The organism is Bradyrhizobium sp. Arg237L (assembly GCF_029990105.1).
Lineage (GTDB): Bacteria > Pseudomonadota > Alphaproteobacteria > Rhizobiales > Xanthobacteraceae > Bradyrhizobium.
Genome location: NZ_JAQMIL010000012.1, coordinates 57,672 through 112,874, shown reverse-complemented (window position 1 = coordinate 112,874; position 55,203 = coordinate 57,672). Strand labels below are relative to the sequence as shown.

General features: G+C 63.6%; 58 protein-coding genes and 1 pseudogene (2 of these 59 running past the window's edge). 31 read left to right on the top strand and 28 right to left on the bottom strand.

Annotated features, from left to right (window positions below):
• Positions 1-365, bottom strand: the 5' end (the start) of a protein-coding gene (locus tag OZ411_RS10085) for a LysR family transcriptional regulator (RefSeq protein ID WP_130578819.1). Its footprint begins 604 nt before the window's first position; the window shows 365 of its 969 coding nt (coding positions 1-365); the start codon lies at positions 363-365; its stop codon lies beyond the left edge, outside the window.
• Positions 366-657: 292 nt separating this feature from the next.
• On the opposite strand from OZ411_RS10085, the gene OZ411_RS10080 reads away from it, so the two are divergent.
• Positions 658-1,989, top strand: coding sequence for an amidohydrolase (locus OZ411_RS10080; protein WP_282527805.1), 1,332 nt, complete (start codon positions 658-660; stop codon positions 1,987-1,989).
• 132 nt (positions 1,990-2,121) lie between these two features.
• Here OZ411_RS10080 and OZ411_RS10075 read toward each other — a convergent pair whose 3' ends face one another.
• The 3 genes from OZ411_RS10075 to OZ411_RS10065 form a co-directional block, all read right to left on the bottom strand.
• On the bottom strand, positions 2,122-2,430 hold the full coding sequence (locus tag OZ411_RS10075) for a hypothetical protein (RefSeq protein ID WP_130578820.1): 309 nt from the start codon (positions 2,428-2,430) through the stop codon (positions 2,122-2,124).
• A 324-nt stretch (positions 2,431-2,754) separates the two neighbouring features.
• A complete protein-coding gene (locus OZ411_RS10070) occupies positions 2,755-2,937 on the bottom strand; it encodes a hypothetical protein (protein WP_282527804.1) in 183 nt (60 codons plus the stop codon).
• A 45-nt stretch (positions 2,938-2,982) separates the two neighbouring features.
• Positions 2,983-6,762: a tetratricopeptide repeat protein gene (locus OZ411_RS10065; RefSeq protein ID WP_282527803.1), complete on the bottom strand. Its 3,780-nt coding sequence runs from the start codon at positions 6,760-6,762 to the stop codon at positions 2,983-2,985.
• Between the two features lie 378 nt (positions 6,763-7,140).
• Between OZ411_RS10065 and OZ411_RS10060 the strand changes: the two genes are divergently transcribed.
• The 8 genes from OZ411_RS10060 (at position 7,141) to OZ411_RS10025 (ending at position 12,710) form a co-directional block, all read left to right on the top strand.
• Positions 7,141-8,247 (top strand): AraC family transcriptional regulator, encoded by a 1,107-nt coding sequence (locus OZ411_RS10060; RefSeq protein WP_282527802.1) that lies wholly within the window; start codon positions 7,141-7,143, stop codon positions 8,245-8,247.
• A gap of 62 nt (positions 8,248-8,309) precedes the next feature.
• Positions 8,310-9,605 (top strand): serine hydrolase, encoded by a 1,296-nt coding sequence (locus OZ411_RS10055; RefSeq protein WP_282527801.1) that lies wholly within the window; start codon positions 8,310-8,312, stop codon positions 9,603-9,605.
• A 75-nt stretch (positions 9,606-9,680) separates the two neighbouring features.
• Positions 9,681-9,929: a DUF3551 domain-containing protein gene (locus OZ411_RS10050; RefSeq protein ID WP_282527800.1), complete on the top strand. Its 249-nt coding sequence runs from the start codon at positions 9,681-9,683 to the stop codon at positions 9,927-9,929.
• Positions 9,930-10,053: 124 nt separating this feature from the next.
• Positions 10,054-10,323, top strand: coding sequence for a hypothetical protein (locus OZ411_RS10045; protein ID WP_282527799.1), 270 nt, complete (start codon positions 10,054-10,056; stop codon positions 10,321-10,323).
• Complete coding sequence (locus OZ411_RS10040) at positions 10,316-10,618, top strand: hypothetical protein (RefSeq protein WP_282527798.1); 303 nt, start codon at positions 10,316-10,318, stop codon at positions 10,616-10,618. Before OZ411_RS10045 ends, OZ411_RS10040 begins: the two co-directional genes overlap by 8 nt.
• A 29-nt stretch (positions 10,619-10,647) precedes the next feature.
• On the top strand, positions 10,648-10,932 hold the full coding sequence (locus tag OZ411_RS10035) for a DUF1488 family protein (protein ID WP_282527797.1): 285 nt from the start codon (positions 10,648-10,650) through the stop codon (positions 10,930-10,932).
• A gap of 668 nt (positions 10,933-11,600) precedes the next feature.
• The gene (locus OZ411_RS10030) at positions 11,601-11,804 is read left to right on the top strand and encodes a hypothetical protein (RefSeq protein WP_130578825.1); all 204 of its coding nucleotides are present in this window, start codon (positions 11,601-11,603) and stop codon (positions 11,802-11,804) included.
• A 384-nt stretch (positions 11,805-12,188) separates the two neighbouring features.
• A complete protein-coding gene (locus OZ411_RS10025) occupies positions 12,189-12,710 on the top strand; it encodes a DUF1269 domain-containing protein (protein WP_130578826.1) in 522 nt (173 codons plus the stop codon).
• A 31-nt stretch (positions 12,711-12,741) separates the two neighbouring features.
• Here OZ411_RS10025 and OZ411_RS10020 read toward each other — a convergent pair whose 3' ends face one another.
• The 4 genes from OZ411_RS10020 to fliL are packed head-to-tail and all read right to left on the bottom strand — an operon-like array spanning position 12,742 to position 15,668.
• Positions 12,742-13,518 (bottom strand): flagellar protein FlbB, encoded by a 777-nt coding sequence (locus tag OZ411_RS10020; RefSeq protein ID WP_282527796.1) that lies wholly within the window; start codon positions 13,516-13,518, stop codon positions 12,742-12,744.
• Positions 13,515-13,976: a DUF6468 domain-containing protein gene (locus tag OZ411_RS10015; protein WP_028163559.1), complete on the bottom strand. Its 462-nt coding sequence runs from the start codon at positions 13,974-13,976 to the stop codon at positions 13,515-13,517. Before OZ411_RS10015 ends, OZ411_RS10020 begins: the two co-directional genes overlap by 4 nt.
• A gap of 1 nt (position 13,977) precedes the next feature.
• A complete protein-coding gene (gene fliM / locus OZ411_RS10010) occupies positions 13,978-15,174 on the bottom strand; it encodes a flagellar motor switch protein FliM (protein WP_130578828.1) in 1,197 nt (398 codons plus the stop codon).
• Between the two features lie 2 nt (positions 15,175-15,176).
• Complete coding sequence (gene fliL / locus OZ411_RS10005) at positions 15,177-15,668, bottom strand: flagellar basal body-associated protein FliL (protein ID WP_225707030.1); 492 nt, start codon at positions 15,666-15,668, stop codon at positions 15,177-15,179.
• A gap of 385 nt (positions 15,669-16,053) precedes the next feature.
• On the opposite strand from fliL, the gene flgF reads away from it, so the two are divergent.
• The 7 genes from flgF (at position 16,054) to OZ411_RS09970 (ending at position 22,195) form a co-directional block, all read left to right on the top strand.
• A complete protein-coding gene (flgF, locus tag OZ411_RS10000; RefSeq protein WP_130578830.1) occupies positions 16,054-16,818 on the top strand; it encodes a flagellar basal-body rod protein FlgF in 765 nt (254 codons plus the stop codon).
• Positions 16,819-16,830: 12 nt separating this feature from the next.
• Positions 16,831-17,619: a flagellar basal-body rod protein FlgG gene (gene flgG, locus OZ411_RS09995; protein ID WP_028163563.1), complete on the top strand. Its 789-nt coding sequence runs from the start codon at positions 16,831-16,833 to the stop codon at positions 17,617-17,619.
• A 12-nt stretch (positions 17,620-17,631) separates the two neighbouring features.
• The gene (gene flgA, locus OZ411_RS09990; protein WP_282527795.1) at positions 17,632-18,696 is read left to right on the top strand and encodes a flagellar basal body P-ring formation chaperone FlgA; all 1,065 of its coding nucleotides are present in this window, start codon (positions 17,632-17,634) and stop codon (positions 18,694-18,696) included.
• Positions 18,697-18,701: 5 nt separating this feature from the next.
• Positions 18,702-19,454: a flagellar basal body L-ring protein FlgH gene (flgH, locus tag OZ411_RS09985; RefSeq protein WP_130578832.1), complete on the top strand. Its 753-nt coding sequence runs from the start codon at positions 18,702-18,704 to the stop codon at positions 19,452-19,454.
• Positions 19,455-19,586: 132 nt separating this feature from the next.
• The gene (locus tag OZ411_RS09980; protein WP_282527839.1) at positions 19,587-21,161 is read left to right on the top strand and encodes a hypothetical protein; all 1,575 of its coding nucleotides are present in this window, start codon (positions 19,587-19,589) and stop codon (positions 21,159-21,161) included.
• A gap of 182 nt (positions 21,162-21,343) precedes the next feature.
• The gene (locus OZ411_RS09975) at positions 21,344-21,559 is read left to right on the top strand and encodes a hypothetical protein (protein WP_130578834.1); all 216 of its coding nucleotides are present in this window, start codon (positions 21,344-21,346) and stop codon (positions 21,557-21,559) included.
• A gap of 213 nt (positions 21,560-21,772) precedes the next feature.
• Positions 21,773-22,195, top strand: coding sequence for a hypothetical protein (locus tag OZ411_RS09970; RefSeq protein ID WP_282527794.1), 423 nt, complete (start codon positions 21,773-21,775; stop codon positions 22,193-22,195).
• Between the two features lie 143 nt (positions 22,196-22,338).
• On the opposite strand, the gene OZ411_RS09965 is transcribed toward OZ411_RS09970, so the two are convergent.
• Positions 22,339-22,599 carry a hypothetical protein gene (locus OZ411_RS09965; RefSeq protein ID WP_282527793.1) on the bottom strand — a complete coding sequence of 87 codons (261 nt, stop codon included), beginning with the start codon at positions 22,597-22,599 and terminating at the stop codon, positions 22,339-22,341.
• Positions 22,600-22,891: 292 nt separating this feature from the next.
• On the opposite strand from OZ411_RS09965, the gene OZ411_RS09960 reads away from it, so the two are divergent.
• Positions 22,892-23,239, top strand: coding sequence for a hypothetical protein (locus tag OZ411_RS09960; protein WP_282527792.1), 348 nt, complete (start codon positions 22,892-22,894; stop codon positions 23,237-23,239).
• A gap of 1,072 nt (positions 23,240-24,311) precedes the next feature.
• On the opposite strand, the gene OZ411_RS09955 is transcribed toward OZ411_RS09960, so the two are convergent.
• Together OZ411_RS09955 and OZ411_RS09950 are read right to left on the bottom strand one after the other, a co-directional pair.
• Positions 24,312-25,097: a fumarylacetoacetate hydrolase family protein gene (locus tag OZ411_RS09955; RefSeq protein ID WP_282527791.1), complete on the bottom strand. Its 786-nt coding sequence runs from the start codon at positions 25,095-25,097 to the stop codon at positions 24,312-24,314.
• Positions 25,098-25,175: 78 nt separating this feature from the next.
• Positions 25,176-26,204 (bottom strand): aldehyde reductase, encoded by a 1,029-nt coding sequence (locus OZ411_RS09950; protein WP_282527790.1) that lies wholly within the window; start codon positions 26,202-26,204, stop codon positions 25,176-25,178.
• A 102-nt stretch (positions 26,205-26,306) separates the two neighbouring features.
• On the opposite strand from OZ411_RS09950, the gene OZ411_RS09945 reads away from it, so the two are divergent.
• Complete coding sequence (locus OZ411_RS09945) at positions 26,307-26,735, top strand: helix-turn-helix domain-containing protein (protein ID WP_282527789.1); 429 nt, start codon at positions 26,307-26,309, stop codon at positions 26,733-26,735.
• A gap of 21 nt (positions 26,736-26,756) precedes the next feature.
• Here the strand turns inward: OZ411_RS09945 and OZ411_RS09940 are convergent, their stop codons facing one another.
• From OZ411_RS09940 to OZ411_RS09930, 3 genes are all read right to left on the bottom strand, one after another.
• Positions 26,757-27,566 carry a phytanoyl-CoA dioxygenase family protein gene (locus OZ411_RS09940; RefSeq protein WP_282527838.1) on the bottom strand — a complete coding sequence of 270 codons (810 nt, stop codon included), beginning with the start codon at positions 27,564-27,566 and terminating at the stop codon, positions 26,757-26,759.
• A gap of 219 nt (positions 27,567-27,785) precedes the next feature.
• Entirely contained in the window at positions 27,786-28,151 is a 366-nt protein-coding gene (dksA, locus tag OZ411_RS09935) for an RNA polymerase-binding protein DksA (protein WP_196237262.1), read from the bottom strand.
• 327 nt (positions 28,152-28,478) lie between these two features.
• Positions 28,479-28,892: a flagellar assembly protein FliX gene (locus tag OZ411_RS09930; RefSeq protein WP_282527788.1), complete on the bottom strand. Its 414-nt coding sequence runs from the start codon at positions 28,890-28,892 to the stop codon at positions 28,479-28,481.
• Positions 28,893-29,161: 269 nt separating this feature from the next.
• Between OZ411_RS09930 and OZ411_RS09925 the strand changes: the two genes are divergently transcribed.
• The 4 genes from OZ411_RS09925 (at position 29,162) to OZ411_RS09910 (ending at position 31,667) form a co-directional block, all read left to right on the top strand.
• Positions 29,162-30,286, top strand: coding sequence for a flagellar basal body P-ring protein FlgI (locus OZ411_RS09925; RefSeq protein ID WP_130582400.1), 1,125 nt, complete (start codon positions 29,162-29,164; stop codon positions 30,284-30,286).
• Complete coding sequence (flgJ, locus tag OZ411_RS09920) at positions 30,286-30,642, top strand: flagellar assembly peptidoglycan hydrolase FlgJ (protein WP_282527787.1); 357 nt, start codon at positions 30,286-30,288, stop codon at positions 30,640-30,642. The genes OZ411_RS09925 and flgJ overlap by 1 nt, the downstream gene beginning before the upstream one ends.
• A gap of 15 nt (positions 30,643-30,657) precedes the next feature.
• On the top strand, positions 30,658-31,155 hold the full coding sequence (locus OZ411_RS09915) for a hypothetical protein (RefSeq protein WP_282527786.1): 498 nt from the start codon (positions 30,658-30,660) through the stop codon (positions 31,153-31,155).
• A gap of 146 nt (positions 31,156-31,301) precedes the next feature.
• A complete protein-coding gene (locus OZ411_RS09910) occupies positions 31,302-31,667 on the top strand; it encodes a flagellar protein FlaG (protein ID WP_130582397.1) in 366 nt (121 codons plus the stop codon).
• 3 nt (positions 31,668-31,670) lie between these two features.
• Here OZ411_RS09910 and OZ411_RS09905 read toward each other — a convergent pair whose 3' ends face one another.
• The 3 genes from OZ411_RS09905 to OZ411_RS09895 all read right to left on the bottom strand — a co-directional run bounded on the left by OZ411_RS09905 (position 31,671) and on the right by OZ411_RS09895 (position 35,094).
• The gene (locus tag OZ411_RS09905) at positions 31,671-32,036 is read right to left on the bottom strand and encodes a hypothetical protein (protein ID WP_130582396.1); all 366 of its coding nucleotides are present in this window, start codon (positions 32,034-32,036) and stop codon (positions 31,671-31,673) included.
• Positions 32,037-32,055: 19 nt separating this feature from the next.
• Entirely contained in the window at positions 32,056-32,421 is a 366-nt protein-coding gene (gene flaF / locus OZ411_RS09900) for a flagellar biosynthesis regulator FlaF (protein WP_130582395.1), read from the bottom strand.
• Between the two features lie 207 nt (positions 32,422-32,628).
• Positions 32,629-35,094 carry a flagellin gene (locus OZ411_RS09895; RefSeq protein WP_282527785.1) on the bottom strand — a complete coding sequence of 822 codons (2,466 nt, stop codon included), beginning with the start codon at positions 35,092-35,094 and terminating at the stop codon, positions 32,629-32,631.
• Between the two features lie 363 nt (positions 35,095-35,457).
• Here OZ411_RS09895 and flbT point away from each other — a divergent pair, with 363 nt between their 5' ends.
• Positions 35,458-35,889, top strand: a complete 432-nt coding sequence (gene flbT / locus OZ411_RS09890) for a flagellar biosynthesis repressor FlbT (RefSeq protein WP_282527784.1) — start codon at positions 35,458-35,460, stop codon at positions 35,887-35,889.
• An 82-nt stretch (positions 35,890-35,971) separates the two neighbouring features.
• On the opposite strand, the gene msrB is transcribed toward flbT, so the two are convergent.
• The gene (msrB, locus tag OZ411_RS09885) at positions 35,972-36,472 is read right to left on the bottom strand and encodes a peptide-methionine (R)-S-oxide reductase MsrB (RefSeq protein WP_282527783.1); all 501 of its coding nucleotides are present in this window, start codon (positions 36,470-36,472) and stop codon (positions 35,972-35,974) included.
• A gap of 70 nt (positions 36,473-36,542) precedes the next feature.
• Complete coding sequence (locus OZ411_RS09880) at positions 36,543-38,018, bottom strand: FAD-binding oxidoreductase (protein WP_282527782.1); 1,476 nt, start codon at positions 38,016-38,018, stop codon at positions 36,543-36,545.
• A gap of 93 nt (positions 38,019-38,111) precedes the next feature.
• Between OZ411_RS09880 and OZ411_RS09875 the strand changes: the two genes are divergently transcribed.
• Both OZ411_RS09875 and OZ411_RS09870 read left to right on the top strand, forming a co-directional pair.
• Positions 38,112-38,654: a histidine phosphatase family protein gene (locus OZ411_RS09875; RefSeq protein ID WP_130582877.1), complete on the top strand. Its 543-nt coding sequence runs from the start codon at positions 38,112-38,114 to the stop codon at positions 38,652-38,654.
• Between the two features lie 119 nt (positions 38,655-38,773).
• Positions 38,774-39,199: a universal stress protein gene (locus OZ411_RS09870; RefSeq protein ID WP_130582878.1), complete on the top strand. Its 426-nt coding sequence runs from the start codon at positions 38,774-38,776 to the stop codon at positions 39,197-39,199.
• Here the strand turns inward: OZ411_RS09870 and OZ411_RS09865 are convergent.
• Positions 39,196-39,444 (bottom strand): DUF1127 domain-containing protein, encoded by a 249-nt coding sequence (locus OZ411_RS09865; RefSeq protein ID WP_282527781.1) that lies wholly within the window; start codon positions 39,442-39,444, stop codon positions 39,196-39,198. The two genes, OZ411_RS09870 and OZ411_RS09865, sit on opposite strands and share 4 nt — an antisense overlap.
• A gap of 176 nt (positions 39,445-39,620) precedes the next feature.
• Here OZ411_RS09865 and OZ411_RS09860 point away from each other — a divergent pair, with 176 nt between their 5' ends.
• The gene (locus OZ411_RS09860) at positions 39,621-40,964 is read left to right on the top strand and encodes a PLP-dependent aminotransferase family protein (RefSeq protein ID WP_282527780.1); all 1,344 of its coding nucleotides are present in this window, start codon (positions 39,621-39,623) and stop codon (positions 40,962-40,964) included.
• 12 nt (positions 40,965-40,976) lie between these two features.
• Here OZ411_RS09860 and OZ411_RS09855 read toward each other — a convergent pair whose 3' ends face one another.
• The gene (locus OZ411_RS09855) at positions 40,977-41,570 is read right to left on the bottom strand and encodes a YdcF family protein (protein ID WP_130582880.1); all 594 of its coding nucleotides are present in this window, start codon (positions 41,568-41,570) and stop codon (positions 40,977-40,979) included.
• 110 nt (positions 41,571-41,680) lie between these two features.
• Entirely contained in the window at positions 41,681-42,286 is a 606-nt protein-coding gene (locus tag OZ411_RS09850) for a hypothetical protein (protein WP_130582881.1), read from the bottom strand.
• A 72-nt stretch (positions 42,287-42,358) separates the two neighbouring features.
• On the opposite strand from OZ411_RS09850, the gene OZ411_RS09845 reads away from it, so the two are divergent.
• Positions 42,359-42,793: a hypothetical protein gene (locus tag OZ411_RS09845; RefSeq protein ID WP_282527779.1), complete on the top strand. Its 435-nt coding sequence runs from the start codon at positions 42,359-42,361 to the stop codon at positions 42,791-42,793.
• Here the strand turns inward: OZ411_RS09845 and OZ411_RS09840 are convergent.
• From OZ411_RS09840 to OZ411_RS09830, 3 genes and pseudogenes are all read right to left on the bottom strand, one after another.
• Positions 42,790-45,195 carry an EAL domain-containing protein gene (locus OZ411_RS09840; RefSeq protein WP_282527778.1) on the bottom strand — a complete coding sequence of 802 codons (2,406 nt, stop codon included), beginning with the start codon at positions 45,193-45,195 and terminating at the stop codon, positions 42,790-42,792. The genes OZ411_RS09845 and OZ411_RS09840 overlap by 4 nt on opposite strands.
• Before the next feature lie 147 nt (positions 45,196-45,342).
• Positions 45,343-46,773 (bottom strand): annotated as a pseudogene (locus OZ411_RS09835) (MFS transporter).
• 277 nt (positions 46,774-47,050) lie between these two features.
• Complete coding sequence (locus tag OZ411_RS09830) at positions 47,051-47,557, bottom strand: ferritin-like domain-containing protein (protein ID WP_130582214.1); 507 nt, start codon at positions 47,555-47,557, stop codon at positions 47,051-47,053.
• Positions 47,558-47,962: 405 nt separating this feature from the next.
• Here OZ411_RS09830 and OZ411_RS09825 point away from each other — a divergent pair, with 405 nt between their 5' ends.
• Both OZ411_RS09825 and OZ411_RS09820 read left to right on the top strand, forming a co-directional pair.
• On the top strand, positions 47,963-49,048 hold the full coding sequence (locus tag OZ411_RS09825) for a YbhN family protein (protein ID WP_130582212.1): 1,086 nt from the start codon (positions 47,963-47,965) through the stop codon (positions 49,046-49,048).
• 188 nt (positions 49,049-49,236) lie between these two features.
• Positions 49,237-51,177: a hypothetical protein gene (locus tag OZ411_RS09820; RefSeq protein ID WP_282527777.1), complete on the top strand. Its 1,941-nt coding sequence runs from the start codon at positions 49,237-49,239 to the stop codon at positions 51,175-51,177.
• A 101-nt stretch (positions 51,178-51,278) separates the two neighbouring features.
• On the opposite strand, the gene OZ411_RS09815 is transcribed toward OZ411_RS09820, so the two are convergent.
• A complete protein-coding gene (locus OZ411_RS09815) occupies positions 51,279-51,896 on the bottom strand; it encodes a TetR/AcrR family transcriptional regulator (protein ID WP_282527837.1) in 618 nt (205 codons plus the stop codon).
• 163 nt (positions 51,897-52,059) lie between these two features.
• Between OZ411_RS09815 and OZ411_RS09810 the strand changes: the two genes are divergently transcribed.
• Positions 52,060-52,821, top strand: coding sequence for an SDR family oxidoreductase (locus tag OZ411_RS09810; protein ID WP_282527776.1), 762 nt, complete (start codon positions 52,060-52,062; stop codon positions 52,819-52,821).
• Positions 52,822-52,882: 61 nt separating this feature from the next.
• Complete coding sequence (locus OZ411_RS09805) at positions 52,883-53,851, top strand: SDR family NAD(P)-dependent oxidoreductase (RefSeq protein ID WP_282527775.1); 969 nt, start codon at positions 52,883-52,885, stop codon at positions 53,849-53,851.
• Positions 53,852-53,944: 93 nt separating this feature from the next.
• Here OZ411_RS09805 and OZ411_RS09800 read toward each other — a convergent pair whose 3' ends face one another.
• Positions 53,945-54,487 (bottom strand): DUF2147 domain-containing protein, encoded by a 543-nt coding sequence (locus OZ411_RS09800; protein WP_282527774.1) that lies wholly within the window; start codon positions 54,485-54,487, stop codon positions 53,945-53,947.
• 208 nt (positions 54,488-54,695) lie between these two features.
• On the bottom strand, positions 54,696-55,203 hold the end of the coding sequence (locus tag OZ411_RS09795; RefSeq protein WP_282527773.1) for an NAD(P)/FAD-dependent oxidoreductase. 521 nt of this gene lie beyond the right edge of the window; the window shows 508 of its 1,029 coding nt (coding positions 522-1,029); its start codon lies off the right edge, out of view — the gene reads right to left on this strand; its stop codon occupies positions 54,696-54,698.

Here is a 55,203-nt window from a genome sequence, read left to right as displayed (position 1 = left end):
GACACCGTCGGATAGTCGTTCATGAATGCGTCGAGCACGGGCCGCAACACGTCCTCGCCGGTGATGACGGGCGCGGTGATCGTAAGCGTGCCCCGCGGCGCGGCGCGCTCGCCGGCTGCGGCGATATCCGCTTCCTCGAGCTCGGCCAGCACGCGCCGGCAGCTCGCAACATAGCGCTCACCGGCCTCGCTCAGCTTCAGCGACCGCGTTGTGCGATGCAGGAGTTCAGTGCCGACATGAGTTTCAAGAAACGCGATCGCCCGGCTCACCGCGGCCGGCGACCGCCCCAGCCGCCGTCCGGCGCCGGCCAGACTTCCCTCGTCGACCGCCGACACAAATACTTTCATCGCGTCGATGCGGTCCATGGCTTCTCTCGACCAGGCATGTGCACATAGATCAGGGCGCGTTCGATGACGGCGGCGTACGCGCGCCTCCCACGCTACCAGTTGCCAACATAATGCTTCCACTCTAGCTTCCGGTAGTCCAATGATGACCAGCCACACCGTGTGCCTGTGCTTCGCTTGCGATTTTTCGCGTGTGCTTGCCAACGTTCGGGCCGCTGCGGCATGATGCTTTCGTGCCGTTCTTCCATTTCTACGGCGGCCGGATGCACCGCGATATTCTCAGTGAGGGAAAAAAGCCAAGGGAGGTCTGACCATGCGGTTTGCAAAGCCCCTGCTCGTCGCATTTGTCTTGGGCAGCATGGTTGCGCTGCCGGCGCATGCGGAGTTCGACGTCGCAAGCCTGAAGCAATCGATCGAGACCTCCTTCGAGAGCGAATATCCAAAACTCGATGCGCTCTACAAGGACATCCACGCCCATCCCGAGATCGCCTTCCAGGAGGAGAAGACCGCCGCAAGACTCGCCGCCGAGATGCGCGCGATCGGCTTCGAGGTTACAGAGAAGGTCGGCAAGACCGGGCTGGTTGCGCTCTACAAAAATGGCGACGGTCCGACCATCATGGTGCGCACCGAGCTTGACGCGCTGCCGATGGAGGAGAAAACCGGCCTGCCCTACGCAAGCCGCGACAAGACCATCTGGCAGGAGCGCGAAACCTTTGTCGCCCATAGCTGCGGCCACGACATCCACATGGCGAGCTGGGTCGGAACGGCGAAGACGCTGGTCGGGCTGAAGGACCAGTGGAAGGGCACGCTGATGTTCATCGCCCAGCCCGCCGAGGAAGTGGTTGCGGGTGCCAGAGCCATGCTGGCCGACGGCCTGTTCACGCGCTTTCCCAAACCCGATGCCGGCTTTGCCCTGCATAGCGGGGCCTTTCCCTACGGCTACGTCAGCTACACCGTCGGGGTCCGCTCTTCCAATGCCGACGGCCTCTACATCAAATTCAAAGGCCGCGGCGGCCATGGCGCGGCGCCACAGGCGACCATCGATCCCGTGATGATGGCGTCGCGTTTTGTGGTCGATGTGCAGAGCGTCATCAGCCGTGAAAAGGACCCGACCGAATTCGGCGTGGTCTCCATCGGCTCGCTCCATGCCGGCACCACGGCCAACATCATTCCCGACGAAGCGGTCCTGCTCGGCACCATCAGAACCTTCAAACCGGACGTGCGCGCCAAGATGCATGATGGAATCGAACGTACCGCCAAAGCGGTCGCCGCCATGGCGAATGCGCCTGCACCGGATATCAGGATCACCGAGGGTACCAAGGCGGTGGTCAACGATGCCGCTGTTGTCGCGACCGCCGAGAAGGTGCTGAACGCGGCCTTCGGCGACAAGTTCAGGACCGCGCCGCCGGTCACCGCGAGCGAGGATTTTTCCGAGTACATCAATGCCGGCGTGCCCTCGATGTTCTTCAATATCGGCGTCTACGATCCCGAGCACGTCGCCGCCGCGCGCAATGGCGGCCCGCCGCTTCCCGGCAACCATTCCCCGCTGTTCGCGCCGGTGCCGAAGCCTACCATTCAGACCGGCGTCACCGCGATGACGCTCGCAGTCCTCAGCGCATTCGACCAGAGAGCCAAGGGACAGTAACGGCCAAGCCCGTCATTGCGAGCGAAGCGAAGCAAGCGCGATGCGCATGATCGAGCAAGGATAAAATCTCTCAAATACATGTTGGCGAGCGGCGGCTCGAAGGGAGCCGCACGCTGCCAATGCTTGACGTCATCACCAGCCGTAAGTGTAGCCGGGATAGGAGTAGTAATAGCTCGGATAGCTCCAGTATGAATTATAGGTCGGATAGCCCCAATACGAATTATAGGTAGGATAGCCCCAGTACGAGTTATAGGTGGGATAGCCCCAGTACGAAGGATAATCCCGACGCACCAGATAGCGCACGTCCATCGTCACGGCTGGTACCGCCGCCTTGATCGACATGCCATTGATCGGCGCAGCAGACGATTTGGCCGTGGCGGCCGCTGCGAGAGGAACAGCAATTGCGAGTGCAATCGCGAGCCTGCGGACTTGAATCTTCATGGAAGCTCCTTTCGTGTTAGAAGTGACCATCCACCAGGCGACGATGATGGGGCAGGACGCCTACAGAAAGATTTCGGAAATCCGGAATTGCGTTACGTGGGTAACTGGTGGTGGCACGAAGCCAAGTCCCACAACCCGCCACTCGATTGGAGCTGACCTGGACGCGTTACGTCGCCTCTTGGCCCAACTCGGACCCTTGGAGCTCTGCTATCGCGCCGCTATCAGGGGCACAGCGGATCTCATACGCATCCTGATCTGCGGCGCGGGAGTTATAAGTACACGCCTTAGCGAGCCGGCGCTCGTCACGGATAACAGCCCAGCGCGTCAGTCCTTGAAGTCATACTGCTTGCTGAGGTGATCGCCGACCTGGACCAGCATCGCCACGCATTCGGCTTGGCCACCGTCCACGTAGCCCGCACGGAGTTCGTAGCGCGGATGGAGCGCAGCGTAATCCGGGAACGGTGTCGCCAAGGCCTCGGCAATCCCGGATTGCGCGGAGCCTGTCATCGGGCGCGCATTCGCGTGACCCGTTGGCTCCATCCGGGCTGCGCGCTACCTCGCCGCGCTGGCGCGCTTGACGCCGACGATCGCAGGCAACGCCTCGGGATCGGCTTTCGTGCCGGGCACGGCACCGGTCGCGATCGGATCGGAGAGCGGCGCGCGGGCGGTGGCGTCGGGGAAGCGGAGCTTCATGTCGCGGATGAAGCCGTCGAGCGTGTCGACGCTGGCGGCCATCCTGGCGATCTGGGAAAATTCGGCGCTGTTGGCGGCAGCCGGCCTGGCTGCGATGTCGAACGCCGTCCGGTCGGCCTCGCCCGACATCAGCGGCGCATATTTCTCGCGGAAGCGCGTAAGCCCGATCGCGTCCTCGGCGAGCGCATAGCCGACCACGGCACGGATGATGTCGCCCTTCTCGGCCGCATTCAGCGGCGTGAAGTCGCGCCAGCGGTCACCATAATAGAGCTCGATCTGCTCGGAGGCCTCGCGCCAGTGCCGCTGCGCCCAATAGATGTCGGAGCGCAGCCGGATCGCCTCGCGGCCGGGAATGTTGGAGATGATGTCGAGCGCAAGGTCATGCCGACCAACGTCGCTCTGCGCGCGCGCCTCGAGCAGCAGCCGCTGCTGGCGCAATTCGCCGGACAGATCCGAGATGCGGGTCAGGCGCACCGCCGCGATCGCGCGCTCCGGCTTGCGGTTGGTGAGATAGACCATGGCAAGGCGCGCGGCGACCTGCGCGCGCGCCGCACCCTCGAGCCGCTTGTCGACCTGGTATTGCAGGAGCTCGGCGGCCTGATCCAACAGGTCGACGCCGACGAGACGGTCGGCCAGACGACGGATCATCTCGTCGCCGCGGCGACCGATCGGCGTGAGCTCACGATATTCATAGAACATCGTGAGCGCATCGATCGGCGGGATGCTGTCACCGGCGGGCCCGAGGAAAAGCTGGGCGAACAGCGCCGACGCCGCATCCTGTGCCTGCCGCGATTCCGGCGAGTTCGGCTGCAGCCTCGTCGCGGCGCGCGTAGCCGCGAACGCCTCCGCATAGCGGCCGGTGTCGGAATAGATCTTCGCCAGGATCTGCAGCGTACGCAGCTCGATGCTATCGCCACGCCACATCACCGCGAGCAGTTCGAGCTCGCGCAGGATCTCGGCCTGGGTGATCTCACCGCGCTTCTGCTTCAGTGTGACCTCGAGCAATTTGCCTTCGGCCGCGGCCTGCCGGTCGGGCGAGTTCGCGGCGAAGCGGTAGGCGTCGAGCGCGTCCTTCTCATAGCCGAGCGCTTCGGCGAGCCGGCCGCGCAGCACCGCTGCGGCCGGCTTCAATTCCTTCGGCAGGCCGATCACCTCGAGCTCGCTGCGGCGGCGCGCGGCGCCGGCAAAATCCTTCACCTCAAGCGCGGCCTTCATCGATTCCAGCATGACGACGCGCTGCAGGTCGGGCGGCAGCGTCGCGACCGAGAACTCCGCGTTCTTGAATTTCTCCCGCGCATCCGCCCATTTGCCCTGGCGCGCAAGGGCGAGCCCCTTCCACAATTGGGAATCATAGCCGTTGCCGATCACGGGGTTGGCAAGATCCTTGAGCGCGCGCTCGGGCCGGCCCATCATGATGCTGCTGGCGGCATGAACCATCAGCACGGCCGGGTCCTCGGCGCCGCGCTTGCTCTCCGACAGCATCAGATTGGCAACACCGTGTGCCTCCTCGTACATGGCGCGCGCGACGTAGAACTTGGCAAGGTTGAGCCGCGCCTGCGCGAGCTGCTCGGGCGACGTGGTCGCCTCGGCGCTGGCCGCGATCAGCGCGTCGAGCCGCTTCAGGAAGTTCTCCGACTGGTTGTTCTTCCATTCCTCGGCATCGAACAGCGGCTTCACTGCGGCGGTGGCGCGTTCGGCGGCAACGTCGGCCGATGACAGCGTAAGCCCGCCCGGACGTCCCAGCACCACCTTGTCGGCGCCGAGTTCGGCCTTCACGTCGTCGGAGTTCGGATGCACCACGAGGCCGTGGACGGATTCAAGCAGCGACAGCTCGACGAAATCCTGCCGACGGATGAAGCCACGCGCCGGCGGCGGCGCGGTGACGACCCACAGCATGTCGCCGGCGTCTGGATCGACCAGCCGGTGCAATTGCCCGGGATTGGCCAAGGGCACGCTGACATTGGCGAGCGCGGGATCGCTGACATTGCGCACCACCATCAATGGCTGCGGCGGCTTCTGCACCCGGTCGGCGAAGGTCATCGTCCAGCCCGTGCCGGAGGAACGCTCGTCGGCCTCGAGCGAAGGCATCTGCGGGCGGTTGAGACGAAAGCGGATCGCCTGTCCCTGGTCCAGCGGCAAGCGGCTGACGTCGGAGATGATGGCGCCGGCCTTGTCGCGGATCGGCGCGACATCGATCTGTTCTGGGGAATCGAACACCAGCCACACCGCGTCGGCGCGGCGGAACAGCGCCGACGGCGTCGCCTTCTGGAAGGTGAACGTCACGCGCAAGCCGTCGCTGTCGCGCTGCGCGTCGACCGTAACCGGCTTTTCAGCGGAGGAGACCTGCGGCGTTGCGGCCGCGGCCTGTTTCGGCGCGGCATTCGCAGGCGACGGTGAAGCCTCATTGACGGGGGCTGCTGCAGGCTTCGCGTTCTCGGCAGGCGCCGCTTGCGCCGGAGGGGGAGCAGGCGGCACCTCCTGCGCGACCTTCTCGGACGCCGGCGCGGGCATTTCGGCGGCAGGGGGCTGCGGCTTCGCGGCCGCAGGCGCTGTGGTCTCGGCCGCTGCGGCCGGCGCCGCCTGCTGCGCATTTGCGCCCTGCTCGGGCTTAATGGCGATCTTGGCCTGCTCCGCGAACGTCTCTGAGGTCACCGGCGTGACCGGGGCCGGCTGCTGCAACGGCGTGGTCTCCCTGATCGCTTTGCCCTGTCCGGCCGCCACGGCGACCAGCGGCTTTGCCGGCGCGGGTGGAACGTTGGCGGCGTGCCCATCCGCCGCCGGCTTCTCCGGCTGCTGGAAGGCGACGTCGACGACATAGTTCTTGTCCTCGCGGAAGGAGCGCACGTCGACTTCGCCGATCAGGTTGATGTCGACAGCCGAAGTGTCGGTGTCGGAGCGCTGGTTGATCGAAGCGACGTTCGGCGGCGCCGCCACCTTGGCATCCGCGAGGTCGAAGCTGAGCACGCTGTTGAACAACAGCGTCAGCTTCTGCTCGTTCAGCACCGAGGACACGCTGACGCCGTCGGGGATTTCGAACACGAAGCGCACGAAGGTCGGCTGCACCGAAGCGCGCACGCGCACCGGCGGCTTTTTCTTGGCGGCGTCCGCCGCCCGCTGCGCGCGCAACGCACGCTCGGCGGCACGCGCGCGCTCGGCCAGTTCGCGGATCACGTCCGTGGGCAAAGGCGGCGGCGGTCCGGCCCAATCATCGGGCAGGAAGTCGATGAAGATCCGCTCGGCCGCAGTCATCGTGTTGATCGTCACCCGCCGCGACAGCGACAGGCGGATCGCCGTTCCGTCCGGATCGCGCCGCGCCATGCCGACATAGTCGGGCACGGCATCGGCCAATCCCTCCACCGGGATATCGACCGGCCGCTTGAAGCGGACCACGACGATCGAGCCGGCCGTCGACACCTCGGTTTCGACATCCTCGGCAAGCTTGAACACCAGCCGCGCAAAACCGTTCGCCGCCGAGAACGTCGCCACGCCCTTGACCGGATCGTCGGCGCGGGCGGCGGGCGCAAGCGTCAGCGAGATCAGGAGCACGGCAAGCGGCCACAGCCGGCCCAGGCAAAGATACGCCGTCCGCGCCAAAACGCGGCCATGCGACCTTAGTCCAGCGGCAGCCCGTCGCGCCATGCCAGTTACGTCTTTCAGCCCTCAAGCCTCGAAGCAGGCGCGAATGCGCCACCCCGCATCCGAATCTTGAATTGGCTCGCTTAAGGAGTTGTTAACAACAGTCGTTAGGAAACGTTAGGCGACGGCCCCAGGAAACTGAGGGAAAGTGAAGCGAGCCGGCAGGGCGCGTACTCGAACTTCATTGATGCAAGCTTGAGCAATGTCCACTGCGCGCTGGCAGCGATGAGATTCAACATCGCCACGAAATGATGCGATGGGCCACAAGCCTACGCAGCAGGACGACCAGTTCCAGCCAAACGCCTCTTCATCGGAAAGCCCGACGCGGCTATTCTGACAATAGCGTCCGGACTTTGAAAAAACGAAAGGATACGGCTTGCGATGGCATTGACGGCTCTTGATCTCGGTCTCCGGGGCGCGACGGTCGGCCTCGTTCTCATGGTAAGTGCGCTGTTGTTTCGGGATTGGCCGTTCCGCACGCTTACCACGCTGCGCGTCGCGCTCGGCGCGGCGGCTGTCGCCTACGCGATCTCGACGGCACCGTTCTTTCCGCTGAGATCGTTCGGGTGGAATGCGCCGCTCGTGATGCTTTTTACAGGCTCGCCGGTCATCTTTTGGCTGTGGGCTCGCGCGGTGTTCGACGACGGCTTCGCGTTGCGGCCGCAGCATTTGGCGATCTGGGCGCTCGTCGCCGGCCTCGGGGTCTTCGCCTATTGCGGATGGACGATCTCGCCGAGGGGCAGCGTGACCGGCGGCCGTCTGTTCGCACTGGCCTCGATCGGGCTCGCTCTCCTGGCCCTTGTGCAGACCCTGCCGGTCTGGCGCGCAGACCTCGTAGCGGGGCGCCGCCGGCTCTTGATCGTCTTCCTGCTGGCCACGGCGGCATTCGTCGTGGTTAATGCCGCGTCCGGTCTGGCTGCAATCCCTTGGCGGTCCGTCAGTTTCAGCTATGCGCTTGGCATCGGTGTCTTGGCGATGCTTGGTGTTTGGACCTCGTTTCCGCAGTTCATGGGCCAGCCTGCCCTTGCTGGCGCCGAGGCGACAGTTCGAAGGAGAGAGGTGGCCTCGCGCGCCGGTCTTCTCGCAGCACACAAGGGCTCGCTACAGCGGCTGGAATATCTGATGACGGTCGAGCGCGCTTACCGTCAGGAGGGACTGACTATCGGCTTCCTTGCGGTAAAGCTGGGGCTGCCCGAACATCGCCTGCGAACACTGATCAATGAAGGGTTGGGTCACCGTAACTTCAACGCGTTCCTCAATCGCTATCGCCTCGACGAGGCCAAGGCGGCGCTTGTCGACCCGGATCAGTTGGACGTACCGGTCCTAACGATCGCGCTCGATGCCGGATTCCAGTCCATCACGCCGTTCAACCGCGCGTTCAAGGCGGACACCGGTCTGACGCCGACCGAGTTCCGGCAAATGTCGCTCGCAGGGAGCGGTACGGGGATTGCCCCCACCCAACCGACAGTTCGATCAGGCGATTTTTGAAATCGACATGCCTGCAGGCGCGCAACCTGCCACTCTTTGCGGATCGCAGGATCGCTTAGGAGATGCAGGTGGCAAGGATATTGATGTCGGGATTGGCGGCGCTTGTCGCGGCTGGATGGATACCGTTGGCCAGCGCGCAAGGGACGAGCACGCCGGGAAATGGCAGGGAAGCTGATTTAGGACCGGTATTTTCGGACACGGGTCCCGATGCGGCCATTTACGGCGCGGCGGCGGGCTATCCGGTCGGCACGCAAGCGACCGCCGGCCAGCTCGAAACGCTCGTCGGTACCTACAGCCATTTCGGCGAAACGCTTCCATCACGCCGGATACAACGCGCGACATCCCCCTGGCTGTTCAAGCGGGCATCAGAGCCGTCGATCACCTACCGGCTCGGACCGGAGCGTCTCTCGATTGCGGACTATCTCAAACGCAATCCGGTGACAGGGCTCTTGATCGCGAAGGAGGACACAATCCTTTACGAACACTACCAATATGCGCGCAGCGACCGCGACCACTTTCTCTCGCAGTCCATGGCAAAGACGGTCACGGCCATGCTGGTCGGCATTGCTGTCTCCGAAGGCAAGATCGGGTCGATCGACGACACCGCCTCGACCTATGTTCCCGGTCTCGCCGGGAAGGAGTATGGAAAGACATCGATCCGTGACTTGCTACATATGTCGTCAGGTGTGGCCTTCACGGAAATTTACGATGGGCACGACGATGTTGCGCAGCTCGGGCGGGACCTGTTCATCGAGCCCGGAAAGGATCCCGTCGCCAGCGTCGCGCAGTTCAATACGCGCGCTGCTCCTTCGGGAACCAAATGGCACTACGCCAGCGTCGAGACCGAGATACTCGGATTGGTGTTGCGGTCTGCCACAGGTGTTCCCGTTGCCGACTATCTCCACGACAAGATTTGGGACGCCATCGGCGCCGAGGCCGACGCGTCATGGTCCGTTGACAGCAGCGGGCAGGAGACCGCTTTCTGCTGCCTCAATGCGACCTTGCGTGACTTTGCACGCCTGGGGCGGCTGCTTGCGTACGACGGCGTGTGGGAAGGACGCCAACTTATCCCGCGGCAGTGGCTGTTGGACGCCACGACAGTGAAACCGACCGAAGGCTATCTCGCTCCGGAAATAGCCACCTCATACTTCGGCTATGGCTACCAAGTGTGGATCCTACCCGGTACGCAGCGTCGGTTTCTTCTGATGGGAATCCGGGGTCAGATGATCCTGGTCGATCCAGCCTCTAAGGTCGTCATGGTGCAGACCGCCGTTTACAAGAAGCCGTTCGACCCCGCGTTTCTTGCGGAGCCGCTTGCGCTGTGGTTCGCGGCGCTCGATCAGCTTGGAAAGCGATAATCCGGCAGTCTGTACGTGAATGGATGTCTATTCTGGGTCATTCGGTGACGCGCCGACCGTTGTGGGAGATTTCCGATGCGTCCAGCAGTCACGGCGGTCATGGCTCTCTGTCCAATCCTGCTGGCGTTTCCTGCCCAGGCGCAGACCTATGATCCGCGTTACCCGATCTGCATGCAGGTCTTCAGCATTGACGGCCCTGCAATCGGGTGCGGCTATACATCGATGGCTCAGTGCAAGGCGTCGGCGTCAGGCCGCGCAGCCGAATGCTTCGCCAACCCGTATTTCGCCGGCGGCCCTCGCCGGACGAGGCGCTCAAGATCGTGATGCGCGAGCGCCAAACCGCTTCGTCTCGGGCGCGGCAAGAAAGCGATGGCTAACGCGGCTTAAAGGGCGCATGCTGCTTTTGGGGCAGCGCCGGCGCCGGCGTTTTCGCGAAAGGCACGCGCGCATGACCACCCGCTCCCGACGAGAAGTCGTCACTTTCAAACACCCGTTCCGGATCAGAGGTATCGATCGCCTGTTACCGGCCGGCGACTACGAGGTCATCACCGACGAGGAGACGATCGAGGGACTCTCGTTCGACGCGTTCCGACGCGTCGCCACCATGATCATGGTTCCCGCTGAAGGCTCGCGCGGGCTGGCGATGCAGATGGTGTCGATCGGCTCGGTCGATCTCGCGGACGCGCAGCGCATCGATGCGAGCGCGCCCCATGACTGACGAACCGTTCGACCTCGACAGCCATCGTGGCATGGCGGCGCAGAAAGCGACCGATATCCGCCGTGCGCTGGCAGAGGTCGAGGGCCATGCGCGGGAGCTGCGCGAGCGGCAGAGCGCCTTCGAAAGGGACCTCTTGTCGGTTGCCGCCGCGTCGTGGCCGGAAGCAGCTACCAAGGCGCGTTACGTACTCGACCTTTATGCCGCAAGCCTGCCGCCAGAAGATACCAGGCATCGCGATCTCGTCGCAGCGATTCTTGAGGATTTTGCACGGCTCACCGAGCAAGACGGAGCGTGATCGCCGCGCCGCTTCAAGGAGTAGGTCACATGACGCTGAGGCAGAGCCGCTTCATCAGCTATGAATACGACAGGATGGTCGTCCTGTTCTCGATGCTCGACGGGCAGAAGGAGGTCCCCTGCGCAATCTCGATCTCCGCGATGGATGAACTGGAAGGCGTGGTGCGAGCGAAAGCGACCCAGCGCGAAGCGCAATTCATACGACTGCGCGAGCGCATCGAGGCCTGCGCCGACGGTAAGTACCAGGCGACCGAGTTCGAAGGAACGCCGCCCGGGATCGTCCTGCGCAGCATCGATTTCCGAAAGCCGCGATAGAACCGCACGCTGGCGACCGGTGGGAAAGTGATGCTGTCCCGTTGGCGACCGCTCTGTTCCAGACGATCGTGATCGCTTAGCGTGCGAACGAACGTACGCTGGCCCCGAGCCGGCGCATCAACATCGCTCCCGTAGGAGAGCGCGAAAGATCCTGCGAGCATCGACCTAGCCATCGGATGGCTGACGCCTTATGTTGTTGATATCACTGATCGTGAAAAAGGCTTCAGTGACTGAGAGACCATGCCGCGCTCCCGCCAGAAACAGGAGGGAGCCCCATGAGTTCCACAATCTATCCATTGCATTTTGAACGGAGTTTCGAGCGCCGCTGGGCCTCCAGAATGGTTCGCGACGGGCCAAGGCGCTCGCCGTCACAAGGCACCAATACCTGTATCTGCGGACACCTCATTACTGCCCCCATCCGTTCGACCTATTTGTCCACCGGGGTTGTCAACGAATGGCGGTGTTCCGCTTGCGGCAACCACTGGGAGACGATTGCTGATCCCGGCGCGGGCTCAACGAAGCCAAATCAATGAGCCATTGCGCGGCCTTTGCCCGGCAAAGGCTGCGCGGCGGCGAATTGAGCTGCTCGCTCAAGTCGGCCCTGACACACCAGCGAAACAGAGCAGCGAACGCACCGCACGGTTGGTCTCGCAAGCAAGGAGGCTCCTATGAAGGGCAACATATTCAACAGCAAAGGTATTCACGTCGGCGTTATAGTCGGTCGAGAAATTTTCGACCGCAACGGTACGAAGCTCTATGACCTCAAAGGGATCAACATCTACAGGCTCTCCGGAGAGTTGGTTGGTCATCTAAGTGATGCGAGCGGTTCGGATAAGCGGCTTGATAAAGCGACCGACCGCTTGTTCAGGTAGCTACCCAGGCGAGAGCGCGCCCAGGCGCTGACGTTTGATCGGCATCGCTCAATTGTATGGAAATCTACAGCATCAACGGCACTGCCACAGGTGTGGCTATGCACCGATGGCCCGGTGCAAAGCGCCGGTGTCAGCCGCCAGCCCAATGCTTCGCCAGCCCGTATTTCGCGGGCGCAAACAGGAAAACGCCAGTCAGGGCCAGAGGCGGTAGGCAAGTTCCCTGTTGTGTTTGAGGCAAACGGGCGAAGCCACAGATTGAACAACGTGCTAGGTTCCCCTCGCCGGGGGTTGATGTAAATCAATCGCATTCGTGTGCCATTTGCTTTGCATTCGGATGGTCATGGAGACGGAATAAAGTCGGGCGGCCATAGAGGAGAACTGCAAATGAGTGATCTTGTCGTGATCGCATTCCCTACCGAGGCGAAGGCGGAAGAAGTTCGTCAGAAATTGCTGGCCATGCAGAAGGAGTACCTGATCGAACTCGGCGATGCCGTGATTGCGGTGAAGGATGCCGATGGTCGGGTAAAGCTGAACCAGCTCATCAACACCACAGCGGCCGGCGCGGTCGGCGGCGCTTTCTGGGGCACCCTGATCGGTCTGATCTTCCTGATGCCGCTGGCAGGAGCAGCGCTTGGCGCCGCCGGCGGCACGCTCGGCGGATATCTGACCGATGTCGGCATCGACGACAAATGGATGAAGGAGACGGCGGCTGCCATTCAACCGGGAACCGCAGCCCTTTTTGTGCTGGCGCGCAGGGTGACCGGGGACAAAGTGCTTGAAGGTCTCAAGGGCGAAGGCGGGACCGTGCTGAAGACGTCTCTCGACCACACCAAGGAAGACGCGTTGCGGGCGGCATTGGCCGGCGCGCAAGCGGCTGTGCCTACCCCACCTGCACCGGCGGCTTAATAGTACTGCTGCAAGCGATGCGCCGAAGCCGTCAGTTCAGCTTCGGCGTGAGCATCCTGCCCTCGATCTTGGGCAGGTCGGCGGCGGGCTGCAGCTTGTCGGGACTGGCGCGGCGGGCGAGCTCGACAGTGAGCCGCTCGGCCGCTTCCGGCTGCATCAGGCCGAGGATATCAGCCATCTTGCGCGGCGCGATCTGGGAAGCGATCTCGTAGAGCACGCCCATTTCCAGCCGGTCGAACACCTTCGCGGCGTCCTTCGGCTTCATGCCCTCATACATCGTGATGATGCCCTTGAAGCGCGCGGCGTCGGCTTCGGCCTTCTGCGCCGCGACGGCGCTGCTCCTGGCGTCGCTGGCCTTGGCCTCCTCCACCTTCGTCTCGATGCGCTTCTCGGCGGCCTTCAACAGGCTTTCGCGGATCTCGATCTCGCGCGCGCGGGCATCCAGTTCCTGCCGGCGCGCCTGCAGCCGTTCCAGGATCGCGCGCTCGGAGGCCGAGATCTGCGGGGGCAAATTCGGATTGATCACGACGCCATCCGGCTGCGGCGGCGGATCAGCGGCGGCGGACGGCTCTTCCTTCTTTTTCTCCTCGGGGCCGTGCACGGAGCCGGTGATGTCGTTCGGATCTCCCTTGTTCTTTCCTCCCGGGAAATTCAGCATCTCCTGCGCCCATGACGGCTTGGTCGACTGCGGATTGTAGTCGAACACATAGCCGCCATCGAGCACGAGGCCCGCGACCTTCAGCACGACAAGGCCGAAGATCGCGACCAGCACGACCGGGATGACGCGGATGTCGCGAAACGCGCTCATGCGGCCAGACCGCCTGCCTTTCTGCGTTCGGTGAAGGCTTCAGCAGCCGCCGCCACCGCCTTGGCCGGCGACATCTTCGGCGCCGCCGGCGCGGGTGCAGCGGCTGCGGCGGGCGCAGCCTCCGTCACCGGCCGTCCCGCCTGCACGATCCTCGACAGCCGCCGGATCATGGCGTCGGCCTCGGAGAGCTGGCCCTTCAGATGCGCCGACATCTGCGTCGCCGCGGTGAGCTGGCTGCCGAGATTCTCGTTGACGTCGCGCACGGTGTGCTTCAGCCCGCCGATCGCGCGCTCGGCGATCTCGGTTGCGGTGATCAGTTCGGCGATCGTGGCCTTCAGCGAGTGCTCGTCGGCCTTCAGCCGCTGCAGGCGCTTGTTGAGCAGCATGCAGTAGCCGATCGTCAGCATCAACAGCACCGCGACCAGGCTTTCAATCGCAATTCCGAGGGAATGATTCAAACTATGCCTCCATCATCTTGGTCTGCTCGTCGGCCTTCTCGAACATCGCAAAGGTGGTATTTGGCTTGCGCAAATTCTTGCTGACGCGGATCGCGACGCGGTCGCCGACGCGACCCATGCGGCCCTCGGTCAGGGTGACGTGGCCGCAGCGCACCGACACCAGCGAGTCCGCGCGGATGTCGAGCGGCAGCGTGTCGCCGACCTTCAGCTTCATCAACTGCTTGAGCGGAATGTCGGCTTCATAAAGCACGGCCTCGACCGAGATCTCGGCCTGCGCCACTTCGGTCGCGAAATGTCCTTCCCAGATCGGATCGCGGCCGAACTTTTCGCCCATGAACATCTGCAACAGCACGTTGCGGATCGGTTCGATGGTCGCATAGGGCAGCAGCAATTCGATATTGCCGCCGCGGTCCTCCATGTCGATGCGCAGGCGCACCAGGATCGCGGCGTTGGCGGGACGGCTGATCGCCGCAAAGCGCGGATTGGTCTCGAGGCGGTCGATGCTGAATTTCACGGGCGACAGCGGCCGGAACGCCTGTTCGGCATCGGCCAGCACGACCTCGATCAGGCGCTTCACCAGGTTGGTCTCGATCGTGGTGTAGGGGCGCCCCTCGATGCGCAGCGAGGTCTGGCCCCTTCGGCCGCCGAGCAGCACGTCGATCATCGAATAGATCAGGCTGGAATCGACGGTGGCGAGCCCGAAATTCTCCCATTCCTCCGCCTTGAACACGCTGAGCACCGCCGGCAGCGGAATCGAGTTCATGTAGTCGCCGAAGCGCACCGAAGTGATGCGGTCGAGCGAGACTTCGACGTTGTCGGAGGTGAAATTGCGCAAGGATGTCGTCATCAACCGCACCAGGCGGTCGAACACGATTTCCAGCATCGGCAGGCGTTCATACGACACCATCGCGGAGTCGATGATGGCGCGGATGCCGGAATTGTCGTCGAGATTGACGTCGCCGACGGTGAAGCCGAGCAAATTGTCGATCTCTTCCTGCGAGAGAACCCGCTCGCCGCCGTTCTTGGTGCCGAAGTCGCGGCTGCCGTCCTCGACCATGGCCGCCCATTGCAGCGACATGCTCTCCGACAGTTCATTCTTCGCAGCTTCTTCCGCTGCGGCTGCCGGATCCTCGGAATCGAGCGACGCCTCCCATTGGGCGGCGATCGCATCCTGGTCCATCTGGTCGTTGCCGGCCATCGCTACTGAACCACGATTTCCTTGAACAGCACCGCGTTCACCTGGTTGGGCGACAGCGCCGCGTTGACGCGCTTGGTGAGTTCTTCCTTGAGACGGAACAGGCCGGCCGAGCCGTTGAGGTCGCTGGCGCGCAGTTCGCGCAAATAGGTCTGGAACAGGTCGGTGACGCGCGGCAGCGACGGCTTGATCGCCTCGACCTGCTTCTCCTCCTTCACCTCCAGCACCAGCTTGACCTTTAGATATTGGATCCGCTCGCCGGGCGCGCCGACGAGATTGACGAGCATGTCGGGCACTTCGACGAAGGCCGGCGGCTTCGGCGGCGGCGCTTCGGCATGCGCCTCCTCGCCATGGCCGCGCATGAAGAAGAACCAGCCGGCGCCACCGCCAAGGATGGCGAGGAAGCCGACGGCAGCAATGATCAGCTTGAGCTTACCCTTCTTCGAAGCGGCGGCCTCGCCCTCGGCGCCGCCCTCCGCCTTGTCCTCGTCCGCCATCGCCCGCCCGCCCCAAAAACGGAAACGAACGCGATTGCCCCAGCCAGGCCCTTTGAGACGCAATACCGATGCCGCCAGCGCACACGCGCTCTGTTACAGCGCAACGCTAGGGTAAGAATGGTTAACGGTTTCTTTCATTCGCCGCGCAACTAGGAAAAAACTGCCGGGCAAACATGGTCAACAAGACCTTTCTGCCGCCCTCTCCGCCCCCGGGCTGAACACCTAACCCACTCAAAAATCACCACTTTCCGAGTTGGCACGGCTTTCGCTGAAGACAGTGCGAGCCGGCGGGTTTGGGAGAGCCCAAAGGTTCACGAGGTCCGAGGGCCTGAGGTTTGGGAGAACCTCTTTCCGCAGGACCGTCTACGCAAGGGGAGAACCGCCGATGCAGAATACGCTTCTGGTCGGACTATCGCGACAGGTTGTGCTGGAGCGGCAGATGGATGTCGTCGCCAACAACATCGCGAACATCACGACGAACGGCTACAAGGCCGACCGCTCACTGTTCCAGGAATTCCTGAGGTCCGGCGCGCATGAGGACAATTTTGCCCCCTCCGACCGCCGCGTGTCCTTTGTCAACGACCGCGCCACTTTCCACGACTTCTCGCAAGGACCGTCGCAGGAGACCAAGAACCCGCTCGACGTCGCGATCGACGGCTCGGGCTTCCTCGTGGTGCAGACGCCCGAAGGCGAGCGCTACACCCGCGACGGCAATCTGACCGTCAACAACCAGGGCCAGCTCGTCACCCAGTCCGGCTATCCCGTGCTCGGCAATGCCGGCCCGATCGTGTTCCAGCAGACCGACAAGGACATCAGCATCGCCGCCGACGGCTACGTCACCGTGCTCGAAGGCACCGGCCGCATCGACTCCATCCGCGGCAAGCTGCGCGTGGTCAATTTCGCCCAGCCGCAGCAGCTCGTGAAGGAAGGCAACAACCTCTATTCCGCCGGCGAAGGCAATCCGGCCGCGCTCGATACCACCTCGCGGCTGCGCCAGGGCTTCGTCGAGAAGTCCAACGTCAATTCCGTCACCGAGATGAGCCGCATGATCGAGATTACGCGGACCTACACCCAGATCTCGTCACTGCTGCAGCAGCAGAGCGATCTGCACAAATCGGCGATCGACAAGCTCGCCGACGTTCCGGCCTGAGGAGATTAATCGATGCGCGCTCTCTACACTGCAGCGACCGGCATGGCGGCACAGGAACTCAACGTTCAGGTGATCTCCAACAACATCGCGAACCTGCGCACCACCGGCTACAAGAAGCAGCGCGCCGCGTTCCAGGACCTGATCTACGACCATGTGCGCCGCGTCGGCTCGCAAGCCTCCGACCAGGGCACTATCCTGCCCGTCGGCATCGATCTCGGCGGCGGCGTCAAGACCGTCGGCACGCCGCGCCTGATGAGCCAGGGCACGCTCTCGCCGACCGGCAACGATCTCGACATCGCGATCCGCGGCGAAGGCTTCTTCAAGATCCAGATGCCCGACGGCACCTACACCTACACCCGAGACGGCTCGTTCATGATGGACCAGCAGGGGCGCGTTGTTAACGCGCAGGGCAACCCGGTGCAGCCGACCATCACGATCCCTCAGAACTCCTCGCAGATCACGATCAATGCGCAGGGCCAGCTAACCGTGATGCTGCCGGGCTCGACCACGCCGACCCTGGTCGGCCAGATCGGGCTGACGCGCTTCATCAACAAGGCCGGCCTGCAGCCGATCGGCGACAACCTGTTCGTCGACACGCCGGCCTCCGGCACGCCGCAGGACGGCATCGCCAACACCGACGGCTTCGGCGACATGCAGCAGTCCAACCTCGAACAGGCCAATGTCGAGGTGGTCTCGGAAATCTCCGATCTGATCGCGGCCCAGCGCGCCTACGAGATGAACGCCAAGGTGATCAGCGCCGCCGACCAGATGCTGCAATCCACCTCGAACCTGTTCCGCTGAGGGAGAGTGACCATGTTCGCCCGCCCGCTTCTCCTCGCCGCGCTGCTCCTTGCCGCGTCGGTCTCCAATGCGACCGCGCAGAGCCGCAGCGACGTCATCGCGCCGCCGACGCTGCGCGCCAACGTCACGGTCACAAGCGACATCGTCCGCATCGGCGATCTCGTCGACAATGCCGGCAGCTTCGGCGCCACACCGATCTATCGCGCGCCCGATCTCGGCACGACAGGCACGCTGCCGGTGGCGCAGGTGCTCGCCACGCTGCGCACCCATCAGGTGATCGGCGTCGACACCCGCGACCTCAAGGAAATTTCGGTGACCCGCGCCGCGCGCGCGATCGATCGGCAGGAGATCGAGCAGGCGGTCGCCCGCACGCTGGAGCGCCGCAACGGCCTCGGCGAAGCCGCCAATCTCACCATCAACTTCGATCGCGACATCGGCGACGTCAGGCTGGAAGCCACCAATTCCGGCAATCTGCAGCCGGTCGCCCTGCGCTACGATCCGCGCAACAGCCGCTTCGACATCACCTTCGAGATCGCGAACGAGACCGGCGCCGCGCCGACCAGGCTGCGCTTCACCGGCACCGCGATCGAAACCGTCGAAGCCGCCGTGCTGGCGCGCAGTGTCGAGCGCGGCGAGACGCTGAAGCATTCGGACGTGCTGGTCGAGCGCCGCCCGAAGGCCGAGGTCGGCAACGACCTCGCCCTCCGCGACAATGCCGTCGGCATGCAGGCCCGTCGCCAGCTCCGCGCCGGACAGGCGCTGAAGAGCGCCGATCTCGCCAGGCCGGATCTCGTGACCCGCGACCAGAACGTGACGCTGATCTATCAGGCCGCCGGGCTCTATCTCACGATCCGCGGCAAGGCGCTCGACGGCGGCACCGAGGGCGATGTCGTCAGCGTGATGAACCTGCAGTCCAAGCGCACCGTCTCCGGCACCGTCACCGGCCGCGGCCAGGTCACGATCACCCCGCCGCGCGCAGCAACTGTCCTTGAACCCAGCGCCTCGCTCGCCCCCGCCGAGCAGGCGAGCCCCGTCGCCGTCGCCAACGTCAGTTCAGTCGCCCCGAAAGCCGAGTAACCGTGATGTCCGCTTATCGTATCAACCGCCTCGTCCTCACCGGCGCCCTGCTCACGCTCGGCATCCTCGCCAGCGGCTGCTCCTCGATCGACCGCCTCTCCCAGATCGGCGAACAGCCGAAGCTGACCGCAATCGAAAATCCGACCACGCAGCCCGGCTACAAGCCGGTGCAGATGCCGATGCCGAAGCCGGAAGTGGCCTCCTACAGCCCGAACTCGCTGTGGCGCAACGGCTCCAGAGCCTTCTTCAAGGACCAGCGCGCCGCGCGCGTCGGCGACCTGCTGACGGTGACCGTCAATTTCACCGACAAAGCCAACATCGCCAACGAGACCCAGCGCAGCCGCACCGCCAAGGAAGATTCTGGTATCACCGACTTCCTCGGCTCCCAAACGGTTACGCAGCCGCTAAAGGTCCTGCCGGGCAAAATCCTCACCACGGACTCGACCTCGTCCAGCGACGGCAAGGGTTCGGTGAACCGGCAGGAAGCGTTGCAGACCAACGTCGCCGCGGTCGTCACGCAGGTGCTGCCCAACGGCAACCTCGTGGTCGAAGGCAAGCAGGAGATCCGCGTCAATTTCGAGATCCGCGAACTGATCGTCGCGGGCGTCGTGCGGCCCGAGGATATCCAGAGCGACAACACCATCGATTCAAGCAAGATCGCCCAGGCCCGCATCGCCTATGGCGGCCGCGGCCAGATCACCGACGTCCAGCAGCCCCGCTACGGACAGCAGGTGATGGACGTGCTGCTGCCGTTCTGACCTTCTTCAAACGAGCTCCCACACTTTATTGCGAACCTAGGCGCAGTGAAGTGTTCCAACGCGGCCCTCGCTAGCTCCCCTAGCGGGGGCCGCGGCTTTTTGGCGACCACGTGCCCGGTGTATAGTCGCGTGATGCGGAGCGAGAACGAGGTTCGGATCAGCCTGACGCGACGCGCTTGCCTCGGCGCTGCGCTCGCCATCCTGTGCGCGCCGCCTGCGTCGGCGGCCGATCCGAGCATCGCGCTCGCGCCAACGGACATGGCGCGCATTGGTTCGATCGACGAGCGCTTTCAATCCTACAATGTCGAGATGGTCGAGGTGACCGGCGGGCGCTTCTGGCGTCCCTACGCCGATCGGCGCAAACCTTCTTCGAAGGCGGATGGCATCCCGGCCGGCAGGGATCCCGCGATGTACGCCTACCGCAAGCCGATCGATCTCGCCAATCCGCGACTGCGCAAGCTCGCCGCGGCGCTGGGGCCGGCCTATCTGCGCGTGAGCGGCCGCTGGGCCAACATCGCCTATTTCGATGACACCGATGAGAACGCGCGGTCGCCACCTCCCGGCTTCAACGGCGTGCTGACACGCCGTCAATGGAAAGGCGTTGTCGACTTCGCGCGCGCGGTGGACGCAAGACTCGTCACCTCCTTTGCGACAGGCCTGGGCACGCGCGATGCCAGCGGCGTCTGGACGCCGGCGCAGGCACAGAAGCTGATCGCGGCGACGCAGGCACTCGGCGGCAACATCGCAGCGGCCGAGTTCATGAACGAGCCCGACCTCGCCGCCATCGGCGGCCTGCCGTCCGATTATGATGCCGCGAGCTTCGGACGCGACATCGCCGTGTTCGCGCCGTTCCTCAAGCATGCCTCATCGGAAACAATCCTGCTTGGGCCGGGCACCGTGAGCACAGGCGGATCGGGCGATGCGCTCGGCAGTGAGAAGCTGTTGGCAGCAGCAGGCCCCGTGTTCGACGCGATCTCCTTCCATTATTACGGCGCCCTCTCGCCACGTTGCAGCAAGAGGGTGCCATCGGCTGCGGTAAGCGACAGCAACGCGTTGTCACAAGACTGGTTGTCTGGCATCGATCGTGCAGCGTCGTTCTACGCAAACTTGCGCGATCGGTTCGCACCCGGTCGGCCGCTGTGGATCACAGAAACGGCCGATGCCGCCTGTGGTGGCAATCCTTGGAGCTCGACCTTCCTCGACAGCTTTCGCTATCTCGACACGCTTGGGCGCATGGCCAAACGCCAGGTGCAAGTCGTCATGCACAACACTCTTGCTGCCAGCGACTACGGCCTGCTGGAAGAGAAAGACTTCACGCCGCGTCCGAACTATTGGGCCGCACTGCTTTGGCGAAAACTGATGGGCACGGTCGTGCTCGACGTCGGATCGGCGGCGGTGCCGGGACTATATCTCTATGCGCATTGCCTGCGGGACACATCAGGCGGCGTGGCGCTGCTTGCCATCAACACCGATCGGATGGCGCGGCGGTCGCTCGCGTTCTCCGGAACGGCGCGACGCTACGCCCTGACCGCAGCCAATCTCACCGACACGCGCGTGCGCATGAATGGCCGCGAGTTGAGGCTTGCTGCGAATGATGAATTGCCTGCGCTCGAAGGCGAGCCGGTCGCGGCGTCACACACTGACTTGGCCCCGACCAGCATCGCATTTTTCTCGATCGCGGATGCGGCCAATCCCGCCTGCCGGTAGCGCCTGGAACGCCGGGCACCTCTGCATCGGAAGCATAACCCGGGAAACTACGTACAGCATATCGGACGAAGGCTGGTCCAGATCACGTTTCGACGAGATGTGATCACGCAAGTCCAGCCCGCTGGCACGAAGCCTGCATAAACCAATCCAACCGGGTATTCCCCAATCAACCGAAGGTCAAAATGCTTGTCACGCTTGTCGCTATTCTCTGCAACGGTCCGCTTTGTCTTGAAAAAGTCGTCACCAACAGCGAGCAATCCGGCATCACCATGGCAGCCTGCAGTGTAAATGCGCAAATCGGCATCGCCGACTGGCTCTCCAAGGGGCCGTATCACGAGTGGAGGCTGAAGAGCTACAAATGCGTCATGGGCAAATATACGCCCAAAAACGAGGCTTAGAGCGCGAAGCATGAGAGCGTAACGCGTGAGTCATGCGGCTCCTCCGATGAGGATCAGGTTGGCGATCTGATACACGTGCGGGTCAGGCATGACGGCGATTTTACGCGCAGCCTTTCACGCCCCATTAACCCTCGCGCCCTCACTCGCTGGAAGTTGGCGGCGTCGCGCTCTAGGTAGTGCGCAACGCAAATTTTCTCGTTATGGGTGTGTTCGATGATCAGGGATGGCGAATATGCCGTTTGGTTTCGGACGCCGCACGGCGAAGGCACCGGGATCATCTATCTTGCAAATGGCAGGATCTCGGGCGGCGACTGCATGTTCACCTATAGCGGCACTTACGAGCTCAACGAAGACCGATTTACTGCAACGCTGACAACCAAGCGCTACGCCGAAGGCCCGACCACCGTGTTCGGTGTCGACGAGGTCGAGGCAAAGCTGACCGGGGTCTTCAAGGGCCAGACCGCGGTGTGCTCCGGCACCGCAGAGCAAGCGCCGGGCGTGCGTTTCGAGGCCAACCTGTTTCCCCGTCCGGAGCCGCCGTCAGAGCGCGGCATCAAGCGCGCTGTCGGCGTGACCAGGCTGCCGCAAAGCCAGGCCGACCGCCACCGCCCCGCCAAGCCGTTTGCGGTCGGCTAGTGCGATCGCAGGGTTAGCCGCCCCCATTCTCCGCCGCTTCAACGCACGAAGGCGGGAGGCGTAACCGACAATCCCGGTCGCAGGCGAACGGCGGATTACGCTTGCGCCGTCGCTCGTTGAAGCTGCGGAAAACGGGACGCTAACTAACCCGCCCTGCCATTCATTTCGTGATGGCTGAGATGACGATGGCGCGCATGCCGTTCAATGAACGCGTGTCGCGCCGGCGGCCAATCGTTGCGCCAGTTGCCGTCGGTATAGGGATTGCCCGGCCCGATATTCTGGCAATTGGCATCGGGATAAAACTGCGCGCAGTAGCCGGGATCTTCGATCACCGCCTGAGCCGATGCCGGGCTTGCGAAAGCCGCCGCGATGACGCCAGCGGCGCCGATCAGTGCGTATTTCATCTTGGTCTCCTGGATGCGGAATCACACTTATTCGAAGTGGTGGGCCGCAGCGCCGGCGCCAATCATGGATCGCGCCGCCTTTCCCAACCGTGATAGTTCGCGATTGCAGCCGGTCACCGCAGTGACACCAAATGACGCGGTTCATTCACGCGCGCGGGAAAACTTCGCCGGGCAGAACTTGCCCACTCAGCGCCGAATGTCCTGAGGGTCGCGCCTATCCCGTTGAAATAACTCGCGTGCATGATGGCACACGGATTGCGTCCTGCGACCTCATCACGAATTGGGGCGCGACGTGCAGATATCGACGACGATCTCCTCCTATAGCTTTGTTACCGCGAGCACGAAGAACACTGCCGCAAAGGACGTCTCGAGCGCCGACGATCAAGCTTCCACCCAACCCGCGCGGGAAACGTCCCTCGGCAACGGTATCGAGGAGGAGTTCCTCAAATACGCCCACATGAACCCGATCGACCGGATGCGCGCGAACATCCTGAAGAGCATGAACCTGACCGAGCAGGACCTGCAAAACATGACGCCGCAACAGCGCCAGGCCGTGGAGCAGAAGATCAAGGACCTCATCGAGCAGCAATTCCATGAGAACGCGGACAAGAAGGGCCAGCTCGTCGACGTGTCGGCGTAGCACCGCCACCGTTTCCGCCGTCATTCCGGGGCGCGCGTCAGCGCGAGCCCGGAATCCATTCGTCCACTTGCGCAAGCGGTGAAATGGATTCCGGGCTTATCGCTTCGCGATGCCCCGGAATGACAGCCCCCCGTCATTGCGAGCCAACGGGTCGCGCGAACGCGCGCCCGATGACAGGCTCCGCGAAGCAATCCACGTCTCCACAAGCGGCGCTATGGATTGCTTCGCGCTGCTCGCAATGACGATGTGGATGCTTTCGGTGCGACATAACAACCCGACGGGCAAATCAGCCGCCCCCCTGTCCAGCCCTCGCGCAGAAAATATTCCGCTTTCGCCGTCGGGCAAATCAGTGATTTAACTCCGCGCGTCTCACGGCGGATGAGGGGCGGGTCGCGATCGTCACGAACGTTGCGGTGAGATGCGGTGGACGCGGGTGTCACGACTGACGAGCGTGGCGCTCACGGACGGCGAAGTCGTGTGGTCCTGGCGCCCCGACGCTGGCGCTAAGTTTTTCGCGCGAACTTTTTTCGCGCTTGAGATGACGGTGGCAAGAAAGCCCGGTCACCGGGGAGAGCACGAAGGAAACCGTAACACCATCGCGCAGGGAAAGCCGGAATGCTTCGGTTGAACCTGTGGTCCTACCCCCGTGCTTTTTGTTGCACGGGACCCATGGGTGCAACCGGCACCCGGCTTTCCCTGCGCCCTCTATTCAAGAAGAGGGTGAGACGAACGAAAAGCTCGGACGCAACGCGTCGCGAGAATGCAGATTCACATCCGCTGTTTGAATCAGACGTAGGATGGGTAGAGCGCAGCGAAACCCATCATTCGCGCGGCTTGCTCCATCGCGATGGGTTTCGCTGCGCTCTAGCCATCCTACGAGACTGCTGTTTGAAAATTAAATCCGAACTCTCCCGCGGTCGTCCCGGGCTTGACCCGGGACCCATAACCACAGGCCCTTGTCGTGTGCTCCGCTGCAACCGCTTGCTCGCTCCATAATCACTCCCTGTGGTTATGGGTCCCGGCGTTCGCCGGGACGACGAAGAGAGCAGCGCACTCGAACCTACTTACCGCATCACGCGAACGTGGCCTTCACCTTGCCCAGACCCGCGAGCTCCATCACGACGCTGTCGCCGGCGTTGAGCCATATCGTCCTCACCAGGCTGCCTGTCAGCACCACCTGTCCGGCGTGCAGGCCCTTGCCTTCGGCGGCGAGATGGTTGGCGAGCCAGGCGAGTGCGTTATGGGGATGACCAAGCACGTCGGCGCCGGTGCCGCTCGCCACCTCCTCGCCATTGATGAGCGCGCGGCCCTTGACGTCGTGCAGATCGGGTGCGGTGATGCGTGGCACTGCCGTGCCCAGCACGCAACCGGCGGCGAAAAAGTCGTCCGCGATCAGCGTCGGCGCGCCCATCGCCTCCCATTTCGCGTAGCGGTCGTCGACGATCTCGATCGCGGGATGATACTCCGCCACCGCCTCCGCGACCCATTCGGCGGTGAACGGCGCCTCGCCCGGCGCCAGATCGCGCGCCAGCTTCACCGCGATCTCGCATTCGACGCCGACGCGGACATAGTCGGCCATCTTGAGCTCGGCACCGCTCTCATACACGCCCTTCTCGAACACGCCGCCGCCGCAAGGATGGGCGATGCCGAGATAGTCCTGCATCACCGCACTGGTGCAGCCGATCTTGTAGCCGACGAGCGCGCCGACCTTCGGCAGCAAGAGGTCATGCACCGCGCGCTGGACCTGATAGCCCTCCTCCTCATCGGCCGGCACCAGATCCGCCGGCAGCGTCGCCAGCGGCGCGCGGTTACGGCGAGCGGTGGCGATGGCCTTTGCGGCCGCTGCGGTCCTGTCCATGGCCACCTCCCGGATTGCGTTGTCGAGATGGCAATTCAGCACCACGGCGCGCGCTTGACAAGCGCGTCACATACGCGCTCACGCCTTGACAAGGCCGAGCCTGATCAGGCTTTCGGCGGTCGCAAGGATCGTCTCGTCATCGCGGCGCGGCGTCCAATCGAGCTTTTCGCGGGCCTTCGCGCTGGTGGAGCGGCGGACCTTGCCGAGCATCGGCACGGCATAGCGCAGCACGGGAACGCCCGTTGCGGCCAGCCGCACCACCCAGTCCGGCGCCTGGAAGCGCGGCACCCGCCGGGCGGCGGAACCGAGCTCGCGCCGCAGGAGATTTGCGATATCGAGCATCGACATCGGATCTCCGGCAACCGCGATGAAGCGTTCGCCGCGCGCCGCCGGCGAGGTCATCGCGCGCAGATGCAGGTCCGCCACGTCGCGCACGTCGACCACGGCGAAATAGATCCGCGGCACCGCCGGCATCGCGCCGTTGAGCAGCATCTTGATGATGTCGATCGAGCCGGAGAAATCCGGCCCCAGGACCGGCCCGAACACGCCGACGGGATTGATGACGGAAAGCTCCAGTCCGCCGCCCTCCTTCGCAATGAATTCCCAGGCCGCGCGCTCGGCGAGCGTCTTCGACTTGACGTAGGCGAACACGTCAGCGCCATCGAGGTTGGTCCAGCTCGTCTCGTCGAACGGCTGCGCCTGCGGCGGGTGGCCGTAGCCGATCGCCCCCATCGACGACGTGACGACGACACGCTTGACGCCGGCATCGCGCGCGGCGCGCAGCACCCGGAGAGTCCCGTCGCGCGCGGGAATGATCATCTCGTTCTCGTCCCTGGGCACGCTGCTGCTGAGCGGAGACGCGACATGCAGCACGTAATCGCAACCCGCCACCGCCTCGCGCCAGCCGGCATCCTGCGTGAGATCGGCGGTGAAGAACGATACGCTCTCGGGCGATGGCGCATTGCCTTGGTGCAGCATCGCGAGCACATCCTTGCTGCGCTCCGGCCGGCGCACCGTGGTGCGCACCTGATGGCCCTCGACCAGCAACTGCAGGATGGTGTGCACCCCGATGAAGCCCGATCCGCCCGTAACCAAAACGGTGCTCATCCGACAAAGCCTTTCCCAAATCTTCGGCCCTCGGCGCGGAAATTCGCTTCGCCGGCCTGCAACAACCGCATCTGGGCCACTATCTGCGAGAGGACAAGTAGGATGAAATTCGAGACCGGTATGGAAAACAATACCATGTCGCCCTGCGATTCCGCCGAATGCGCAGATTGCGCACCCGACCCGGCACTGCTCGGCGATTTCAAGCACGCCATTCACGCACTCGGCGGCAAATGGAAACTCGAAATCCTTTTTGCGCTGATGAACGGCGCAATCCGCTTCGGCGCCCTGCGCCGCTCGCTCGGCGGCGTCACCCAGCACATGCTGACCGCGCAACTGCGCGAGCTCGAACGCGACGGCCTGGTCCTTCGTACCGTGCTTGCCGAAAAGCCGCTGCGGGTGGAATACGAATTGACCGACGCCGCTTACGGCCTGTTGCCGGCGTTCCGCGAACTGCTCGCCTGGTCGAAGACCTATGGCGCACGCGGCCATGCGACCGCGCGCGAAGCGACACTCGGCGCCGAACTCGCCTGAATGTCGCTTCGCAGCTTTACGTTATCCCGTCATTCCCAGCGCCCGCCGGATCGCGATCTCGACCGGCGAATAGGCGCCGTCGGGACGCTCGAGCCGATAGGGCTCCCTCAATGGCAGCGCGGGCTGTGCCATGAAGCGAGGCGCCCTGCCCTGGTGCCGTTGGGCGGCGTGAACCAGGAAGGGATGGCAGAGATAGACCGTGCCCGCCTCGCCGGTCGCCAGCGCAATCGGGCAATCGGCGCCCATCTCGTCCAGCGCCATGCGGGCACGGCCGGCCTCGCCCGCAGGTGCGAGATAGCGCGCCATCGGCTGGTGCGAGCCGACCCTGATGCGCGTCGGCGCGTCCTGTTCGCCGACGTCGGAGAACAGGAACAGCATCAGCAATGCGCGCCCGCGCGAGGTGACATTGACGCGCCAGGCCGAGAAATCCTGCCGCTCATTCGGATCGCAATCCTCGCCGGGGAAGCTGAGGTCGACGTGCCAGCCGGCGTCGCCGGGATCGTCCGGATGCGGAAAGCGTACCGGAAAGGTGCCGATATCCTGTCGCGGCCACCAGCGGCCTGTGCCGACGATCTGGTCGAGCGCCGCATGCAGGACGGGCATGTTGATCGCCTGCCGGAACGGTGGCTGGCCATAGAAGCCCAGTCGCACCACCGGGCGTGTCCATGTTGCGGGCGCGTGCTCGCGGCATGGCAAGTCGCGCCACAGGATGGCGCACGCCTCCTCCGCGAGCTCGCGCGGAAAGGCGTCGTCGATCCTGACAAAGCCGTGTTCGATGAATTGGGCAATTTGCGCGTCGCTGAGCGAACGCGCGCGTTCGTGGTCGGTCATCATGATGATCTCTCAAGCTGGCGCCAGACATTATTGCGCTGCGTCATGCAGCGGCGGTCGGGCTCAATCGGTCCAATGGGATGCCGCAGGCAGCGGCGGCTGGAGTCAGCGACCCAGCAAGAAGACCGAAGCGAAGTTGAGAATGGATTTCATCATCATGGCGGCGCGAAACTACCTCCGCCGGATGGCGGTTTCAATGGCACCGCCGCGAGCCTACCCCTATTCGTCGCGATAAACTTTTTCGCGCTTCTCGTGGCGTTCCTGGGCCTCGACCGAGAGCGTTGCGATCGGACGCGCCTCGAGCCGCTTGAGGGAGATCGGCTCGCCGGTCTCCTCGCAATAGCCGTAGGTGTTGTCCTCGATGCGCTGCAGTGCGGCATCGATCTTGGAGATCAGCTTGCGCTGGCGGTCGCGGGCGCGCAGCTCGATCGCACGGTCGGTCTCGGAGGAAGCACGGTCAGCAAGGTCGGGGTGGTTGACGTTCTCTTCCTGCAAGGTCTGCAGCGTGAGCTTCGACTCGCGGAGGATCTCATCCTTCCAGGCCAGCAGCTTGGCGCGGAAATAGTCGCGCTGACGCTCGTTCATGAAAGGCTCTTTTTCAGAAGGCCGGTAGTTCTTCAGCTTTTCCAAAGGCAGTCCATGTCCCTGTCAGGCGGACGAAAATGGGTCATCCGCGCGGCGCCTTATATAGCTACCTCATGTGACAGACAATATCGGCGCAACCCCTTCGAACCGCCATTTCCGCCCCCTTACACAGGCAAGTTGGCCCCGTTCCGCCAGGACCGGTCAGTGGGCTCATCCGGCGCCAACAGCCCCGAGAATGAAGGGTCCGGATCAGTCCTTTTTGCCCGGCCGACGGGAATTAAATCCGCGCTGACCAGACCGGACGAATCGCAGCCGAGGCAAACGACCTTAGGCCTGCCCGGCCTTGGCGAGTTCGACTTCGACGCGAAGCTCGATCTCGGACAGGACCGCATCAAGGCCGGGATCGCCGGAGGAAGATTTCAGGCTGGCCGCGGCATCGCGCAGCCGCGCGACGGTCGTCGCTTCCAGATTGCCGGCCAACAGGCCGATCTTGAGCTCATCGAGCACATCGAGCGCGCCGCGGCCCCGCGCGACCGAGCGCTTGCGGCGTTCCGTGGGGTCCTCGACACCTTGCAGCGCAAGCAGCGCATCGATATTCGCGGCGGCTTTCGGCGCGGCGCCGGAACGGACCTCGCCCGCTTCCGTCGAGGGTTCCGGCAGCGCGAAGCTGCTCGAGTCGTTCCGCCGCGTGCTGCTCGCGGGCGTTCCAAGCGTGGTGCCGTTCGGTCCTGAGATGCGCATCGTCGATGATCCCGCGGGCGTGCTGGCCGGAACCTTCGCCCCCTTATGGTTAATGGTCCGTAAACGACCCGGCAAAATCTGCCGCCGGCCGGCAGTTTCGACTCCGCCGGCAAACGGAGCGCGAACAGCGATCACGAAATTTCACTAAAGATATCAATTATTTGATGCATCACCCCGGCATGGCACAGGGCTCGCATAGTGAAGGAGCGGATCGCCCGCTATGGGAGTGGCGTGCCGGTCCGATGGAAGACCTCGAGGGGAGCACAGGGATGCCCGGCATCCGTTCGGCACATTTTTTCGCGGCCGCCTGCGCCGCGTGGCTCGTGCTCGCGCTGACCGCTTTGCCGGCCGGCGCGACGTCGCGGATCAAGGACCTCGCCAATATCGAAGGCGTGCGGCAGAACCAGTTGATCGGCTATGGCCTCGTGGTCGGCCTCAACGGCACCGGCGATACGCTCAACAACATCCCCTTCACCAAGCAATCGCTGCAGGCGATGCTGGAACGGATGGGCGTCAACATCCGCGGCGCCACCATCCGCACCGGCAACGTCGCCGCCGTGATGGTCACCGGCAATCTGCCGGCCTTCGGCACGCAGGGCACGCGGATGGATGTCACGGTGTCCGCGCTCGGCGACGCCAAGGATTTGCGTGGCGGCACCCTGCTCGTCACCCCCCTGCTCGGCGCCGACGGCAATGTCTACGCGGTCGCGCAGGGCACGCTCGCGATCTCCGGGTTCCAGGCCGAAGGCGAAGCCGCCAAGATCGTGCGCGGCGTGCCGACCGTCGGCCGCATTGCCAACGGCGCGATCATCGAGCGCGAGATCGAGTTCACGCTCAACCGCCTGCCTAACGTCCGGCTCGCGCTGCGCAACGCCGACTTCACCACCGCAAAGCGCATCGCGGCGGCGGTGAACGATTTCCTCGGGGTCAAGACCGCCGAGCCGATCGATCCCTCGACCGTGCAACTCAACATCCCGCCGGAGTTCAAGGGCAACGTCGTCGCCTTCCTGACCGAGATCGAGCAACTGCAGGTCGACCCGGATCTTGCCGCCAAGATCGTGATCGACGAGCGCTCCGGCATCATCGTGATGGGCCGCGACGTTCGCGTCGCCACCGTGGCGGTCGCGCAAGGCAATCTCACGGTGTCGATCTCCGAGAGCCCGCAAGTGAGCCAGCCGAATCCGCTGTCGCGGGGACGAACGGTGGTGACGCCGCGCTCGAATGTGCAGGTTACCGAAGACGGCAAGAAATTCGCCGTGGTGAAAGACGGCGTCTCGCTGCAGCAACTCGTCGACGGACTGAACGGGCTCGGGATCGGCCCGCGCGACCTGATCAGCATCCTGCAGGCGATCAAGGCCGCCGGTGCGATCCAGGCCGACATCGAGGTGATGTGATGCAGAGCGGATTCGTCGACGCCATCACCAGTCCCTATCGGGCGCCGCGCGGCAACGGCCGCAACGATCCGCAACTCGCTGAGGCGCTGACGAAGGTCTCGCCGGAAATGCAGGCGAAGGCACGCGCGAAGGCGCAGGACTTCGAGGCGCTGTTCCTCAATTCGATGTTTTCGCAGATGACCAGCGGCATCAAGGGCGAAGGCCCGTTTGGCGATACGCCTGGCACCGGCGTGTGGCGTTCGATGCTGACGGAAGAATATTCGAAATCGTTCGCGAAATCCGGCGGCGTCGGCATTTCCAACGAAGTGTTCCGCACGCTGATCCTGCAGCAGGCAGGCGGCGCCAGCCAAGCTTGAGGAGATCAGGACAAGATGAACCAGCGTCTTCAATCGCGGCCGGCGCCGGCGCAAGCCGTGAAGTCTGCAAGCTCGACACCTGCCGAAATTCGCAAGCTCGCGGAAGACCTGATGGACGTGATGAGCGCCCTGCTCGGCATCACCGAGCGCGAGACAGAGCTGGTACGCGCCGGCAAGGTACGCGAAGCGATGCAACTGGAAGCGCAGAAATCGGAATTGTCGCGTCGCTACATGGTCGCGGTCGAGAACGTGAAGGCTGCGCAAAAGCTGCTGGCACAGGCGGCGCCCGATCTCCTGAACACGCTGCGCCGCCATCACGACACCTTCCGCGCGATGCTGCAGGTCAACCTCACCGTTCTCGCCACCGCACATGCGGTGTCGGAGGGCATCGTGCGCGGCGTCAATAGCGAGATCCAGCGCCGCAACGTGCCGAATACCTACACCGCGGCCGGCCGGCGCGCTGCGCCTGGACCGCGCCACATCACGCCGCTCGCGGTCAGCCGGTCGCTCTAATTCGTTAAAATTGTCGCGCGAGCGTAAGCGCGGCATTCAGCGCATTCCCTAACAACCTGTTGAGAGGTGTGGCCTATAGTTGCGGTTCATGGAGGGTTGGGATTTGACTCGAAGCATTAGCTAGTGCGCACGCACTAGGAGGCGTGATGAGTACAGATTTCAGCATCAAGCCGGTCGGGGTACCGGTTGCGGCACCGATCACCGCTCCCGTCAGCGAGGCGGCGCGGAATGCCGTCTCAACCGAGCTGCCGCCGAGCCGGAGCGTCACCGCGGCGGATGCTGGCGCGCGCGCCAGCATCAATTCCAACGTCGTCAACGCGTCCGTTTCCAATCAAGTCATTATCGATCGCGACGCCGCTTCCGTCGTCTTTCAAGTCGTCGACAACCGCACGAGCCAGGTGGTGAGGCAGTTTCCTGAAGAGGCCGTGCTGCGCCGCCGCGCCTATTTCCGCACGCTCGACCTGACCAAGGAAACGCCGACACGTCTCGGCGCCACCGACCGCAGGGCCTGACGCTCAGCCTTGGCGCTTCGCGTAGGCCTGGTCGAGATACGTTCCCCCGGTCGCAGGATCGTTGACGACATTCTTGATCAGCGCCGTGCCGACCGAAGTCAGCGTAAACTTGGTATCGCCGACCCGGAACGACTGATCCTTGATCAGGACGTCCTGGTATTTGCTGGTGCCCTCGCTCTGGTAGTGCACCTTGGCGCGGAAGCCCGTGACGTTCGTGACCTGGATCTTGAACGACTTGTTGTTGGCGTATTTGCCGGTCCAACTGCCCTCGTAGAGCTCAGGATCAACAGCCACGTAGGGCGTCTTGGAGGGAACGTTCAGCCCGACGGCCTTGTAGTTGGCCGCCAGGATGCCCATCATGTCGGCCATTCGAGCCGCTCCACTCTGCCTAGCCGCGGCCGGCGAGGCCGGCGGCGAGGTTGCAGTTGATGTCGATCAGCGATTTCAGCTTCGCCGGATCCGGATTGATCTGCATCTCGACGGTCTGCTTCATCACGAACACGCCGATATTGGTGATGTTCTGGCGCACTTCGAGCGGCTGCGGATTGTCATTGGCCTGCGCAGCGCTCATGAAGATCGACCACAGGCGGCGATTGAACAGCAGCGCGTTCTGCATCGCCTTGTCCGGCCCACTCCAGTTCGTCTGGACTTCCTGAAGCTGTCGTGCAGCTTTTAGCAGCGCCTGCGCTTCGATTTCACGGGGGGACGCCGTCGTGGTTGACGTGCGTGCGTAGGCCTGAGCTGCATTTGACATTCACGAACCTCGGTGGGAGCGGTTTGGACCGCGGGGTCTCAAAAAGTGCCCAACTTTCATACAGACCGTGCCTTTAAATATGGTTAGCAACGGTTACCAAATGTGTCCGTTTTCCGGCAGAAGCCGCCACGCCACGCCTTAACTAAAACGAAGACGGCGGGGTTCCCCCCGCCGTCTCGCGCCGTTCTTGATTTGGTGAAGCTACGCTTAGCGGAGCAACTGCAGCACGCTCTGCTGGCTCTGGTTGGCGAGCGCGAGCGCGGAGACCGCGATCGACTGGCGGGTCGACAGCGCCTGGCTGTTGGCCGCTTCCTCGTTGGTGTCGGCCAGCGTCAGGTTGGACGAGCCGGTCTGCAGCACGTTGATCAGGTTCTTCGAGAAGTCCTGGCGGATCTGCACGATCGACAGGTTCGAACCGAAGGACGACGCCTGGGCGCGCAGCGTGCTGCTGGCGTTGGTCAGGCCGCTCACCACCTTCTGCACGGAGTCGTTGTCCTTGAAGTCGCCGGACGACAGCGCCGCAAGGCCAAGGCCCGCGGAGTTGAAGTTGACGCCGGAGATCGCCAGCGTCGACTTGCCGGTTTCGTTGAAGGTCAGCCGCAGCGTGTCGCCGGTGAGCAGGTTGACGCCGTTGAAGGAAGCATCCTGCGCCGTGGTCGTGATCTGGTTCAGGATGTTGTTGTACTGGGTGACGAGCGCGTCGCGGGCGGCGCTCGCCGACGCATCGACCACCGGATCGCTCGGGGTCTTGTTAAAGAACAACTGGCCCGACACCGCCGCGGTGCCGCTGATCAAGCCGATCGTAGCCGAAGCCGCGTCGTTCGCGGTGGTGATCGTCAGCGTGCCGTCCTGCGCCAGCGTGGCCTGGAGGTTGTTCGACTTCAGCTCTGCATTGAGATCGTTCAGCGAGGTGACGTGACCCGGACCGGTACCACCGAAGGTGATGCTGGTGGCGGTGCCGCCGCCCGTAGAGCCAATCGACAACGTCTGGCCGTCGAGCGGCGACGGGCCGTGGTCACGGGTCTTGCTGATCGGGCCAGCAAAGCCGAGGGCGGCCATCGCGGCCGTGTTCGAGCTGGTGATCGTCAGATCGCTGGTGGTGCCGGTATGCAGCGTAATCTGTCCGCCGGACACCGATGAAGAGTTCGGGGCCGCACCGGTCAGGGCGTCGATCTTGTGCAGCAGCGTATCGATGCTGTCGTCCTTGTTGATGTGGTTGTTGTCGGCCGCGCCATTGTCCACGAAGGTGATGGTCTTGCCGTTGACCGTGATCGTATCACCGGTCTGGAAGCCGGTGGTGATCGCGTCGCTGAGAGCGGCGGCAGTGCCCGACAGCTTGGTAGCACCGGTGATCTGCACGGCGCCGGCCGTGGGCGTGCGGCTCACCTTGTTGTCGGTGAGGCCGCTAAGCCCAAGCTTGGCCAGGGTGGCAGCATTGGAGCCCGAGAAGTCCACGTCCTGCGTTGCGCTCGTCAGAATATGGATCTTGCCGACATCGGCACCGGTTCCGATGCTGGCGGTAGCTCCAGAGGCGCCGTTAATGGCGGTGAGGATATCGCCAATAGTGCCGGTGGAGACGTCGATCGAAAGATCGTTGTTGGCCACCGAACCGGAGGTGCCGCCGCCGTTGTTGAACGCGATCGTCTTGCCGTTGATCACGAGGACATCGGAGTTCGTGAAGGCCGCGCCCGCTCCGACCAAGGCGTCCGCACCACCGGCAACCTGGGGACCGGAAAGCTTGGTCGCCGCCGTGATCGGGGTCGTGGTGTTGGTGGTGCTGGCGCGGGTCACATCCTGGGCCGTGGCCGAAAGGCCGAGCTTGGCCAGAGTGCCGGCGGCGCCACCGGTACCGTCCTCGATGTCGATGTCGTGGGCGAGACCAGTGCTGAGCTGGATCGCGCCGCCACTAATGCTGGATGCAACAGCACCGCCGGTGCCGGTATTGCCGGTGATCGCGTCGATCGCGCCCAGCAGGTCGCCCAGTGTCTGGTCGACACCGATCGTGTAGTTGCCGCTGCCATCGACCGCCGCGGCGCCCGTGGCTTGGAAGGTGATGGTCTTGCCGTTGACCGAGAAGGCAGCACCGACGGTCAGAGCGCCACCAGCCGCAGTGCTCAGAACCGAGGTTGCGTCCGACGCGGCATTGATCTGGGTACCCAAGGTGGCCAGGCTGTTGGTGTATGCGGTCTGGTGCGTGGCATTGACGCGCGTGCCGTCGGCCGAATTGGCGCTGTAGCTGGTCAGATTGTTGTTGACCGCGAGCGTGCCCTGGACCGTGGTATCGATCGCGGCGCCGGTACCGAGCAGGTTCGAGGCGGTGGCGCCGTTGATCTGAACGCTCACGCTGGACTTGGCGGAATAGCCGACAGTCGACTGCAAGGCCTGGGTCGCGACCGACTTGGCGCCGTCGACCAGCTTCTGCAGCGAGGTGATGCCGGTGTTGGCCGCCTGCAGCACCTGCACGCCGTTGCCGATGCCATCAAGCAGGTTGTTGATGTCGCTGGCGCGATTGTCGAGCGCGGCGGCGGTGAAGAAGTTGGTGGGGTTATCGAGGGCCGAGTTGACCTTCTTGCCCGTGGAAAGACGGCTTTGGGTGGTGGCGAGCAGGTCGGCAGTCGACTGCAGCGAGAGGAGGTTCTGGCGAACCGAAGACGAAAGAACAATGCCGGACATTTTTCATACCTTTCTGGTGTGAAACAGGAACAAGTCGCTTCCAATCGTTTTTGATCGGACGACGGCTCACCTTGGAACCAAGTCTCCTAAGAAAAAATGAATCTTCCAGGTCGCATTTCGAGCCCGCGAACAGCGTGAAAATGCTACGCGGTGACACAGATGCTCCGGAATACTACTGAACTGGCTGCGCCGTCGGACAGAAGGGCAAGCACAGCAGGAACGGCGTTTACCAACCGTTAACCATGATCGGAAAGGATTGCGGCGCGATCGGCCGCCATCGGTCTTAACGGCGGATGCGAGCCAGACATGATTCGATTTCGTCGCAACGACGCATCGCGCGGATGGCGGCAGAGGAGAACGGGAATGGCATTGAAGGTCGAGCTGAAGCCAAACGAGCGGATTATCATCGGCTCCTGCGTGGTCACCAACACCGATCAGCGGGCTCGCCTCCTGATCGACGGCGACAAGATTCCGATCCTGCGCGAGAAGGACATTCTGACGCCGGAGACGGCCGACACGCCGGCCAAGCTGATCTATCTCGCGGTGCAGCTCATGTATCTCTCGCCCGATCCGATGGCGCACCATCCGACCTATTTCAGCCTGGTGCGCGACATCATCACGGCCATGCCCAGCGGCTGGCCGTTCATCGAGGGCATCAACAACCACATCCTCAACGGCGACCTCTATCACGCGCTGAAGGAATCGAAGAGGCTGATCGCCCATGAAGAGGCGCTCTTGGAAAGCGCAAGGAAGCTCGGCGCCTCCGTGCAGCAGAACGAGCGCAAGTCGGCGTAAGGCGATCGCACGATCAAGGAAAAAGGCCTCCGAGAGGGAGGCCTTTTTTGTGTTCGTTACATCTCGCGTGATGAAGATAGATTCAGGTGGCTGACGCGGTCGCCGGGCGGAAGACCAGCGCAAAACCGTCCATGCAGTAGCGCAGACCCGTCGGCTTCGGACCATCGTCGAAGACGTGGCCGAGATGGCCGCCGCAGCGCCGGCAGTGCACCTCCGTGCGCGCCATGCCAAACGTGCGATCCTCGGTGGTGCCGACGGCGTTTTCGAGCGGTTGGTAGAAACTCGGCCAGCCGGTCCCGCTTTCAAACTTGGTGTCGGAGGAGAACAGCGGCAGGTCGCAACCCGCGCAGGCGAACGTACCCTTGCGATGCTCCTTCAGCAGCGGGCTGGACCAGGGCCGCTCCGTGCCCTGCTTGCGCAGGATCTCATATTGCTGCGGCGTGAGCTGCGCGCGCCACTCGGCGTCAGTCTTCTCGATCTCGAATTTCTCGGCGGCCTTCGCCGGCGAACCGCGCAGCCAGCGGAAAGCGGCGAGGCTGAACAGGCCGGCGACGGACGCGAGCAGGAAACGGCGGTCAATCATGATGGTCTCCGTGGAGGCGGACGATTGTTCGCTGTCAGATACGGCGCACCCGGTTGCGACGTTACACCGGTCAGTCCCTGACCTCCTCACTTTTCTGCGAGCTTGAGCCATACGGCTCCTGCGGCGCGGGCGGCTGCGGGTGCGTGGCCCGCTGGCCACCGGGCGCGGGTCCGCGGCGCGGCGGCCGCGGCAGGGTGCCGTACTGGCGATTGGCCTCCGCGAGACGTGCGTTGCGGATGCGCTCTTTGACGCGCAGACCTTCCCGATAGCGCGCCAGTACGTTGGCGGCGGCGGAGGCGCCCCGCCCCCAAAGGTTGATCAGATGCGCAGCGACGCGGCCGGTGGTCCCGCCCGCCCAGACCAGTTCGAACGGCGAGAACAGCCGCCAGCGTTCGTCACCCCACAGGATGCTGCGCGCGATCAACAGCCCCGCCATCGCCGAGGTGTTCATGCCCTGCCGGCCAAAGCCGCTTGCGACCCAGAGGCCTTTGCGCAATTCACCGATCTGCGGCATGCCATGCACGGTCACACCAACGGCGCCGCCGAAGACATCGTCGATCCCGACTTTGCCGAGTTGCGGAAAGATGGTCGCGATGCGGCGCTTGATGGCGGGCGCGAAACGCTGCGGCTTCGCATTCCACGTCGTCTCCGGGCTCGCCCACATCAGCCGGTCGCCATCGACGACGCGGAAATGATCGATGCCATCGCCGTCGCTGACCGAGCCGTGAAAGGTGAGCGCCTCCGCGAGCCGTTCGCCAAGCGGCTCAGTCACCGCCGCATAGCGCCAGACCGGCAGCAACGTGTCCGACAGGCGCTGGAGCGGCGCGCCGAGATGCACGTTGCCAGCGAGCACGATATGGTTCGCGCGCAAACGCGCCGAAGGCGTAACGATGCGCTTGCGGATGCCGGAGAAGTCGATGCTGACCACCGGCGTGTCCTCGAAGATGCGCGCCCCTGCCCGCTGCGCCAGCGCTGCCAGGCCATGCACATATTTGCGGCCGTCGACCTGGAACGCTTTGGGATAGTAGATGCCATGGAAATAGCGGTTGGTCCTGATGGTGCTGCGCACACGGTCGACCTGCCAGCCCTCGACCTCGGTCTCGAAATCCTCAGCCAGCGTCTGCAGCCGGCTGATCAGGGTCTCGCCGACATCGACAGTGGAAACCTGCAGCGCACCCTCGCTGAGTGCGATGCCCGGGATCAGTTCCTCGGTCGCGGTCGCGCGAACGTAATCGGCGCCGGCCTTCGACAGCGCCCAGAGTTCGCGGGCGTCTTCCAACCCGACGCGTTCGATCAGTTCGGACACCGGAAGATTGAAGCCCGGCATCACGGTGCCGAGCTGGTTGCCGGAGGCGTTCCAGCCGACCTGGCGGCCTTCGAGCACTGCAACGCTGGCGCCAAGCCGCGCCGCTTCCCGCGCCACCGTCAGTCCGGCAAGCCCAGCCCCGACCACGCAGATATCGACGTCCAGCTCGACCGAAAGGCGCGAGGGGAACGGCATCGCAGCATCGCGATCGTCGGTCGCACTTGTGGAAGGCTCGCTCATATCGTTTTCTTACGGACCGCAACACGGCTTGTCACCTTGTCGCGGGCATGAGCATGTAGATTAATCCAGAACACGCCGAATTGAGATTGCGCCATGCGCCGTTTGATGCTGTTGCGTCACGCCAAGACCGAAACCGAATCGCCCACGGGCCAGGATCACGACCGCCGGCTCGACGAGCGCGGCCACCGTGATGCCGCCGAGATCGGCGCCTGGATCGGCCGGCATCCGCCGTTTCCCGACCGCGTGCTGGTCTCGCCCGCGGTCCGGGCGCATCAGACCTGGGAAGTCGCCTGGGAGGCGATGAAAGGGCTCATACCGCGGCCGGAGGTCGAATTCCTGCCGGAACTCTACGGCGCCGATCCGACCGAGCTGTTGCACACGGTTCGCATGGCCTCGGTCAGCGACCCCAAACGGCTGATGCTGGTCGGCCACAATCCCGGCATGCATGAGTTCGCCCTCACCCTCATTGGCGGCGGCGATGCGGCTGCGAAGAAAGCGCTCGATCACAACCTGCCGACGTCGGGCCTTGCAATCTTCGACTTCCCGACGCACGACTGGACCGACGTGGCGTTCCGTCGCGGCAAGCTCGTACAGTTTGTCAGCCCGAAACTATTGAAGCAGACTTCGGACGACTAGCGCGTTTTCGAGCGAAGTGGATTCCGGTTCGCGTGAAGAAAACGCGTCAAAACTAGAGTCAAGGCAGCCGGCGCGTATCGCCGCTTGCCGTGTCAATGTTGAGCGGACAGGAGGCGTGGATGTTCAAGTCCATTCTGGTGCCGATCGATTTGGCCGACACCGAGTTGGCGAAGCCCGCGATCGCAACTGCGGCAACGCTTGCGGAAAGCTGGAAGGGCACGGTGCGCCTGCTCAACGTGCTGCCGATGACACCGGTGATGCTGGCCGAATATGTGCCGGCCGATTTCGATGCCCAACAGCAGCAGACCTCCGAGGAAGCGCTCGCGATCGTGGCACGCGAAAGCGGCATCGAGCCGTCGCGCATTTCCAGCGTGGTGCGACAGGGCGGCATCTATCACGAGATCCTCGAGGAAGCTGCTGCAATGCACGCCGACCTGATCGTGATGACCTCACACCGGCCGGCGATGCGCACCTACTTCCTCGGCTCCAACGCCGGCCATGTGGTGCGCTACGCCAAATGCTCCGTGCTGGTGGTGCGGCATTAGAACATTTTCGAGCTAAGCTTTCCCATCGCGGGATTGAGCGCGCCGCCAACAGCGGCCTCGATCTGGCAGCGTGATATCCCGATGTCGCGCAGCGCGCGGTCATCCAGTCCGCGAAGTGTTTTGATGGCGGCGCGGCGCTCCAGATAACCGAGCAGCGCATGCGCGCCCGCTTCGATCCAGCGAACCAGCCCGCCTGATGAGCGCGGCCGCGCGGGCCGGCCTGCGGCTGAGGATAGCGTCGACATCGTCTTCTCTCCGGCTTTCTCCCGCGCGGCAAAGCGATGCCGTCGGCGCAATGCTATCGCAGCGCCGTATTGACTTCGGATTGCTTGCGCGCCCTCAGTACAATCGCAGGGTTGATGCCCTCTAGATGATCCGGTATTGATCTCGGTTCAAGAGAAACATTGCTCTCGGTGCAATTATGTCGAAGTTCGAATATTTGCGGCTTGCCGACGCCATCGCCGCCGAGATCGCCGGCGGCGCGCTGAAACCCGGCGACCGCCTGCCGCCACAACGCAGTTTCGCCTATGAGCGCAAGATCGCGGTATCGACCGCGAGCCGGGTCTACACCGAGCTGTTGCGGCGCGGCCTCGTCGTCGGCGAAGTCGGCCGCGGCACCTTCATTTCCGGCGACGTGCGGCGCGGGATCGCGCCGTCGCCCGAGGCGCATGGCGCGCGCATCGACATGGAATTCAACTATCCGCTGCTGCCGCAACAGGCGGCGATGATCGCGAAAAGCTTGCAAGGGCTGGAGCGGACCGAGGCGCTCGAGGCCGCATTGCGGCCGTCGACCAGCACGGGCACGCAAGCCGTGCGACAGGTCTCGGCAGCGTTCCTTGCCCGCAAGACCTGGTCTCCCGGCGCCGAGCAGATCGTCTTCACAGCCAACGGCAGGCAATGCATCGCAGCCGCGCTCGCCGCCCTGGTGCCGCCGGGCGGCCGCTGCGGCGTCGAGGCGCTGACCTATCCCTTCATCAAAGGCATCGCGGTGCGGCTTGGCGTGACGCTGGTGCCGCTCGCGATGGACGAGCACGGCGTGCGGCCCGATGCGGTGCAGAAAGCGCACCGCGAGGCACATCTCACGGCGCTCTATCTGCAGCCAACCATTCAAAACCCGCTGGGCATCACGATGCCGGCCGCGCGGCGCGCCGATCTGCTGCGTGTAGTCGAGAAGCTCGACCTCACCATCATCGAGGACACGGTCTACGGATTTCTCGACGATGAGCCGCCGCTCGCTGCGCTGTCTCCCGACCGCTGCATCGTGCTCGACAGCCTCTCGAAGAAGGTCGCGCCCGGGCTTGCGCTCGGCTTCATCGTTTCTCCGCTACGGCTGCGCGAGATCATCATGGCGTCCGTCCGCTCCGGCGGATGGACGGCGTCAGGCTATGCGTTTGCGGCCGGGCAGCGGCTGATGGGCGATGGCACCGTGTCCGAGCTCACGCGGCTGAAGCGAATCGATGCGGCGCGCCGCCAGCAGATGGCCGCAAAATTGCTCGCTGGCTTCGAAATCCAGGCCAATGCCAAGGCCTATCATCTCTGGCTGACATTGCCGCCGCATTGGCGCTCGCAGACTTTCGTGGCCGCAGCCGCCCGCCGCGACATCGCGTTGACGCCGTCGACGACCTTTGCGGTTGCCCCGGGGCATGCACCCAACGCCGTCCGCCTCGCACTGGGCGCGCCGACGCTGGAGCAGCTCGAAACCGGACTGCGAGCGCTATCGGGCATCTTGATCGCGAAGGAAGAGGATTTTGACGCGACCGAATAGAGCCTCCGTCTCTCACGTGACCGGCCATTCCGCGATGAAGCCTTTGGCCTTGTATGGTTCGATCTTGTCCCACTCGCGTAGCACGCGGCGGCGAAATTCCGGATCGGTGTGCCACTGCGAGCGCGGCGTAGCAAAACAATCGACCGTCACCAGCATCTTCTCGACCTCCGGCCAATGCCGCTGCAGCGTCATCGGATAGCGCCGCGCCGTCCAACTGTTACCGAGGCAAATGACGCTGCGGATATTTTCCAATCCCAATGCCGCATCGATGATGGGCAGAGAAAGGATCACGTTCTCGCCGGTATTCACCGCGCAATGTTCTTCGAGAATGATCTCGGACGGGATGCCATGTGCGACCATCGCTGCCTTGATGATTTCGCATTCGGAACGATGGGAGCCCGGCGTCACCCCGCCACTGACGATCGACCAGCGGAAAAAACCCTCACGCCAGAGCCGACAGGCCTCATCGACCCGGAGATCGACGTCCTGGCGCGTGCCGAAGACGAACAGGAGATCGGCTGGTTTGAGGGGCGTGCAGATCAGATGCCTTGCGTTGATCTCGGCAATCTCCGCCTCGGTCGGAAGGCGCGCGCTTCGATCCTCCATGCATTTCCCCGCCCCATTGATAGGACAGGACGATGCCGCGAACGGAAGATTCCGCGAAGTCACTTTTCATTGCGCTCGGTTGCGATCATCTTGCATCGCGTACGTAAACGCTACGGTAGCAACTTATCCGGCAGATGATCGAAGCTGTAGCTGCGCGGCCGGTTGCGCCCGACGAAGCCGCCGATCTGCCAGGCGAACAGGACGGCGAAGCCAATCAGAAACAGCACGCCGATGAATTCGCCGGTGAACAGCGCGCGAAGCAAGAGCCCGATCATCGCGACCGCCAGCACCGCCAACACCGCGAGCGCGGCCGTATAGGTCACGGGCCCGAGCCCACCTGTCAGCACCGCCTTGCTGCCGGCCGTCTTCATCCGCCGGTGCAATTCCTCGATGAAGGCACGGTAGCCGTGGTCCTGCGGCGCCATCAGGGTTGCGGTCTGCCAGGTGGTCGAGAGGATGGCGAGACGTCCGCCATTGGCATTCTCGATATCGGCACGGAAACGGCGCGACTGCATCGACACCGGGCGGTATGAGAGGCGGACCGCCGAGATATCGCGATAAGGCCAGACGCCGGAGCGGCCGGCGATGCGCCACGACAATCCGGCATCAGTCAACTCGAATTGATGCGCCGATCCGATCAACGATGCCTTGTAAGCATAAAGCGTCGATGCGCCCTCGCCTGGCTCCGCGCTATTGTTGGCTGATGACGTCGGCAAATTCCACAACCCGGAGCAATCGGCTGACAGCGCCGCTTGCGCGGCGCGCCGGCTTCATCCTACAACCGGAGCATGGCCGAGACGACCTCTTTTCCACGCCGCCTGATCCTTGGCGGCGCCATGATTTCCGGCGTGCTGCTGGCGCTCGCCGTGCACATGCTGGGCACACGCTACGGCCTTGATCTTGGCGGGCTGTGGCGCACCGACACGCACGAATCGATGCCGGCGGGCGCGGCGATCGCCTGGTGGCTGATCGCGACGGTGGCGTTCTGTGGCGGCTATTTCACCGCGAACCTGATGCACAGCGCCGTCTCGGGCGAGATCCCGCCGCGGATGCGGCAATTCCTGATCGCCGTCGGCGTCCTGATTCTCGCCGGCGCCGGCCAGGTGGCCTCGGCACCGAGTTCGATCTCCACCATCTCGATCGTAGAGGCCGGCCTTGCCGCGCTATGTCTCGGCGGCGCGATGGCGTTTTGCGGCGCGCATTTCGCGCTGCGCAGGAATTAAGCGCTCAGGCGCTGCGGCGACCTTTCCGCCAGGATCTTCTTCACCTCGGCGGCGGGACGTGGCGCGCTGAACAGATAGCCCTGCGCCTGCGTGCAACCCTCGCGACGCAGCAGATCGAACTGCGCATCGGTCTCGACCCCCTCCGCCGTGGTGACGATGCCGAGACTCTTGCCGAGCCCGGTCACGGCGCGGACGATCGCCATGGAATCTTCCCGCGTCGCGAGGTCACTGACGAACGAGCGATCGATCTTGATCTTGTCGAACGGGAAACTGCGAAGATAGCTCAGCGACGAATAGCCGGTGCCGAAATCGTCCAGCGAGATGCGGATGCCGAGCGCGCGCAATTCGTGCAGCACAGCGAGCGTCGCGGCGCTGTTCTGCAGCAGCACCGTCTCCGTGATCTCGAGCTCGAGCCGATCCGCCGCAAGGCGGGTGGCCTCAAGCGCCGCCTTCACCGACGACACCAGGTTCGGGTTCTTGAACTGGATCGGCGACAGGTTGACCGCGACGGCGACGTCCTGCGGCCAGCCGGCCGCATCCGCGCAGGCCTGGCGCAGCACGAATTCGCCGATCGGAACGATCAGCCCGGTTTCTTCCGCAAGCCCGATGAAATTGCCCGGCGGGAGCGGGCCGCGCAGCGAATGATTCCAGCGCAGCAGGGCCTCGCAGGCGACGATCCGGTCGTGGGCGACGTCGCGGATCGGCTGATAATGGACCTCGAATTCGTCACGCTGCAGCGCCTTGCGCAGGTCGAGCTCGAGCATGCGCCGCGCTTGCGCGCGTGCGTCCATCCCGGTCTCGAAGAAGCGATAGGTGCCGCGGCCGTCTGCCTTGGCACGGTAGAGCGCGAGATCGGCCTTCTTCAACAATTCGTCCGGATTCTTGCCGTCCTCGGGCGCCAGCGAGATGCCGATGCTGACGCCGATCACGAGCTGATGGCCGCCGATCTCGTAAGGAGCCGCGATTTTCTCGACGACGAGGCTGGCGAGCGCGGCCACCGCCGATGGGTCGCAATCCCCGCAGAACTGCACGATCGCGAATTCGTCGCCGCCGAGCCGGGCCACGGTATCGTTCTCGGTGACGCATTCGCCGAGCCGCTGAGCGACCGCCTTCAACAGCGCATCTCCGACGGGATGGCCGAGCGAATCGTTGATGATCTTGAAATGATCGAGATCGAGGCAGAACACCGCGAGCTGGTCGCTGCGCCGGGCGAGCCGCAATCCCTTTTCGAGCTGTTCGCGAAACAGCGTCCGGTTGGGCAGATTGGTCAGCGCGTCATGGCGCGCCATGTGCGAAATCCGCTCCTGCGCCTGCTGCCACTCGGTGATGTCCTCGAAGGTCGCGACCCAGCCGCCGCCTTTCATCGGCTGATCGACTACGCGGATCGAGCGGCCCTCCCTCGTCACGACCTTGGTCACGGTGTTGCCGGCGCCGGCTTCCGCCATCACATCGGCAACGAACTGATTGGGATCGCCGTCCCAGTCGCCGTTCAGCTTCTGGTCCCGCAGGACATCGCGCAGCAGGCGGCCCCGCAGCGGAATGCTGGACCGGCCCATCATCGCGCCGTAACGGTCGTTGGCCAGGAGGATGCGGCCATCCGCATCGAACATGCACAGGCCCTGCGACATGTTGCCGAGCGCGGTGTCGAGCAGAACCTTCTGCTGGCGCATTTCGCCCTTGGCGCGGCGGTCGAGCATGGCCGCAACCAGCGTGATCCCGAGAAACGCGAAGGTCACGATCGCCGTCAGGGAGGAAAGCGCGACCGGCGAAATCGACATCTCGTCAACGACGACGCTGGGATCGGGAATGACGGTTATTGCGCCCATTGCAGTGAAATGGAGCGAGACGACGGCCAGTGTCAGCAGTGCGGTCGCGCCGATGCCGTGGTTGCGATCATCGCTGCGCGTCGCAACCACGAGCGCCAGCGCCGCGAACAGGCTGCCGATCAGCACCGAACTGAGCACGATGCCGGGCGACCATACGACGCGCGCCGGAAGTGCAACGGCCATCATGCCGACGTAGTGCAGGACGGCAATGCCAAGGCCAACGATCGCGCCACCAGTTGCTGCCGTCGAGACGCGGTTGTTCAGCAAGGCAACCGTCAAGCCCACCGTGACGATCGACACCCCAACAGCCAGTGACAGCAGGGTGAGCGGAATGTCGTATCCAACGCCCATGCCGGGCTGATAGGCCAGCATCGCAATGAAATGCGTCGCCCAGATCCCGCAGCCGCCGGCCACCGCATCCAGCCCGATCCAGACCACGCGCGGAAGCCCTTGCGACGCTCTGGCCCGGTGAAACAGGCTGATCGCGACCGCGCCGGCGAGCCAGCAGGTCGCCAGGGCAAGGATGACGAACCGCCAATCGTGCTGCGTCGTCAGGCAAATCAGGACTTGGTACATTGCAGTTCCCCTACTGCGCCGTACCAGCCCTCCAGTTGGTGGATTTGGGGTAACCGCAGTGGAACTCGTTCTGCAGATGGTGAACGAAGTTTTGAGCCGGCGACAAAAATCGGCTCAATCCGCAACCGGCGCGCGCAATGACGCGGGTCACGCCATGGCCCGGTCCCGCCGCAGGGCGCCAAGCATGATCGCGGCAGCGGCCGCAAGCAGCAGGCCGGCCGAGATAACTAGCGAGGTGTGCAGGCCAGCGATGAACGCCGTGGACCGACCGACCAGCGAGCCGAACAGCGCGACGCCGAGCACGCTGCCGGTCTGCCGGGTCGCATTGAGCACGCCGGCTGCAATTCCCGAGCGCGACTTCTCGACGCTGCCGAGCAGCGTCGACGTCAGCGGCGGGACCAAGAGACCGAGCCCGCTGCTCATCGCGATCAATTGTGCGCAGATCGCCCAATAGGCGGTGTCGGGCCCCAAGCCGAGCAAGGCCAAACACCCCGCTGCCGACAGCAGCGCACCGCTGCCGATCGTCGCGGGCGCGCCGATACGCTCGCTGATGCGCGGCGCGATCAGATTGACGGGCAGCACCGCGCCCATCATCGGCACGAAGGCAAGCCCGGTCTGAAATGCCGACAGGCCGTTGATCTCCTGGAAATACAGGCTCAGCACGAAGATCAGCCCGTAAAGGGCAACGTTGACGAGGAGACCGACGAGCGACGTCGCCGTGAACATTCGCTGCCTGAACAGCGACAGCGGCAGCATCGGTTGCGGCGCATGGGCTTCGCGCCAGACGAACAGCGCGCTCAGCACCGTGGACGCCGCAAAGCCTGCGACCACGAACGGGTCTTGCCAGCCGCGCGCGCCGCCCTCGATGAGGGCGCCGGCAAGCGACCCAAGCGCCGCAATCGCTGCGATTTGACCAGGCAGGTCGACCTCGCGCGAAAGCGAACGCGTGGTCTCATCGGCGTAGCGGAAGGTGAGCCAGAGGCCGGCAAGGCCGATCGGCAGGTTGACCAGGAAGATCGCGCACCAGCCGATGATCGCGATCAGTGCGCCGCCGAGGAACGGGCCGGCCGTCAGCGCCACGCTGGCGCCGGCCGCTCAGACCGCGACAGTGCGGCCGCGCGACCTCTCATCCGGATAGGCATGGCTGAGCAGCGCCAGCGAATTCGGCACCAGGATCGCGGCCGCCAGTCCCTGGATGCAGCGCGCCGCGATCAGGAGCGGTGCGTCCGGCGCCAGCGCACAGGCAAGCGACGCCGCTGTGAACAGCGCGAAGCCGGTCATGAAAACCCGTTTGGCGCCGATGCGATCGCCGAGCGCACCGGCGGTCAGAATGAAGGCGGCAAAGGCGATAGTGTAGGCGCTCACCACCCATTGCAGCTCGGACACGCCACCGCCAAGCGCGCCGCCGATCGCATGCAGCGCGGTGTTGACGATGGTGACGTCGAGCTGCACCACGCCGTAGCCGAGGCTCATCGCCGCTAGCGTCAGCGAGGCCGCGAGCCGCGAAGGCACGGGTTTTTCGGCCGGACGGGGCGGCACGTCCGCATATTGTGCATATTGTCGGGTCTTGAGCGGCAGGCCTTGCATGGATCACCTCGACGGAGAGCCAACGCCAGACATAACCCGTCGTTTCGCGAATACATTTCGGTACCGATCGAATGGTGATCGCGGGTGGCAGCAACCGGTACAAAAAGCCGCACCGGATTATTCCGGCGCGGCTTTTTGTCTCAATATCCGAAATGCCGAGAGCATGATCCGGACCATCCGGAACCGGCTTTCGCCCGGCGAGCGAAGCGTTTGCCCGGAAATCACACTCTTATGAGCTACAGCCCAGTCAAACGTGGCCGGCTCGTGATTAGCCCGCCGCCCTGAGATTGACCTTGCCTTCGGCGATCGAGGTCAGCTTCTTGTCGGTCGTTTTTTCCTCGTCCAGCGTCTTCTGCAGGATGGAAGCGCAGTCGTTGCGACCGAGCTGCCGTGCCCAGGCGATCAGGCTGCCGTAGCGGACGATCTCATAATGCTCGGCGGCCTGTGCGGCGTTGATCAGCGCGGCGTCGAGCACGTTCTTGTCATCCACCTCTGCGGCCACGTCGTCGGCTTCCTCGATGATACCGTCGATCGCCGGGCAATCAACCGCCTTCACCTGGGCGCCATGCATCCGGAATACCTGCTCCAGTCTCTGCACATGCGTTTTGGTTTCATCCAGGTGGGTCAGAAATCCCTGTTTGAGCTGCGGATCGGAGGCCTTTTTGGCCATCTTCGGCAGCGCTTTCACAAGTTGTTGCTCGGCGTAATAGATGTCCTGCAATTGGTGCACGAACAAGTCATTCATGCTCTTGATGTCTTTACTGAAGAGTCCCATTGCGCGTATCCCTTCGTTCTGGGAACATGACGCGCGGCCACCTCCTCGTCCCCCGCACAACGCCATGTTCTGCTTGCTGATACCTGCGCTAACCGGCTGGATGGACGGACGTTCCAGCGAAACCGCAAGAACCGGAGCAAGAACCGGGGGACGGAACAGCGGAACGTTGCGACGAATTGAACCGACAGGACCGCCAGCGGCGACTCACATTTTCCGATGCCCAGACATATGTACCGCGTATGACAGAAATCACGAACGAAGGCGGAAGCGTGGCTTGTCAAGGGCTGCACAAATCTACCGTTTTGCCTTATGGGTGCTGGGGCACGGTGCGTTTGACCGTCACCCGTTACCCCATGTGACCACGTAACGGGCCTTCTTAAGAATGCCGCCCCGCCGGGAGGACGAATGCATCGGCTGCTGACCGCGCTTGGGCGTGGCTTCAAGGAAAAGATCGGCTGGAAACGGCTGGGGATCGCCGCGAGCGTCATCATCATCGTCTTGGCGGTGACCCATCTGGTCCGGACCTTGAAGGGCGTCGATACCGCCCTGGTCCTGACGGCGTTGACCGAGATCGCCCCGCATCGCATTGCGCTCGCCGCGCTGTGCGTGGTCGGCGCCTTCTGCACGTTAACCTTTTACGACTTCTTCGCGCTTCGGACGATCGGCAAGACCCATATCCCCTACCGCATCGCGGCGCTGTCCAGCTTCACCAGCTACACCATCGGCCACAATATCGGCGCCACCGTCTTCACCGGCGGCGCGATCCGCTTTCGCATCTATTCGGACTACGGCCTGACCGCGATCGACGTCGCCAAGATCTGCTTCCTCTCCGGCCTGACTTTCTGGCTCGGCAATCTCTTCGTGCTCGGGATCGGCATGGTCTGGCATCCCGCGGCGGCGACCTCGATGGACCTGTTGCCGGCGGCCATGAACCGGCTGATCGGGCTGGGCTGCCTTGCCGGCATCGGCGCCTATCTGGTCTGGCTCGTGACCGGCACCGGCCGCCGCGAGCTCGGCCAGAACGGCTGGAAGGTGGTATTGCCGTCCGCGAAGCTGACGCTCGTGCAAATCCTGATCGGCGTCGTCGACCTCGGTTTCTGCGCGCTCGCGATGTATCTGTTGATGCCGACCGAGCCCTATATCGATTTCGTCTCGCTGGCCGTGGTGTTCATCCTGGCCACCCTGCTCGGCTTCGCAAGCCACGCGCCCGGATCGATCGGAGTGTTCGACGCCGCGATGCTGGTGGCGCTGCCGGAATTCTCCAAGGAGCAGTTGCTGGCCACGCTGGTCGTGTTCCGCATCCTGTACTTCCTGATCCCCTTCGGCATCTCGATCTCGATCATGGGGATGCGCGAGCTCTGGCTCAACGTGGTGCAGCCGTGGCTCAGCCGGCGCAAGCTCAATGATCCGCCTTTCAGAGCGGAGACCGCCGAGGTCACCGTGCGGCAATCGGTCGAGAGCCGGCCACGGATCAAGCATCTGAAACGGTAACAGCGACGTTATCTAGAGTATGATCCGGAAAAGTGGAGACCGGTTTTCCGGAAAGATCGTGCTCAAACAAGGAGATGAGATCATGATCCAATTCCGTCCAATCGGATCATGATCTCGACGCGTTATTCTTTCTGGCCAATTCGGCGCGGCTCTCTTATTTCTGCCCCACCGATGCCGTGAAACGCGCCATGGTCAAAATTCCGTTCCGTTCGATCGTTTCCGCCGCGCTGCTGGCGGTTGCGCTGCTGAGCCAATCGGCCGAAGCGCAGACCGCGGCCGAACAGCCGCTGCAGATCTCGTGGGAAGTCCGCAACCGCTTTCGCCTGTTCCGCGAGGAACGCGACTTCCTGCTGCAGACCGAAGCCGGTCGCGGCCGCAGCGTGCTCGCCGCCGAGCAGGCGCTGGAATTGCAGAGCGACGGCCGCGGCTGGGCGCGCAACACCGTCAACCGGCTCTGCATCGACCTCGCCGGGCGCGTCAACGAGCCCTGCACCCGCGACAACGTCAAGGAAAGCTACCTGACGCCAACGGATCATCCGATCACGGTGCGATTGGTCGGACCGATTCCTGTCGGCGCCACCTGCGCCTGGTCGTTCGACGACGGCGACGGGCCGCAGAGCTCCGCCTTCGACTGCGCCGAACCGGTGAACCTGCGGGTCCGCTACGGCCGCACGACGGTTGCGACCGTCGACGTCTCCGCCGGCTCGGATCCGACCCAGCGCGTCTCCACCGAGATCGCCGTGCGCGACATCTTCATCGCGGGGCTCGGCGACAGTATCGCCTCCGGCGAGGGCAATCCGGACCGTCCGATCGCGCTGGCGGACGACGGCTTCTGCTTCCGCTCCTATCTCGGCACCGCGGGCGCGCAATATTACCGGCCGAGCCGCGCCGGCTATAAAGGCGGGCGCGCCTGCGAAGCACCGGACTTCCTCTCGGTATGGCAGAAGCACAGCGCGCTGTGGTTCAACGCGGCCTGCCATCGCTCGCTCTACAGCTACCAGACGCGCACGGCGCTTGCGCTCGCGGTGCGCTACCCGCACATCGCCGTGACCTACCTGCCGCTCGCCTGCACGGGCGCAACCATCAATGACGGGCTGTTCGGCTCACAGCAGGCCCGCGAGTGCCTGCCGAGCAAATCGGGCAACACCTGCTCGGGCAGCGTCAACGGTCAGCTTGCCGAATTGCGCGATGCGCTCGCGGCAGCCAAGCGCCGCCAGCCGGATCGGCAGCTCGACCTGCTCCTGCTCTCGATCGGCGCCAACGACATCTACTTCTCCGGCCTCGTCGCCGACGTGATCGTCGATACTGCGACGGAGCGCGCGCTGTTCCGGCGCGGCGGCGTCTTGGCGTCCGTCGACGATTCCCGCGACGCGCTGCGGCGCACATTGCCGCAATCCTTTGGCAAACTGCGCGAGGCGCTGAAGCCGCTCGTCGGCGGTGACCTGACGCGCGTGATCTATACGGCCTATGCCAATCCGGCGCTGTCGGACGGCGGCGTCCCCTGCCCCGGCGGTCGCGCCGGCTTCGACATCCATCCCTCCTTCAACGCTGCGCCGCAGCGGCTTGGTCCGGTGGCCGGCTATGTGCAGGACGAATTTCTTCCAACGCTGAAGGCGCTGGCGCTCTGCCAGTCAGGCATTCTCTGTCGCAATCCGCGTGCCGACCGCATGACCTTCGTCGACGCCCATCAGGACGCGTTCGCGATGCATGGCTTCTGCGCGCGCGCTGCCACCGATCCGGAATTCGACCGGCAATGCTTTGCGGCCAATGGCGAGAGTTTCAATCCTGACATCGTCAGTGCAGCCAGCCAGCCGATGCTGTGCGGCCGCAGCGCCTCGGAATATCGCGCCTACCTGCCGCGCGCACGCTGGATCCGCGACGCCAATGACAGCTACTTCACCGCGATGACCTATCCGCAGGCGCTGCCGTCCTCGATGCAACCCTCCGACATCCACGATGCGACCTGGGGCGTCCTGTCGGCCGTCTATGGCGGCGCGGTGCATCCGACCGCAGAAGGCCACGCCGCGATGGCGGACGCCGCCGTTCCCGCGGCGGCCGCGGTGCTGCGGCTCGACGTCGGCGTGGGTGAGGTGATCTCCGAACCGGTGCAGCCGATCGGCGGGCGCTAACGCGCGGCGACCCACAGCCGCGCCTGGGGCTGTGGAGCGGGCCGATGCGGCGGCGAGCACTGCGGAAGCCAAGCGCAAGCGACGGCCGGCGCGCTCCTCACCTAAGGTTTAGGATGACTTTCCGGAAGCGTGGAACTACCGGTAGGCCACGTGGAAAGCGCTTGCTCAGCTACGGCCTCCAGCATGTCGCGGCTGAAGCCGGCTTTAGCCTGCACCGCCATGCCGTGAGTGACAGCCAGCACGAATGCCGCAAGGGCATCAGATTTGGCCGTCTTCGGTAAGTCGCCCTCGGCCTTCGCTCGTTCGAAGCGTTCACGAAGCTGCGCCTGACCGGCCGCGCGAAAATCTATCAACGCTTGTCGCACAGGTTCCGCTTCATCCGATCCCGCTAGGGCCCCATTGATACCGAGACACCCCGTATGGTTGGGATAACGCGTATTGAGGTCGGCTGCATTGTACAGGATGTGCGCAGCAACTTGGCGCGCTGTGGGTAGCTGAAGCGCCTCTGGAATGTAGTCCAAGTATTGCTCGTCGTATCGAGCCAGGGCTTGGCGGAAGAGCGCTTCCTTGTTGCCAAATGCAGAATAGAGGGCGGGTCTCTCTACTCCAGTAGCCTCGGTCAGATCAGCGTAGGAAGCACCCTCGTACCCCTTGCGCCAGAAGACACATAGCGCGGCGTCGAGCGCTTTCTCCACGTCAAATTCGCGATGGCGTCCCATCAGATCGACTCGGCTTTTTTCATAATGGCCATTACTAAACCGCTTGACATCCCCTGTCCAGATTCCATACCAATCGTTATCGTAATCATCATTACGAAAACGAGGCGCTGTCGCTTGCCAAGGCCTGAGATGGCACCTCCGATCGGGTAGAGAAAGGATTCCTATGTCGAAGATGTTGAAGGGCAAGGTCGCCCTCGTTACCGGCGGCTCACGCGGGCTTGGTGCCGCTACGGCGGAGGCGCTTGCTGATCACGGAGCAGACGTTGCGATCAGCTACGCGGCCTCGGCTGATAAGGCGGATGCAGTCGTGAAGAAGCTCAAGACAAAGGGCGTACGCGCGATTGCTATAAAGAGCGACCAAGCTGACCTTACTTCCGCGAAGCCTCTGATCGACTCGGTGATTGCTGAGCTCGGCAAGCTCAACATCCTCGTGAACAATGCCGGCATCGCGATTCAGGGCCAGCTGGTAGACGATCCCGGCCTTGAGGAAGAGAGGTACAATCGACAGTGGCAAGTCAACGTCATGGGCTCGATCGCCAACACTCGCGCGGCGGCGTCGAAACTGACGGATGGTGGTCGAATCATCTTTATCGGCTCTCTGCTCGGCGACTACGTTCCCTTTAAGGGTGTCGCCGACTACGCCGGAACGAAGGCGGCGCTTGCCGGATACGCGAGGGGTATCGCGCGCGACCTCGGCCCCCGCAATATCACTGTGAATGTTTTGCAGCCCGGTGCGATGCCCACGGACATGAACAAGGAGGTGGCCGGTGAGCTTCCGGACCTTGAGACCTTCCTGAACATGCATCCGATCCGTCGCTTCGCAACCCTTGAAGAGGTGTCGGAAGCCGTCTGTTTCCTCGCCGGACCCCATGCGGGCTACATCACCGGTGAGACCGTAAATATGGCCGGTGGTCTCGGAATCTGAAGCGTCGAAGATCAGCCGAAGAAGATCAAAACTCGTTACACGAGAATTTAAAGGAAAAGAGATGACCGAGAAGTTTGGTGCAAAGTCGACCGCCGACCAGGTGCTTTCAGACGTTGATCTCAAGGGAAAGCGATTTCTGATTACGGGTGCATCGTCGGGCATTGGGCTCGAAACCGCCCGCTCACTGGTTTCTCACGGCGCCAGCGTCGTCGGCGCGGTCAGGGATCTCGTTAAAGCTGAGCCGGCCACTGCATCGGTCCGTGACGCCGCGTCGCAACGAGGTGGCAGCCTGGAGTTGATCGAGCTCGATCTGGCATCCTTGCAGAGCGTTCGCGCCTGCGCGGATAAACTGTTGGCTGACGGCCGGCCGTTCGATTCCATCATCGCCAACGCCGGCGTTATGGCAACTCCGTTCGGCCGGACCATCGATGGCTTCGAAGTCCAGTTCGGGACCAACTATCTTGGTCATTTCGCTTTGATCAATCGGATCGAGCCGCTGCTCGCTGATAACGGGCGCCTGGTGGTGCTGCCGTCCCAGGCTCATCGCGTCGCCGATGTTGACCTGGACGATCCGAATTTCGACCAACAGGCATATGACCCATTTGTCGCCTATGGCCGATCGAAGACGGCCACTTCTCTCTTCGCAGCAGAATTCGACCGGCGGCATCGCGATCGCGGCATCCGAGCTGCCTCGGTGATGCCTGGGAATAGCATCACTGATCTCCCCCGCCATTTCTCGCAGGAGGACTTGCAGGGCCTTTTCGAGACCGTTGGCAAAGCTCGCGCTGAAGCGGGTCTTCCGCCAGCAGAGCTGAAAGAAATCCCGCAGGCAACGGCAACGTCGGTCTGGGCCGCAGTCGTGTCTAACAAAGACGAGATCGGCGGACACTATCTCGAAGATTGCGCAGTCGCGCCGATCGATGACACGCCCAACCCGTTTGCCGACGGCGTAAGGTCGTATGCGCTCGACGCTAACAAAGCTAAGCAGCTTTGGGCGAAAAGCGAGCAATTGATAAGCGCTGCGTCGTGAAGGTTATCGCCCACATCTGAACGCAATAATCCATTCCACTTTCGTGCTCGACTAGACGGCTCTCAGAACCGTGCCGAGGCCACTGGTAGCCGTCTAGCGCGAAGGCGTGCCGGCCGGACCGATGTTCTTCTTCGTGGCGGCGGGCGGCGGCGGCTTCACTGCGGCCGCCTGAGCCGGCAGATATTTCGCGACGATGGCGGGATCGAGTTGCGCGATCGCCGTATCAGGCAGGCGGTACCAGGTCTCGTCCTTGCCGAACAGCGAGATGCCGATGTAGCCGCGCATCGTCAATTCCTTGCCATCAGGACTGACGCTCATCTTGGCTCTGTAGATCTTGCCGTCGCGCGGATCGAGCACGTTACCTTCCTCATACTTCAATCCGTCGCGCTTCATGTTGCGGATGAAGGGAATGCCCAGCAACGGCGCGTTCTTGCGGTCGTCGGTGCATTTCGTACAGGCCTCGGTGACGGGCTCGCCGGGCTTCGGGAACGTCTTCGCCATGATGCCTTCGAAGACGCCGTTATGGTCGACGAACAGCACCCATATCACGGGCCTGCCGTCCTCGACCTTCTGCCACAGGCCCGCCGCCGACGGCTGCTGCGCCTGCGCCGGCAGGGCCACCGCCAGGAGGGCCATGATAACAGGCACTGTCAGCCGAAATCGAAATCGCCAATTCCGCATTGTCGTCACCCGACTAATCCATCAAACGAATGAGCGAAGACTACGGCCATTTCGCGGAAGGTTCCAGTGGCAGCGCGGAACGATGCAAATAGCCGCAGCGGCCGCTCCGCGGCCTGACCGGTGATATTTTGGCTGAAATTGACCAATCATATGTTGATTGGAATCAACCGACTCCGAGTTTCTTCTGCAGGCTCGATGACGACGTCGTGTACTGGAACACAAGCCGCTTGTCCGGATAGACATAACGGTGCGCCTTCTGCGCCATCAGCGCGCCCTCGTGGAAACCGGACAGGATCAGCTTCAGCTTGCCGGGATAGGTGTTGATATCCCCGATCGCGAAAATGCCGGACATGTTGGTCTCGAAGGCGGCGGTGTCGACCGGCACCAGATTGTTCTCCAGCGCCACGCCCCAGTTCGCGACCGGACCGAGCTTCATCGTGAGCCCGAAGAACGGCAGCATGGTATCGCACTCGACCTTCGTAATTGCGTTGTCGTTGCCCTTCACCGTCGCCGCCGCAAGCCTGCCCGCCTCGCCTTCGAGGCCGGTGACCTGGCCGAGCTTCAGGTCCATCTTGCCATCGGCAACGAGCGCGCGCATCTGCTCGACGCTGTGGGGCGCGGCGCGGAATTCGTCGCGTCGATGCAATAGCGTGATGCGCTTGGCGACCGGG

Coding starts and splice junctions, on each gene's coding strand:
- OZ411_RS10080 (WP_282527805.1), top strand. CDS start 658: ATGCGGTTTGCAAAGCCCCTGCTCGTCGCATTTGTCTTGGGCAGCATG.
- OZ411_RS10075 (WP_130578820.1), bottom strand. CDS start 2,430: ATGAAGATTCAAGTCCGCAGGCTCGCGATTGCACTCGCAATTGCTGTT.
- OZ411_RS10070 (WP_282527804.1), bottom strand. CDS start 2,937: ATGACAGGCTCCGCGCAATCCGGGATTGCCGAGGCCTTGGCGACACCG.
- OZ411_RS10065 (WP_282527803.1), bottom strand. CDS start 6,762: ATGGCGCGACGGGCTGCCGCTGGACTAAGGTCGCATGGCCGCGTTTTG.
- OZ411_RS10060 (WP_282527802.1), top strand. CDS start 7,141: ATGGCATTGACGGCTCTTGATCTCGGTCTCCGGGGCGCGACGGTCGGC.
- OZ411_RS10055 (WP_282527801.1), top strand. CDS start 8,310: ATGCAGGTGGCAAGGATATTGATGTCGGGATTGGCGGCGCTTGTCGCG.
- OZ411_RS10050 (WP_282527800.1), top strand. CDS start 9,681: ATGCGTCCAGCAGTCACGGCGGTCATGGCTCTCTGTCCAATCCTGCTG.
- OZ411_RS10045 (WP_282527799.1), top strand. CDS start 10,054: ATGACCACCCGCTCCCGACGAGAAGTCGTCACTTTCAAACACCCGTTC.
- OZ411_RS10040 (WP_282527798.1), top strand. CDS start 10,316: ATGACTGACGAACCGTTCGACCTCGACAGCCATCGTGGCATGGCGGCG.
- OZ411_RS10035 (WP_282527797.1), top strand. CDS start 10,648: ATGACGCTGAGGCAGAGCCGCTTCATCAGCTATGAATACGACAGGATG.
- OZ411_RS10030 (WP_130578825.1), top strand. CDS start 11,601: ATGAAGGGCAACATATTCAACAGCAAAGGTATTCACGTCGGCGTTATA.
- OZ411_RS10025 (WP_130578826.1), top strand. CDS start 12,189: ATGAGTGATCTTGTCGTGATCGCATTCCCTACCGAGGCGAAGGCGGAA.
- OZ411_RS10020 (WP_282527796.1), bottom strand. CDS start 13,518: ATGAGCGCGTTTCGCGACATCCGCGTCATCCCGGTCGTGCTGGTCGCG.
- fliM (WP_130578828.1), bottom strand. CDS start 15,174: ATGGCCGGCAACGACCAGATGGACCAGGATGCGATCGCCGCCCAATGG.
- fliL (WP_225707030.1), bottom strand. CDS start 15,668: ATGGCGGACGAGGACAAGGCGGAGGGCGGCGCCGAGGGCGAGGCCGCC.
- flgF (WP_130578830.1), top strand. CDS start 16,054: ATGCAGAATACGCTTCTGGTCGGACTATCGCGACAGGTTGTGCTGGAG.
- flgG (WP_028163563.1), top strand. CDS start 16,831: ATGCGCGCTCTCTACACTGCAGCGACCGGCATGGCGGCACAGGAACTC.
- flgA (WP_282527795.1), top strand. CDS start 17,632: ATGTTCGCCCGCCCGCTTCTCCTCGCCGCGCTGCTCCTTGCCGCGTCG.
- flgH (WP_130578832.1), top strand. CDS start 18,702: ATGTCCGCTTATCGTATCAACCGCCTCGTCCTCACCGGCGCCCTGCTC.
- OZ411_RS09980 (WP_282527839.1), top strand. CDS start 19,587: ATGCGGAGCGAGAACGAGGTTCGGATCAGCCTGACGCGACGCGCTTGC.
- OZ411_RS09975 (WP_130578834.1), top strand. CDS start 21,344: ATGCTTGTCACGCTTGTCGCTATTCTCTGCAACGGTCCGCTTTGTCTT.
- OZ411_RS09970 (WP_282527794.1), top strand. CDS start 21,773: ATGATCAGGGATGGCGAATATGCCGTTTGGTTTCGGACGCCGCACGGC.
- OZ411_RS09965 (WP_282527793.1), bottom strand. CDS start 22,599: ATGAAATACGCACTGATCGGCGCCGCTGGCGTCATCGCGGCGGCTTTC.
- OZ411_RS09955 (WP_282527791.1), bottom strand. CDS start 25,097: ATGGACAGGACCGCAGCGGCCGCAAAGGCCATCGCCACCGCTCGCCGT.
- OZ411_RS09950 (WP_282527790.1), bottom strand. CDS start 26,204: ATGAGCACCGTTTTGGTTACGGGCGGATCGGGCTTCATCGGGGTGCAC.
- OZ411_RS09945 (WP_282527789.1), top strand. CDS start 26,307: ATGAAATTCGAGACCGGTATGGAAAACAATACCATGTCGCCCTGCGAT.
- OZ411_RS09940 (WP_282527838.1), bottom strand. CDS start 27,566: ATGACCGACCACGAACGCGCGCGTTCGCTCAGCGACGCGCAAATTGCC.
- dksA (WP_196237262.1), bottom strand. CDS start 28,151: ATGAACGAGCGTCAGCGCGACTATTTCCGCGCCAAGCTGCTGGCCTGG.
- OZ411_RS09930 (WP_282527788.1), bottom strand. CDS start 28,892: ATGCGCATCTCAGGACCGAACGGCACCACGCTTGGAACGCCCGCGAGC.
- OZ411_RS09925 (WP_130582400.1), top strand. CDS start 29,162: ATGCCCGGCATCCGTTCGGCACATTTTTTCGCGGCCGCCTGCGCCGCG.
- flgJ (WP_282527787.1), top strand. CDS start 30,286: ATGCAGAGCGGATTCGTCGACGCCATCACCAGTCCCTATCGGGCGCCG.
- OZ411_RS09915 (WP_282527786.1), top strand. CDS start 30,658: ATGAACCAGCGTCTTCAATCGCGGCCGGCGCCGGCGCAAGCCGTGAAG.
- OZ411_RS09910 (WP_130582397.1), top strand. CDS start 31,302: ATGAGTACAGATTTCAGCATCAAGCCGGTCGGGGTACCGGTTGCGGCA.
- OZ411_RS09905 (WP_130582396.1), bottom strand. CDS start 32,036: ATGGCCGACATGATGGGCATCCTGGCGGCCAACTACAAGGCCGTCGGG.
- flaF (WP_130582395.1), bottom strand. CDS start 32,421: ATGTCAAATGCAGCTCAGGCCTACGCACGCACGTCAACCACGACGGCG.
- OZ411_RS09895 (WP_282527785.1), bottom strand. CDS start 35,094: ATGTCCGGCATTGTTCTTTCGTCTTCGGTTCGCCAGAACCTCCTCTCG.
- flbT (WP_282527784.1), top strand. CDS start 35,458: ATGGCATTGAAGGTCGAGCTGAAGCCAAACGAGCGGATTATCATCGGC.
- msrB (WP_282527783.1), bottom strand. CDS start 36,472: ATGATTGACCGCCGTTTCCTGCTCGCGTCCGTCGCCGGCCTGTTCAGC.
- OZ411_RS09880 (WP_282527782.1), bottom strand. CDS start 38,018: ATGAGCGAGCCTTCCACAAGTGCGACCGACGATCGCGATGCTGCGATG.
- OZ411_RS09875 (WP_130582877.1), top strand. CDS start 38,112: ATGCGCCGTTTGATGCTGTTGCGTCACGCCAAGACCGAAACCGAATCG.
- OZ411_RS09870 (WP_130582878.1), top strand. CDS start 38,774: ATGTTCAAGTCCATTCTGGTGCCGATCGATTTGGCCGACACCGAGTTG.
- OZ411_RS09865 (WP_282527781.1), bottom strand. CDS start 39,444: ATGTCGACGCTATCCTCAGCCGCAGGCCGGCCCGCGCGGCCGCGCTCA.
- OZ411_RS09860 (WP_282527780.1), top strand. CDS start 39,621: ATGTCGAAGTTCGAATATTTGCGGCTTGCCGACGCCATCGCCGCCGAG.
- OZ411_RS09855 (WP_130582880.1), bottom strand. CDS start 41,570: ATGGAGGATCGAAGCGCGCGCCTTCCGACCGAGGCGGAGATTGCCGAG.
- OZ411_RS09845 (WP_282527779.1), top strand. CDS start 42,359: ATGGCCGAGACGACCTCTTTTCCACGCCGCCTGATCCTTGGCGGCGCC.
- OZ411_RS09840 (WP_282527778.1), bottom strand. CDS start 45,195: ATGTACCAAGTCCTGATTTGCCTGACGACGCAGCACGATTGGCGGTTC.
- OZ411_RS09830 (WP_130582214.1), bottom strand. CDS start 47,557: ATGGGACTCTTCAGTAAAGACATCAAGAGCATGAATGACTTGTTCGTG.
- OZ411_RS09825 (WP_130582212.1), top strand. CDS start 47,963: ATGCATCGGCTGCTGACCGCGCTTGGGCGTGGCTTCAAGGAAAAGATC.
- OZ411_RS09820 (WP_282527777.1), top strand. CDS start 49,237: ATGGTCAAAATTCCGTTCCGTTCGATCGTTTCCGCCGCGCTGCTGGCG.
- OZ411_RS09815 (WP_282527837.1), bottom strand. CDS start 51,896: ATGGGACGCCATCGCGAATTTGACGTGGAGAAAGCGCTCGACGCCGCG.
- OZ411_RS09810 (WP_282527776.1), top strand. CDS start 52,060: ATGTCGAAGATGTTGAAGGGCAAGGTCGCCCTCGTTACCGGCGGCTCA.
- OZ411_RS09805 (WP_282527775.1), top strand. CDS start 52,883: ATGACCGAGAAGTTTGGTGCAAAGTCGACCGCCGACCAGGTGCTTTCA.
- OZ411_RS09800 (WP_282527774.1), bottom strand. CDS start 54,487: ATGGCCCTCCTGGCGGTGGCCCTGCCGGCGCAGGCGCAGCAGCCGTCG.